The 44,590-nt window shown below is 70.9% G+C and carries 46 protein-coding genes; 16 read left to right on the forward strand and 30 right to left on the reverse strand.

What is annotated here, in order from left to right:
• From thpD to ectA, 4 genes are all read right to left on the reverse strand, one after another.
• On the reverse strand, window positions 1-882 hold an 882-nt coding region (gene thpD, locus AB0C36_RS26190; protein WP_358358196.1), incomplete at its 3' end, for an ectoine hydroxylase.
• Window positions 882-1,277, reverse strand: a complete 396-nt coding sequence (locus AB0C36_RS26195) for an ectoine synthase (RefSeq protein ID WP_358358199.1) — start codon at window positions 1,275-1,277, stop codon at window positions 882-884. The genes thpD and AB0C36_RS26195, both read right to left, overlap by 1 nt.
• Before the next feature lie 34 nt (window positions 1,278-1,311).
• Window positions 1,312-2,592, reverse strand: coding sequence for a diaminobutyrate--2-oxoglutarate transaminase (gene ectB / locus AB0C36_RS26200; RefSeq protein WP_358358200.1), 1,281 nt, complete (start codon window positions 2,590-2,592; stop codon window positions 1,312-1,314).
• Between the two features lie 75 nt (window positions 2,593-2,667).
• Window positions 2,668-3,183 (reverse strand): diaminobutyrate acetyltransferase, encoded by a 516-nt coding sequence (gene ectA / locus AB0C36_RS26205; protein ID WP_358358203.1) that lies wholly within the window; start codon window positions 3,181-3,183, stop codon window positions 2,668-2,670.
• 609 nt (window positions 3,184-3,792) lie between these two features.
• Here ectA and AB0C36_RS26210 point away from each other — a divergent pair.
• Entirely contained in the window at window positions 3,793-4,611 is an 819-nt protein-coding gene (locus tag AB0C36_RS26210) for a hypothetical protein (RefSeq protein ID WP_358358206.1), read from the forward strand.
• 74 nt (window positions 4,612-4,685) lie between these two features.
• On the opposite strand, the gene AB0C36_RS26215 is transcribed toward AB0C36_RS26210, so the two are convergent.
• Window positions 4,686-5,588: an IclR family transcriptional regulator gene (locus AB0C36_RS26215; protein ID WP_358358209.1), complete on the reverse strand. Its 903-nt coding sequence runs from the start codon at window positions 5,586-5,588 to the stop codon at window positions 4,686-4,688.
• A 289-nt stretch (window positions 5,589-5,877) separates the two neighbouring features.
• On the opposite strand from AB0C36_RS26215, the gene AB0C36_RS26220 reads away from it, so the two are divergent.
• Both AB0C36_RS26220 and nadE read left to right on the forward strand, forming a co-directional pair.
• Complete coding sequence (locus tag AB0C36_RS26220; RefSeq protein ID WP_358358212.1) at window positions 5,878-6,909, forward strand: carboxymuconolactone decarboxylase family protein; 1,032 nt, start codon at window positions 5,878-5,880, stop codon at window positions 6,907-6,909.
• 135 nt (window positions 6,910-7,044) lie between these two features.
• Window positions 7,045-7,884, forward strand: coding sequence for an NAD(+) synthase (gene nadE / locus AB0C36_RS26225; RefSeq protein ID WP_358358215.1), 840 nt, complete (start codon window positions 7,045-7,047; stop codon window positions 7,882-7,884).
• A gap of 15 nt (window positions 7,885-7,899) precedes the next feature.
• Here the strand turns inward: nadE and AB0C36_RS26230 are convergent, their stop codons facing one another.
• From AB0C36_RS26230 to AB0C36_RS26250, 5 genes are all read right to left on the reverse strand, one after another.
• Window positions 7,900-8,676 (reverse strand): ABC transporter ATP-binding protein, encoded by a 777-nt coding sequence (locus AB0C36_RS26230; RefSeq protein WP_358358218.1) that lies wholly within the window; start codon window positions 8,674-8,676, stop codon window positions 7,900-7,902.
• Window positions 8,673-9,626: a FecCD family ABC transporter permease gene (locus AB0C36_RS26235; RefSeq protein WP_358358308.1), complete on the reverse strand. Its 954-nt coding sequence runs from the start codon at window positions 9,624-9,626 to the stop codon at window positions 8,673-8,675. Before AB0C36_RS26235 ends, AB0C36_RS26230 begins: the two co-directional genes overlap by 4 nt.
• Before the next feature lie 149 nt (window positions 9,627-9,775).
• Complete coding sequence (locus tag AB0C36_RS26240) at window positions 9,776-10,741, reverse strand: FecCD family ABC transporter permease (RefSeq protein ID WP_358358311.1); 966 nt, start codon at window positions 10,739-10,741, stop codon at window positions 9,776-9,778.
• Window positions 10,742-10,805: 64 nt separating this feature from the next.
• Window positions 10,806-11,633 (reverse strand): siderophore-interacting protein, encoded by an 828-nt coding sequence (locus AB0C36_RS26245; RefSeq protein WP_358358220.1) that lies wholly within the window; start codon window positions 11,631-11,633, stop codon window positions 10,806-10,808.
• Complete coding sequence (locus AB0C36_RS26250) at window positions 11,630-12,637, reverse strand: ABC transporter substrate-binding protein (RefSeq protein ID WP_358358223.1); 1,008 nt, start codon at window positions 12,635-12,637, stop codon at window positions 11,630-11,632. Before AB0C36_RS26250 ends, AB0C36_RS26245 begins: the two co-directional genes overlap by 4 nt.
• Window positions 12,638-12,744: 107 nt before the next feature.
• On the opposite strand from AB0C36_RS26250, the gene AB0C36_RS26255 reads away from it, so the two are divergent.
• Genes AB0C36_RS26255 through AB0C36_RS26265 form a run of 3 tightly spaced genes read left to right on the forward strand, consistent with a single transcriptional unit; the run spans window position 12,745 to window position 15,438 of the window.
• The gene (locus AB0C36_RS26255; protein ID WP_358358226.1) at window positions 12,745-13,557 is read left to right on the forward strand and encodes a helix-turn-helix domain-containing protein; all 813 of its coding nucleotides are present in this window, start codon (window positions 12,745-12,747) and stop codon (window positions 13,555-13,557) included.
• A gap of 58 nt (window positions 13,558-13,615) precedes the next feature.
• Complete coding sequence (locus AB0C36_RS26260; RefSeq protein WP_358358229.1) at window positions 13,616-14,650, forward strand: ATP-binding cassette domain-containing protein; 1,035 nt, start codon at window positions 13,616-13,618, stop codon at window positions 14,648-14,650.
• Entirely contained in the window at window positions 14,647-15,438 is a 792-nt protein-coding gene (locus tag AB0C36_RS26265; protein ID WP_358358232.1) for an ABC transporter permease, read from the forward strand. Before AB0C36_RS26260 ends, AB0C36_RS26265 begins: the two co-directional genes overlap by 4 nt.
• On the opposite strand, the gene AB0C36_RS26270 is transcribed toward AB0C36_RS26265, so the two are convergent.
• The 5 genes from AB0C36_RS26270 to AB0C36_RS26290 all read right to left on the reverse strand — a co-directional run bounded on the left by AB0C36_RS26270 (window position 15,416) and on the right by AB0C36_RS26290 (window position 22,804).
• Window positions 15,416-18,556, reverse strand: a complete 3,141-nt coding sequence (locus tag AB0C36_RS26270; protein WP_358358235.1) for an ATP-binding protein — start codon at window positions 18,554-18,556, stop codon at window positions 15,416-15,418. The genes AB0C36_RS26265 and AB0C36_RS26270 overlap by 23 nt on opposite strands.
• Before the next feature lie 46 nt (window positions 18,557-18,602).
• Window positions 18,603-18,911 carry a GNAT family N-acetyltransferase gene (locus AB0C36_RS26275; protein WP_358358238.1) on the reverse strand — a complete coding sequence of 103 codons (309 nt, stop codon included), beginning with the start codon at window positions 18,909-18,911 and terminating at the stop codon, window positions 18,603-18,605.
• Between the two features lie 105 nt (window positions 18,912-19,016).
• The gene (locus tag AB0C36_RS26280) at window positions 19,017-19,694 is read right to left on the reverse strand and encodes an ankyrin repeat domain-containing protein (RefSeq protein WP_358358241.1); all 678 of its coding nucleotides are present in this window, start codon (window positions 19,692-19,694) and stop codon (window positions 19,017-19,019) included.
• A 9-nt stretch (window positions 19,695-19,703) separates the two neighbouring features.
• Window positions 19,704-21,509, reverse strand: coding sequence for a methyltransferase (locus AB0C36_RS26285; protein ID WP_358358244.1), 1,806 nt, complete (start codon window positions 21,507-21,509; stop codon window positions 19,704-19,706).
• A gap of 128 nt (window positions 21,510-21,637) precedes the next feature.
• Window positions 21,638-22,804, reverse strand: a complete 1,167-nt coding sequence (locus AB0C36_RS26290) for a 4-hydroxybenzoate 3-monooxygenase (RefSeq protein WP_358358314.1) — start codon at window positions 22,802-22,804, stop codon at window positions 21,638-21,640.
• 379 nt (window positions 22,805-23,183) lie between these two features.
• Here AB0C36_RS26290 and AB0C36_RS26295 point away from each other — a divergent pair, with 379 nt between their 5' ends.
• Together AB0C36_RS26295 and AB0C36_RS26300 are read left to right on the forward strand one after the other, a co-directional pair.
• Window positions 23,184-23,630 (forward strand): hypothetical protein, encoded by a 447-nt coding sequence (locus AB0C36_RS26295; protein WP_358358246.1) that lies wholly within the window; start codon window positions 23,184-23,186, stop codon window positions 23,628-23,630.
• On the forward strand, window positions 23,627-24,163 hold the full coding sequence (locus AB0C36_RS26300; RefSeq protein WP_358358248.1) for a MerR family transcriptional regulator: 537 nt from the start codon (window positions 23,627-23,629) through the stop codon (window positions 24,161-24,163). Before AB0C36_RS26295 ends, AB0C36_RS26300 begins: the two co-directional genes overlap by 4 nt.
• Here the strand turns inward: AB0C36_RS26300 and AB0C36_RS26305 are convergent.
• The 3 genes from AB0C36_RS26305 to AB0C36_RS26315 all read right to left on the reverse strand — a co-directional run bounded on the left by AB0C36_RS26305 (window position 24,149) and on the right by AB0C36_RS26315 (window position 27,701).
• Window positions 24,149-25,729 carry an AMP-binding protein gene (locus AB0C36_RS26305; RefSeq protein WP_358358250.1) on the reverse strand — a complete coding sequence of 527 codons (1,581 nt, stop codon included), beginning with the start codon at window positions 25,727-25,729 and terminating at the stop codon, window positions 24,149-24,151. The two genes, AB0C36_RS26300 and AB0C36_RS26305, sit on opposite strands and share 15 nt — an antisense overlap.
• Before the next feature lie 175 nt (window positions 25,730-25,904).
• The gene (locus tag AB0C36_RS26310; protein WP_358358252.1) at window positions 25,905-26,354 is read right to left on the reverse strand and encodes a nuclear transport factor 2 family protein; all 450 of its coding nucleotides are present in this window, start codon (window positions 26,352-26,354) and stop codon (window positions 25,905-25,907) included.
• A gap of 69 nt (window positions 26,355-26,423) precedes the next feature.
• Window positions 26,424-27,701 carry a phosphotransferase gene (locus tag AB0C36_RS26315; protein WP_358358254.1) on the reverse strand — a complete coding sequence of 426 codons (1,278 nt, stop codon included), beginning with the start codon at window positions 27,699-27,701 and terminating at the stop codon, window positions 26,424-26,426.
• Window positions 27,702-27,791: 90 nt separating this feature from the next.
• On the opposite strand from AB0C36_RS26315, the gene AB0C36_RS26320 reads away from it, so the two are divergent.
• Window positions 27,792-28,316, forward strand: a complete 525-nt coding sequence (locus tag AB0C36_RS26320; RefSeq protein ID WP_358358257.1) for a MarR family winged helix-turn-helix transcriptional regulator — start codon at window positions 27,792-27,794, stop codon at window positions 28,314-28,316.
• Window positions 28,317-28,362: 46 nt separating this feature from the next.
• Here AB0C36_RS26320 and AB0C36_RS26325 read toward each other — a convergent pair whose 3' ends face one another.
• Together AB0C36_RS26325 and AB0C36_RS26330 are read right to left on the reverse strand one after the other, a co-directional pair.
• Window positions 28,363-28,845, reverse strand: coding sequence for a TrmO family methyltransferase domain-containing protein (locus tag AB0C36_RS26325; RefSeq protein WP_358358260.1), 483 nt, complete (start codon window positions 28,843-28,845; stop codon window positions 28,363-28,365).
• A 41-nt stretch (window positions 28,846-28,886) separates the two neighbouring features.
• Window positions 28,887-30,278, reverse strand: coding sequence for an NsdA family TPR-like regulatory protein (locus tag AB0C36_RS26330; RefSeq protein ID WP_358358263.1), 1,392 nt, complete (start codon window positions 30,276-30,278; stop codon window positions 28,887-28,889).
• A gap of 152 nt (window positions 30,279-30,430) precedes the next feature.
• On the opposite strand from AB0C36_RS26330, the gene AB0C36_RS26335 reads away from it, so the two are divergent.
• Entirely contained in the window at window positions 30,431-30,634 is a 204-nt protein-coding gene (locus AB0C36_RS26335; protein WP_358358265.1) for a hypothetical protein, read from the forward strand.
• A 149-nt stretch (window positions 30,635-30,783) separates the two neighbouring features.
• Here AB0C36_RS26335 and AB0C36_RS26340 read toward each other — a convergent pair whose 3' ends face one another.
• The 6 genes from AB0C36_RS26340 to AB0C36_RS26365 form a co-directional block, all read right to left on the reverse strand.
• Window positions 30,784-31,500, reverse strand: coding sequence for a GAF and ANTAR domain-containing protein (locus AB0C36_RS26340; protein ID WP_358358268.1), 717 nt, complete (start codon window positions 31,498-31,500; stop codon window positions 30,784-30,786).
• Window positions 31,501-31,577: 77 nt separating this feature from the next.
• Window positions 31,578-32,354, reverse strand: coding sequence for a GAF and ANTAR domain-containing protein (locus AB0C36_RS26345; protein ID WP_358358270.1), 777 nt, complete (start codon window positions 32,352-32,354; stop codon window positions 31,578-31,580).
• 76 nt (window positions 32,355-32,430) lie between these two features.
• Window positions 32,431-33,036: an STAS domain-containing protein gene (locus tag AB0C36_RS26350; RefSeq protein ID WP_358358272.1), complete on the reverse strand. Its 606-nt coding sequence runs from the start codon at window positions 33,034-33,036 to the stop codon at window positions 32,431-32,433.
• Between the two features lie 307 nt (window positions 33,037-33,343).
• A complete protein-coding gene (mihF, locus tag AB0C36_RS26355) occupies window positions 33,344-33,673 on the reverse strand; it encodes an integration host factor, actinobacterial type (RefSeq protein WP_358358274.1) in 330 nt (109 codons plus the stop codon).
• Between the two features lie 44 nt (window positions 33,674-33,717).
• Window positions 33,718-33,921, reverse strand: a complete 204-nt coding sequence (locus AB0C36_RS26360) for a hypothetical protein (RefSeq protein WP_358358276.1) — start codon at window positions 33,919-33,921, stop codon at window positions 33,718-33,720.
• A 209-nt stretch (window positions 33,922-34,130) separates the two neighbouring features.
• A complete protein-coding gene (locus tag AB0C36_RS26365; protein WP_435839120.1) occupies window positions 34,131-34,964 on the reverse strand; it encodes a DUF1206 domain-containing protein in 834 nt (277 codons plus the stop codon).
• 798 nt (window positions 34,965-35,762) lie between these two features.
• Between AB0C36_RS26365 and AB0C36_RS26370 the strand changes: the two genes are divergently transcribed.
• The 3 genes from AB0C36_RS26370 to AB0C36_RS26380 all read left to right on the forward strand — a co-directional run bounded on the left by AB0C36_RS26370 (window position 35,763) and on the right by AB0C36_RS26380 (window position 37,112).
• Window positions 35,763-36,119, forward strand: a complete 357-nt coding sequence (locus AB0C36_RS26370) for a PRC-barrel domain-containing protein (RefSeq protein ID WP_358358283.1) — start codon at window positions 35,763-35,765, stop codon at window positions 36,117-36,119.
• Window positions 36,120-36,149: 30 nt separating this feature from the next.
• Window positions 36,150-36,317, forward strand: coding sequence for a hypothetical protein (locus AB0C36_RS26375; RefSeq protein WP_358358286.1), 168 nt, complete (start codon window positions 36,150-36,152; stop codon window positions 36,315-36,317).
• A 225-nt stretch (window positions 36,318-36,542) separates the two neighbouring features.
• Window positions 36,543-37,112: a DUF5994 family protein gene (locus AB0C36_RS26380; RefSeq protein WP_358358288.1), complete on the forward strand. Its 570-nt coding sequence runs from the start codon at window positions 36,543-36,545 to the stop codon at window positions 37,110-37,112.
• Window positions 37,113-37,272: 160 nt separating this feature from the next.
• On the opposite strand, the gene AB0C36_RS26385 is transcribed toward AB0C36_RS26380, so the two are convergent.
• Window positions 37,273-38,148 carry a LysR family transcriptional regulator gene (locus AB0C36_RS26385; RefSeq protein WP_358358291.1) on the reverse strand — a complete coding sequence of 292 codons (876 nt, stop codon included), beginning with the start codon at window positions 38,146-38,148 and terminating at the stop codon, window positions 37,273-37,275.
• Between the two features lie 307 nt (window positions 38,149-38,455).
• Between AB0C36_RS26385 and AB0C36_RS26390 the strand changes: the two genes are divergently transcribed.
• Window positions 38,456-39,409 carry an EamA family transporter gene (locus AB0C36_RS26390; protein WP_358358293.1) on the forward strand — a complete coding sequence of 318 codons (954 nt, stop codon included), beginning with the start codon at window positions 38,456-38,458 and terminating at the stop codon, window positions 39,407-39,409.
• A 95-nt stretch (window positions 39,410-39,504) separates the two neighbouring features.
• Complete coding sequence (locus AB0C36_RS26395) at window positions 39,505-40,716, forward strand: MFS transporter (RefSeq protein ID WP_358358295.1); 1,212 nt, start codon at window positions 39,505-39,507, stop codon at window positions 40,714-40,716.
• Window positions 40,717-40,747: 31 nt separating this feature from the next.
• On the opposite strand, the gene pip is transcribed toward AB0C36_RS26395, so the two are convergent.
• The 3 genes from pip to AB0C36_RS26410 form a co-directional block, all read right to left on the reverse strand.
• On the reverse strand, window positions 40,748-41,710 hold the full coding sequence (pip, locus tag AB0C36_RS26400; protein ID WP_358358297.1) for a prolyl aminopeptidase: 963 nt from the start codon (window positions 41,708-41,710) through the stop codon (window positions 40,748-40,750).
• 86 nt (window positions 41,711-41,796) lie between these two features.
• Window positions 41,797-42,219 carry a PIN domain nuclease gene (locus AB0C36_RS26405; protein ID WP_358358300.1) on the reverse strand — a complete coding sequence of 141 codons (423 nt, stop codon included), beginning with the start codon at window positions 42,217-42,219 and terminating at the stop codon, window positions 41,797-41,799.
• Entirely contained in the window at window positions 42,216-42,431 is a 216-nt protein-coding gene (locus AB0C36_RS26410) for a type II toxin-antitoxin system VapB family antitoxin (RefSeq protein ID WP_358358301.1), read from the reverse strand. The genes AB0C36_RS26405 and AB0C36_RS26410 overlap by 4 nt, the downstream gene beginning before the upstream one ends.
• A 342-nt stretch (window positions 42,432-42,773) precedes the next feature.
• On the opposite strand from AB0C36_RS26410, the gene AB0C36_RS26415 reads away from it, so the two are divergent.
• Window positions 42,774-44,339: a restriction endonuclease gene (locus tag AB0C36_RS26415; RefSeq protein ID WP_358358304.1), complete on the forward strand. Its 1,566-nt coding sequence runs from the start codon at window positions 42,774-42,776 to the stop codon at window positions 44,337-44,339.
• Window positions 44,340-44,590: the final 251 nt, after the last annotated feature.

Genomic DNA, 44,590 nt, shown 5'->3' on the forward strand with positions numbered 1-44,590 from the left:
GTGCTCGGGGCGCGGCGCCGGTGCGGCGAACGGCTCGACGAGGGCGTTCTCCACGCTGTTGTAGACGATGAACACGTTGGCGCGCTCGTACGGCGTGATGTTGCCGTTCGACCCGTGCATGCAGTTGGAGTCGAAGAACGTCGCCGACCCGGCCGGCCCGGTGACCTGCGCGATGCCGTGCCGGTCCGCGAGCCGCCGTACGTCCGCCGGGCCCGGCGTGCCGACCTGCTGGTCGCGCAACGACACCCGGTGGTGTTCGGGCGGCGTGCGGCCGGGGCACGGCAGGAACGTGCGGTGCGAGCCGGGCATGATCATCAGCGGCCCGTTGCTCGGCAGGTTGTCGGTCAGCGCGATCGAGACGCTGAGCGCGCGCGGGCGGGGCATGCCGTCCTCGCTGTGCCAGGTCTCGAAGTCCGAGTGCCAGTAGAAGCCGTTGCCCCCGTAGCCGGGCTTGTAGTTGACCCGGCTCTGGTGGATGTAGACCTCCGAGCCGAGCACCTGCCGGGCGCGCGCCACCAGCCGGGGGTCGGCGGCGAGCCGGGCCAGCATCGGGCTGATGCGGTGGACTTCGAAGATCGACCGCACCTCGTCCGAGCCGGGCTCGCGGATCGCGCGCTCGTCGCGGCGCCCGTCGGGTTCGGTACGCAGCCGGTGCAACTCGCCGAGGAACTGTGCGACTTCGAGTGGGTTGAGCAGCGACTCCGCGGTCAGAAAACCGTTTCTCCGATAGCCGTCCAGCTCCGCGGGGGTCAGCGGTCCGGGCGGCCCGCCGGTCCAGACGACCGGATCGGGGCGCGGGGCCTCGACGTACGCGGTCGCCGCCTCGCGGGTCGGGTACGCGTCGACGGACGGCGCGCTCTCCGTGTCGGTTCGGATCGTCATCAGACCGCCTCCTCGGTCAGCAGGGGGTAGACCCCGTGTTCGTCGTGGACCTCCCGTCCGGTGCACGGCGGGTTGAAGACGCAGACGAACCGCATGTCGCCGGCGGGCCGCATGGTGTGGCGCTCGTTGCCGTCGAGGACGTAGAGCGAGCCGGGGCCGATGCGGTGCCGCTCACCGGTTTCGTCGTCGGTCAGTTCGCCGTGGCCCTGGACGCAGTACACGGCTTCGATGTGGTTGGCGTACCACATGGACGTCTCGGTGCCCGCGTACATCACGGTCTCGTGCAGGGAGAAGCCGACGCCTTCGCGGGCCAGGACCATGCGGCGGCTGCGCCAGGTCTCGGCGCGCACGTCGCGCTCGGTGCCGTCGAGGTCGTCGATGGACAGGACGATCATGTGTGGGGTTCCTCGCAGTTCGTTCGATCGGGGGTCAGGCTGCGGTCGTCTTGGGCACCACCGCCCGGACGGCGTCGGCGAGCAGCGCGAGGCCCTCGTCGATCTCCGCGGTCGTCACGGTGAGCGGCGGCATGAGCTTCAGCACCTCGCCGCGGGGTCCGGAGGTCTCCACGAGCAGGCCGCGCTCGAACGCGGCGGCGCCGATCCGGTCGGCGGTGCCCGGGTCGTCGAACGCCAGTCCGCGGATCAGGCCGGCGCCGCGCGCCTCGGCGCCCAGCGGCGCGTACTCCTGGGCCAGCTCGGCCAGGGCGCGGCCGATCCGCTCGCCCGCGGCGAGCGTCTGCTTCTCCAGGGCGTCGTCGCGCCAGAAGTCGAGGGCCGCGGTCGCGGTGACGAAGGCCGGGTTGTGGCCGCGGAAGGTGCCGTTGTGCTCGCCGGGCGCCCACAGGTCCAGGTCGCGGCGGAACAGGGTGAGGGCCATGGGCAGGCCGTAGCCGCTGATGGACTTGGACAGGCACACGATGTCGGGCGTGATCCCGGCGGCCTCGAAGCTGAAGAAGGGACCGGTGCGGCCGCAGCCCATCTGCACGTCGTCGACGATCAGCAGGATCTCGTGCCGTGCGCACAGCTCGGCCAGACCGCGCAGCCACTCCGGACGGGCGACGTTGACGCCGCCTTCACCCTGCACGGTCTCGACGATGACGGCGGCCGGCTTGTTGAGGCCGCTGCCGCTGTCCTGCAGCAGCGTCTCGAACCACAGGAAGTCCGGGGTCTGGCCGCCGAGGTAGTTGTCGTACGGCATGGGCGTCGCGTGCACGAGTGGGATCCCGGCGCCCGCGCGCTTCATCGAGTTGCCGGTGACCGCGAGTGCGCCGAGCGTCATGCCGTGGAACGCGTTGGTGAAGCCGACCACCGCCTCGCGGCCGGTCACCTTGCGGGCCAGCTTGAGCGCCGACTCGACGGTGTTGGCTCCGGTCGGCCCGGGGAACTGCACTTTGTAGTCGAGGCCGCGCGGACGCAGGACGACCTCCTCGAACCTCTCCAGGAACGCCTGCTTGGCGGCCGTGGACATGTCGAGCGAGTGCGTGACGCCGTCGCGTTCCAGGTAGTCGAGGAGCGCGCGTTTGAGGTGCGGGTTGTTGTGCCCGTAGTTCAGTGCGCCCGCCCCGGCGAAGAAGTCGAGCCAGGAGCGGCCCGCGGTGTCGTGGATCCGGGCGCCCTGGGCGCGGTCGAAGACCGCGGGCCAGGACCGGCAGTAACTGCGTACCTCGGACTCGAGCGACGTGAAGACATCGGGCAGGGCGGCGGTGGTCATGGATCCTCCGGGGGGTGGGGGGCGAAGGTGGCGCTGCGCGAGCGCGTCGGCGAGGAGCAGGCTTCCGCTCACGGCTCAGCCCGCCAGGGACGCGAGGGGGCCGATCCGGAACAGGACCTCGGGCTCGTGCCCGCCGCCGGGGAAGTGGTCGGCGGTGAACAGGTCGCAGCGGGAGACCGGCATCGCGCGGTCGCGGCCGAACGCGTTGAAGAGCGCCATCGAGGCCGTGTTGTCGGGGGTGACGGTCGCCTCGACGAAGACCTGGCCGTGCGGCGCGCGCCGTTCGAGCAGCTCGCCGAGCATGCGGGCGGCGATGCCGCGGCCGCGAGCGTGGTCGGCGACGGCGACCTGCCACACCATCAGGGTGTCGGGTACGTCGGGGCGCACATATCCGGTCACGAAGCCGCACATGCGCCCGTCGAGGCGGGCGACGACCGAGGTCGCCGCGAAATCGCGGCACCACAGCAGGTAGTGGTACGCGGAGTTCAGGTCCAGCGTCCCGACCTCGCGGGTCAGGCGCCACAGCTCCGGCCCGTCCTCCACGGTGGGCGCTTCCAGGGTCAGGGCATCGGCACAACGTGTTTCAGCCATGCCACGGCAACTTACCGAGACGTCACTTCGGGGCCAGGGGCCCCGGGGGTTCCCTGACGGCGCTTTGTCGGCCTACGGTTCACGCGCACCCGCACGCGTAGACCGGCCTCCGCGCAGGCAAACATCGAATCCGTGTCGGGGTGGTCCGCCGATCGCGCGAAACGGGAGATTCTCGTGTGCCAGGGACTTTTTGACGGACGATCAGCGGACAATTCGGACGAGAATCCGGACAGATGACCACTCTTGCCGTGTGCCCCGCCCGTCGGCCCGACTGTCGCCCGGGCGTGGGAATGTCGACAAAATGCGGCGCGGGGCGGGGTTGTCCGCATTCGATGTGAGGATTGCCACCAGTTGCCCGTTCGACGTCGCGCGGGGGCGGGGCGCGGCGGCCGGGACGACCGTGCGGCGGACCGCGGAGGACACGGTGTGGGCACCGTTTGGCGTATGTGAGGAGGCACGTGCCCCGTGGGTGCCGACCACGCCTTATCCTCGCTGTGCTGCCGTGTGGTTTCTTCCGGTGCGACGCCGGAACGCCGTGAGGCGGCGCCGCCCGGTAGTCCGGAGCCGGGCGTGCGGTCACTGGGCCGGACCCGTCCCACAGGAGTGTGCATGTCGATACCCCAGGGTGGCGGCTATCCGCCGGGACCTCCTCCTGGCGTGCCCGGACCGCCCGGCGGCGGATGGAACTACCCGGGACCTCCGCCTCCGCCCGGGGGACCCGTGCCGCCCGGAGGGCTCGGAGGTTCGGGAGGCCCGCCCGGCGGCTGGCCCCCGCACGGCTATCCGCAGGGACCACCGCCCCCGCCGGGCCGCGGCAATCGCACCGGGATCATCATCGGGGTGATCGCCCTCGTGGTGCTCGTCATCGGCGGCGTGGTCGCCGGCGTGCTGCTCACCCAGGACGACGACAAGGGGAAGAAGGCCGATCCGACCCTGAGCCCGACGTCCGAGACCACCTCCAAGCAGCCCACGAGTCGCCCGCCGACCAGTGACGAGCCCACCGGGCCGACCACGCGTCCGGTGACGACGCCGCCCACCCGGCCGCCGTCGTCGTCCTCGGCCCCGCGGGGTTCGGTGCTCGCCAATCTGAAGGTGGACGACTGCATAAACAGTGTCGCCGGGAACTCGATCGTGGTGGACCCGATCCTCCCGGTCCCGTGTTCGAGTGCGAACTCGCACTGGAAGGTGATCTCCATCTTCCCGTCCGCGGATCCCACCGCCTGCGACAAGCTGCCCCCCGAGGACGGCTACGTGGGGCAGATCAAGGAGTTCAGCAGCGCGGGCCGCATGGCGTGCCTCGGATTCACCCGCAACACGACCCTCGACGACCTGAAGAACCTGGCGGGCTCGGCCGTCGCGAACCTGACCGAGGCCGACTTCGCGGCCCTGGTGCAGAGCTACAAGGACAAGGGCGTCGTGATCGAGTAGCACCGCTGCCCGTGCCGAACGCACTCGGCCCCCGACCGGTCGCCGGTCGGGGGCCGAGCGTGTTCCGGGACGGTTCAGCGCGCGGCGGTGTCCCAGGGGTTGTGCCCGCCGAGGGCCTCGGTGGACGCGCGGCCGGCCGCGACCACGGCCGCGGTCGCGTCCTCGCGCTCGGCGGGGGACAGCTTGCGGTCCAGGACGGCGGTGAACAGGTACCGCTGGCGCCCGCGGCGGTCGAAGACCGGCGCGGAAATGCTCGACACCGGTACGCGCGGATCCTCCTCGCCCGGGACCTCGTACTCGCGAAATGTGGTCGGCGGCAGATGCGCGCACACCCTGCGGAGCACCGGCTCGGGCAGATGCGAGGACACGAGCTGCGCGACCACCGCGTGGCCGATGTCGGTGGGCCCGCCCGCCCGTTCGACGACGTACCCGCGCTCGCGGGCGCCGGCGGCGACCGCGGCCAGTCGCCCGGGTTCGGGATCGAGGCGCACCAGCGGCTCGCGGGCGAGCCAGTCCTCCAGCACGCCGTCTGGGTTCCACAGGTGGTTGACGAGGCCGAGCGGCGGGACGAGCGGGAAGCGCTCGCCGACGAAGTCCCGTGCGTCGCCCTCGGCCAGCGTGCCCCGGCGGTCCAGGACGACCATGTCGTTCTCGACGTTTCCCACGATCAGGCAGCCCGCGCGCAGGCGTCCGTGCAGGCCGTCCAGGTACGGCCGCATCAGGTCGAGCGGGGCCACGCTGTTCTCCGCCGCGCTGCCCATACGAAGCAGGGCCGGGCCGAGCGCGTACGCCTTGTCCTCGTCCCGTGTCAGCAGCCCGCCCGCGGTGAGACTGCCCAGGACTCCCAGGCAGGTGGGCTTGCTGAGGCCGAGCCGGGTGGCGATCTCGGTGAGCGTCAGCCGCTCGGCCGGGTGTTCGGCGAGCAGTCCGAGGATCAGCACGACGCGGTCCGCCGACGGGGACATCCGTTCCGCCATGGCGTGCGCTCCTTCCGCCAAACCAAACCAAGCCAAGGCAAGCCAGGCCAGGCCAGGACTGGTCGTTGACGGTGCGTCAGATTCCCGCCTACCATCGATTCACAGTAGTGAACCATGAATTCACCATTTGGAACAGCAGGGAACGTCAGGCCCTCCGGTGCACGACGAGGATCCGGGCCGGGACGCCAAATCGCGGCAATGCGCCGGGATTTGGCGTCGGGCACGGGGTTGCGACCGCGGTTCGGAGTTGCGGTGTGCGTAGCGGCCGGAGCAGAGACCAGGAGCCCAGATGACGAGTTGGCTGTCCCGGACCACCCCCGCCGCGGTGAACTTTCCCGGCACATTGGGGCTGTTCCCGGCCCTGCGCACCAGCTATGGCGACTACTTCACGCGCTTGTGGGAGCCCCAGGTTCTCCCGGTCGTGATCACCGAGTTGTGCCGCCTGCGAATAGCGCAGTTGCACGAGTGCGACTCCGAACTGGCCGTACGCACGCGTCCCGCGGCGGACGCGGGTCTCTCCGAGGCCAAGGTCGCCCGCCTCGAACACGGCAGCGGCGACGGCGCGTTCGACGCCGCCGAGTCCGCCGCCCTGCAATACGCCGAGCAGTTCGTCATGGCCCCCGGATCCGTCACCGACGCGGAGCGCGGCCGGCTTACCGAACTGCTCGGCGAAGCAGGCCTGGTCGGGCTCGCGATGGCATGCGCGGTCTTCGACGGGTTCGCCCGCTATCAGGTCGTGCTCGGCACCCACGCGGAGGCCGACCCCGCTGCCGAACCCCACGTGGCGGACCTCCCGGGCCTGGACCCCGCGGCTCCGGCGACGCCGCCCCCGACCGACCCCACCGACCCCATCGCGGCCAGCCCGTTCGCCCTCCAGCCCGATCTTCTGGCGTCCTTCCTGCGGCTCTACGGCACGCTGTGGTCCGGCGGCACCGTCGACCACCCCTCCAAGGAGGTCGCCCGGCTGCGCAACGCCCGGGTCACCGACTGCCGCTTCTGCCGCGCGGTGCGCTACGACCAGGCCCGCCAAGCCGGTCTCACCGAAGACCTCGTGGCCCTCATCGACGACGGTTTCGAGGCCAGTGCCCTGGAGGAACGCCACAAGGTCGTCATCCGCCTCGCCGACGTCTTCCTCGGCAATCCGCACGGTGTCACCGACGACCTGCGTACCGACCTCCTGGACGCCTACGGCCCGGCGGGCACGGTGGAGCTCACCGCCGGACTCGCGCTGTTCATGGGCTTCTCCAAGATCGCGGTCAGCCTCGGCACCATCCCCGACAACCTCCCCGCGCAGATCCCGCTGCCCACGCCCACCCGCTGACCGGCTGACCCGCACTGAGGTCCGCCGACACGTGCCGACACCTGCCGACACACCTCGGCATCCGTCGACCGGCCGTCCACCGAAGCCCGGCCACCGCCCCGGCCGGCCCGAAAATCGGGCCAGTACAGTACCGGGATGGCAAATCTCCGCGAGCAGATCGTCGCCGAGCTCGGCGTCAAGCCGACCGTCGTCCCCAAGGTCGAGATCCGGCGGCGCGTCGACTTCCTCAAGGCCTACCTGCGGTCGACCCCGGCCCAGGGCTACGTCCTCGGGATCAGCGGCGGCCAGGACAGCACGCTCGCCGGCCGGCTGTGCCAGCTCGCCTGCGAGGAGCTCCGCGCCGAGGGGCACGACGCGACCTTCGTCGCCGTCCGCCTGCCTTACGGCGTACAGGCCGACGAGCACGACGCGCAGATCGCCCTCGGCTTCATCGGCCCCGACCGGTCGATCACCGTGAACGTGAAGCCGGGTGCGGACGCCGTCGCCGCCGAGACCGCCCGCGGCCTGCGGGACGAGCTCGGCGACGGCACCGTGCTGCGGGACTTCGTCCGCGGCAACATCAAGGCGCGTGAGCGCATGGTGGTCCAGTACGGCATCGCCGGGCAGCTCAATATGCTCGTCGTGGGAACCGACCATGCCGCCGAGGCGGTGACCGGCTTCTTCACCAAGTACGGCGACGGCGGCGTCGACCTCACCCCGCTGACCGGCCTGACCAAGCGTCAGGGCGCGGCGCTGCTCCAGGAGATGGGCGCGCCGGACAGCGTCTGGAAGAAGGTGCCCACCGCCGACCTCGAGGACGACCGGCCGGCGCTCCCCGACGAAGAGGCACTGGGCCTGACGTACGCGCAGATCGACGACTACCTCGAAGGCGCCGACGTCCCGCCGGAGGTGGCCGCGAAGCTGGAGTCGACGTACCTGGCGACCCGGCACAAGCGGGCGCTGCCCACCACGCCTCTCGACACCTGGTGGCAGTGACCCGGGCGCCGCGGCTCAGGCGGTCGGCACGACCATCGGCGTCCCGGTGACGGGATCCGGCACCACGAGGCTCGGCAGGCCGAACACCTCGTCCATCAGCGCGGCGTCCACGATGTCGCCGGGCGCCCCCTCGGCGCACACCCGGCCGTCCTTCATCGCCACGATGTGGTCCGCGAACCGACACGCCTGATTGACGTCGTGCAGGACCGCGACGATCGTGCGCCCGTCGTCGCGCAGTCGGGCGAGCAGGCGCAGCAACTGGTACTGGTGCGCCAGGTCGAGGAAGGTCGTCGGCTCGTCCAGCAGCACGTACGGGGTCTGCTGCGCGAGCACCATGGCGATCCAGACGCGCTGGCGCTGCCCGCCGGAGAGCCGGGCGACCGGGCGGTCCGCCAGGTCCCGCACGCCCGCCGCGTCCATCGCCTCGTCGACCGCCCGCATGTCGGCGGCGGTGCGGACGGAGAGCAGCGAGCGGTGCGGGAAGCGCCCGCGGTCCACGAGCTGGCGTACGAGGATGTTCTCCGGGGCCGCCAAGTCCTGGGGGAGGAAGGCCATTTCCCGGGCGATGTCCTTGGGGCGGCAATCGTGCACGTCGCGCCCGTCGAGCAGCACCGCTCCCGTGGACGGCCGCAACAGGCGTACGAGCGCCCGCAGCAGGGTCGACTTGCCGGACGCGTTGGCGCCGATGATCGCGGTGAACGCCCCGTCGGGGAGGGCGAGGGTGAGGTTCGCCGACACCGTGCGGTCGCCGTACGTGAGGGTGATGTCCTGCGCGGTCAGGCGTGCGGTCACGATCGTTTGACTTCCTTGAGGAGCAGCAGCAGGAGGTACGCGCCGCCGATCGCGGTGGTCACCACGCCGACCGGCAGCGTCACCGGCGCAAGCACGGTCTGCGCGACCAGGTCGGCGCTCAGCAGCAGGACGGCTCCGGTCAGCGCCGCGGGGACGAACTGGATGCCCGGCGACCGGGTGATCGCACGGCCGAGGTGCGGGGCGGCGAGTGCGACGAACGCGATCGGGCCGGTGATCGCGGTCACGGTGGCGGTGCAGCCGGCGCCCGCGACGACGGCCAGCAGGCGGTGCCGGTTGAGGCGGACGCCCGACGTCACCGCGATCGCGTCGCCGAGTGCGGCCTGTTGGGTCGCTCGCGCGTTGAGCACGAGCAGCACCGCGAGCACGGCGGCGACGACGAACGCCACGTCCAGGTCGGCCCAGTCCACACCGTTGAGCGAACCGATGTTCCACATCTCGGCGGCGATCGCGATGTCCAGGTCGGCGCGCAGGATGATCCACGAATTGACCGCGGTGAGCATGGCGTTCACCGCGATGCCGATCACGATGAGCCGGTGGCCGCCGAAGCCGGAGCGCGTGGAGAGGGCGAGGACCACAGCCGCGGTCAGCAGGCCTCCCACGACGGAGCCCGCCGCCGTCGAGGCGGTGGATCCCTCGATCACCACCATCACGGTGAGCGCGCCGGTGTAGGAGCCGACGTCGAGCCCGATCACGTCCGGGCTGCCCAGTTCGTTGCGCGTCAGGTTCTGGAACACCGCCCCGGCGCAGCCCAGCAGCGCGCCGAACAGGCAGGCCGCGACGACCCGGGGCAGGCGCCACTCGCGTACGACGACGGACAGGTCGCCGTGCCCGGCGAGGGCGTCGGCCACGTCGAGCGGGTTGCTCCAGGTGTCCCCGCGGCACAGGCCGGCCGCGGCGAAGCCCAGGAGCAGCACCAGCAGCACGGCCATTCCGCCGATCGCGCGGGGCTCGACGCCGAGGGCACGGCAGGCCCGGGTGATCGGCCCGGGGCGGTACGCCGCCTGCGGCCGCGCGGCTTTGCCCGGCTCCGGTGCGTGCGGGGCCGAGTCGGCCGCTGGGAGCGTCCGCGTCGGCCCGGTCACAGGGCACTCCCTTCGTAGCGCCGCACGGCCCAGATGAGGACCGGCGCGCCGAAGAAGGCGGTGACCACGGCCACCGGCACCTCTCCGGTCGGCAGCAGCAGTCGGCCCGTGACGTCGGAGGCGAGCAGCAGCACCGGTCCTAGAAGCGCGCTGTACGCCAGCAGCCACGGCACCGACCCGCCCGCGGGGCGCCGCACGATGTGCGGAACCATCAGGCCCAGAAAGGCGATCGGCCCCGCGACGGCGGTCGCGGTGCCGGCCAGCACGGTCACGACGGCGAGTACCGCGACGCGAGTGCGGACCACATGGGCGCCGAGGCCGTGCGCGACGTCCTCGCCCAGGGCGAGCGTGTTGAGCGCCCCGGTGAGCAGGAACGCGCCGATCAGCGCGCCCACGATCAGCAGCACCGGCAGCAGGAGCGGCACCTGTTCGCGGCCCGCGAGGGAGCCCACGCTCCAGAAGCGGTAGTGGTCGAAGGCGTCCGGGTCCAGGATGCGCAGCGACAGCGAGACGCCGGTGAGCACGGAACCGAGTGCGACGCCGGCCAGCACCAGCCGCAACGGCGAGGTGCGGCCGACGGCGTGGACCACGACGCCCGCGACGAGCGCCCCGGCCAGCGCCAGCGACACCTGTACGTCCTGGCGCCCCGCGATGCCCGTCGTCGCGCCGACCGTCACCGCGAAGCCCGCGCCCTGGGTGATCCCGAGAAGGCCGGGCTCCGCCAAGGGGTTCCGGGTCAGGGTCTGGGTCAGGGCCCCGGCCACACCGAGCGCCGCGCCCACGCAGATCCCCAGGACGGTGCGCGGGACCCGGATGTCACGGATCGTCAGATCGGTGTCACGCCCTGCGGGATCGGTGAGCGCGCGCCAGACGTCGCCGAGCGGTATCGACCGGGCGCCCATGGCGAGGCTGAGCCCGCAGACCACCGTGAGCAGGGCGACGAGGCCGACGAGCAGCAGGATCTTGCCCGGGGCGGCCCCGGAGGCCGGCTCGGTGCGCGGGACTTGCCGGGTCTCGGGGACCTCTTCAGTCTTCGAGTCCGGCGACACCGCGCCTCCAGTACCCGGTGAACAGGGCGTCGAGGCGGTCCTTGGCCCACGCGCGCAACGGCTTGATGTCGTCGGCCTCGCCCGCCGCGAACAGGAAGACCCGTCCGGCGGGGAGCGGCAGTTCGCGTACGGTGCCGGCGAGACCGGACGTGTCGCCGCGGGTCAGCCAGACCACCTCGACGCCCGGGCGCTCGGCGAGCGGGTACCGGTGCTCGTCGCGGTGCCCGGTCTCGACCACGAGGTGCGCCGACACGTCCCGCGGGGACTCCTCCAGCCACCGTGCCGCAGCCGGCAGCGCGGTGGTGTCGACGGCGAAGAGGTAGTGGTCGTAGTTGTGCGGGAACGCCTTGGCTCCGGGCGGCCCGGCGATCGCGACGTCATCGCCGGGTTCGGCGGCGACCGCCCAGTCCGAGGCCACCCCGCCGGGGTGCACGACGAAGTCGATGTCCATCTCGCGGGCCCCGGCGTCGTACCGCCGCGCCGTGTACCGGCGGCTGACCGGCGACGGCTTCGGCCAGGTCAGCGACTGCTCGTCGTCGGGCACCGGCAGACGCAACGTGCCGTCCGGGTCCGGGAAGACGATCTTGAAGTGATCGTCGCACTGGTAGGAGTGGAAGCCTTCGAGACCCGGGCCGCCGACGGTGAGGCGGAGGATCGACGAGGTCACGTACTCCTTGCGCAGCAGCGTGACGGTGCGGATGTGGATCGGGTAGCCGATCTTGGCGATGCCTTCGCCGTCCGCGTGGTGGGCGGCGACGCGCGGGCCGGGGTTGTCGCGTTCGATGAGCACGGCGGATCCGATCACTTGGCCAGGAGAGGGGCGAGAGCCTGGTCCACGGAGTCGAGCGTGCGCTGCGCCTGCGCGTACGTCGCCGCCGCCGTGTACCGGATCGGGTAGGCCTTGCCGGCCTTGACCGCGGGCAGGTTCTTCCACAGCGGCGAGTCGAGGACGTACTGCACGCCGGCGCTCGGGGTGCCGTCGTCCTGGACCGTGTACGTGATCACGTCCGCCTCGCCCAGGCTGGCGGGCAGCTCCTCGATGGACGGCGTCTCCGAGACCGCGGACGAACCGCCCGTGTCCTTCTTGACCTGGCCGTAGTAGTTCAGGCCGATGTCCTGCGCGATGTTGGTGCCCCACGAACCGGCGAACTCGCGCTGGAAGGTGCCCTGCGAGGTCTCGTTGTACGCGCCGAGGTGGCCGAACTTGAGGCCGCCGACGGCGCCCGCGTATTTGGCCTTCAGCTCCTCGGTCCGCTTCTCGTACGCCTTGCGGGTCTCCTCGGTGTGGCCCGCGCGTCCCGCGGCGTCGGCCTGACGGGCCGACAGTTCGCGCCAGGCGGACGGCAGGCTGGGGCCGATCGCGACCACCGGCGCGATCGACTCCAGGCGCTTGAGGTCGATCTCGCCGAGCACCGGCTTGGGCACGCCGATGATGATGAGGTCCGGCTTCGTGGCGGCGATGGCCTCGTAGTTGGTCTCCTTGGCCGTCGCGCCGCCGATCTTGTGGAGCTTGTCGTAGTCGGTCCGCTCCTGAGGGGTCATCAGCCCGAGGCCGCGCGGCCAGGTGGATATGCCGACGAGCGGGGCCTTCGCCTCGATCAGCACCGGCACCGCGTACCCGGTCGCGACCACGCGCTTGGGGTCGACCGGGATGGTGATCTGCCCGTTGTCGGCGGCGACCACGCGCGTCGCGCCCTTGCCCCCGCTCGCGTCGCCGTCGGAGTGGGACCCGCAGCCCGCCAGGAGCGCGGCCGCGGTCACGGTGGCCAACCCGGCCGAGACGATTCGGAGCGGCGGACGAACGGACATTTGGTTTCCTTTGGGTCGAACGGCGGTCAGGCGCCCCCAATCGGTCGGCGCGGCCAACTTAGGCTAGCCTCACCTGAGTCTTGGCGGTTGTCCGGAAAGGTCACCTGATGTCGATCAGAGGACAGGACGTGGGCGGCGATCCGATCGCCTGCGACGCGTTCGGGTATGGCCTCGGACGGCCCACGGGCATCCTGGTCCTGCTCTACCGAGCGGACGGGCCCATGGGATTCGGCGCCGTCCGCCACGACCTGCTCCACCAGCTCTACTGGTCGCCGGACGGAATGCTCTCGGCGGTGTACGGCGGCCGCTCCTGCTTCACCGCGCCGGGAGAGGCCTTCTGGGCGGAACGCGGGGTCAGCCACGAGGTGCGCGCCGCCGACCGGCAGACCGTCTACCGCCTGTGCCTGCGCGAAGTGCCGGACCCCCTGGCCGGGTTCCGCCGCGGCCACGTGGCGGTCGGCGCGCGGGCGACGCGCCTCGTCCAGGAGATCGCCACCCCCGGGTACGACGAACGCCTGGCGCTGGAGGCCCGCGGGCGGATCCTGTCCGACCTCGCGCCGATCACCCCGGACGTCGCCGCGCAGTGCGCGGACGGCAAGGGCTTCGCCCGCGCCGTCGCCCGCGCGATGAGCCACGACCCGGCCGACCCGACCCGCCTCGACGAGTGGGCGGAACAACTGCACATCAGCGCCAAGACCCTCCAGCGGGACTTCGTACGCGAGTTCGGCATGTCCTTCAGCCGGCACCGCACGACCCTGCGGCTCCGGGCGGCCCGCGCCCTGCTCGTCGTCGAACCGGTCTCCGTGGTGGCCCATCGCGTGGGGTACTCCAGCGTCTCGGCGTTCGTCGTGGCGTTCGCGAAGGAGTACGGATCGCCGCCCGGCCAGTACTCCCGCGCCCGCCTCGCCTCGCCGGTCTGAAGGCCGCTGAAACCGCGGTGAAACCGCACTGAACCGCCTCGGGCGCAGGCTCGGCGGCATGACCACAACGACCGGCGAACCCGCGATCGCGGCCACAGGGCTGCGCAAGGCGTACGGCAGCAAGACCGTCCTCGACGGCATCGACCTCCACGTCCCGGCCGGCACCGTCTTCGCGTTGCTCGGACCCAACGGCGCCGGCAAGACCACAGCCGTGCAGATCCTTTCCACCCTCATCGGCGCCGACGCCGGAGAGATCCGGGTCGGCGGCCACGACCTGGCCGCCGACCCTCAGGCGGTACGCGCCGCGATCGGCGTCACCGGGCAGTTCTCCGCCGTCGACAACCTGATCACGGCCAGGGAGAACATGCTGCTCATGGCCGACCTGAACCACCTTTCGCGCCGCGAGGGCCGCCGGGTCGCCGAGGAGTTGCTCGGCCGGTTCGACCTGGCGGACGCGGCCGGCAAACCGCCGATCACGTACTCCGGCGGCATGCGCCGCCGCCTCGACCTCGCCATGACCCTGGTCGGGCGGCCCCGTATCATCTTCCTCGACGAGCCGACCACCGGCCTGGACCCGCGCAGCCGCCACAACATGTGGCAAATCATCGGAGAGCTGGTGACCGGCGGCGTCACCGTCTTCCTCACCACGCAGTACCTGGAGGAGGCCGACCGGCTCGCCGACCGGATCGCCGTGCTGAACGACGGGAGGATCGCCGCCGAGGGCACCTCCGCGGAACTCAAGCGGCTCGTCCCCGGCGGGCACGTGCGCCTGCGGTTCGCCGAGCCGTTCGCGTACGAGAACGCGGTCGACGCCCTGCGCGAGGTCACCCGGGACGACGATTCGCTGTCCCTGACCATCCCCAGCCGAGGCAGCCAGCGCGAACTGCGCGGCATCCTCGACCGGCTGGACGCCGCCGGGGTCGAGGCGGACGAACTGACCGTGCACACGCCCGACCTCGACGACGTGTTCTTCGCACTCACCGGCCACCCCGCCGCCGCGGGCGGCGATCCTGTCGACCCGGTCGGCGCGGTCGATCCTGTCGACCCCGTGGAAGAGGCTCCCTCCGCCGACCGCAAGGAGACCGTCCGATGAGCCCGCTGTCCCTGACCGTCCGCGACTCGACCACGATGCTGCGCCGCAACCTGCTGCACGCCCGGCGCTACCCCTCGTTGACGCTCAACGTGCTCCTCACTCCGGTCGTGCTGCTGCTGTTGTTCGTGTACGTCTTCGGCGACACCATGAGCGCCGGCATCACCGGCAGCGTCGACCGCGACGTGTACGTCACCTACCTGCTGCCCGGCATCCTCGTGATGACCATCGGCGGAACCGCGCTCGGCACCGCCGTGTCGGTGGCCGGCGACATGTCGCAGGGCATCATCGACCGGTTCCGAACCATGGCGATCTCCCGCGCCTCGATCCTCGTCGGGCACGTCGTCGGCGCGGTGCTCAAGACGCTGATGTCGCTGGCGTTCGTGCTGGCCCTGGGGCTCGCCATCGGATTCCGGCCGGAGGCCGACGCGTTCGACTGGATCGCCGCCGTCGGCGTGCTCACGCTTGCGAGCCTGGCGCTCACCTGGATCGCCGTCGCGCTCGGCATGGCGAGCCCCACTCCCGAAGGGGCGAGCAACAACGGGCTGCCGCTGATGCTGCTGCCGTTCCTGAGCAGCGCGTTCGTACCGCTGGACGCGATGCCGGGATGGTTCCGGCCCATCGCCGAGTACCAGCCTTTCACCCCGGTCATCGAGACGCTCCGCGGTCTGCTGCTCGGCGACCCGATCGGTGCGAAGAACGCGGTCCTGGCCGTGGCGTGGTGCGTCGTCCTCAGCGTGCTGGGCTACCTGTGGTCGAAGACGCTGTTCAACCGCGAGTCGCGACGCTGACGCCGCGCAGTTCCCGTGCCGCCGTGGCCTCCAACTCGGGGCGGGACAGGGCGGCGTACGCCGAGACCGCCTCGGCGTACCCTGCCGCGTCCACCCGCTCGGCGAACCGCCGCCCCACGTCGGCGGAGAGCGACGGGAACTGCCGGTGCACGTGCAGGTGTTCGGCGAGCACCACCAGGCGTACGCCGGCCGCGTCGCCCTCGGCCAGAACCGCAAGACCGACCGCCAGCAGCGCGGTCCCGGCCGCCGGCAGCCGCAGGTGGCGGTTCTCCAGCACCGGCTGCGACAACAACGGGTACAGCCAGGAACGCAGTTCGCGTGCCGTATCGGCGACCGCGTCGACCCTGCCGTGCAACGCGTGCGCCGCCACCGCCGCGGACCGCACCTCCACCGACCACACCTCGGCGAACGGGTCGTCGACGGTGGGCAGGTCGTCCGCGCGGACCCGTTCGACGGCCTTCCGCCACAGGCCGAGCCCGGCCTCGGTCAGGTTCCGGGCCAGGGCGATCTCGGCGCGCGAGGCGAGGTCCGGACTGAAGACCAGGGAGACATCCCGCGGCTGGTCCAGTGCCGCCAACTCCAGCCAGTGCTCCGCCTCTTCCACCTCGCCGCGCTGCACGCAGGCGAGCGCGAGCGCCCAGCGGAAGCCGATCGAGTCGGACCAGTCCCCGGACCGGTTCAGCACGTCCACGGCGTGCCGCAGGTGCCGGTACGCCTCCTCGCCGCGCCCGGTCTGGAGGCACAACTCGCTGACGCGGCCGAGCCCGAGCATCTGCGTCGCCGGGTTCCGCAACGGCGAGAGCGCGGTCAGCATCCGGCGGGACGCGTCCAGCGCGGCGTCCACGTCGTGCGCGTACTCCCACAGATAGCTGGCGAAGCAGTCGGCGACGCCCTGGAGGAGCGGCGCGTCGGACGCGCACAACTCCCGCAGGCGGGTGTAGTCGGGCGACCGCAGCTCGGGCAGCGCACGCAGCATCAGGTCGAGAGCGTGCACCAGGGTGTCCGGCGGAGGCGGGGGCAGCCTGCGCAGGGTGACCAACTGCCGTACGGCACGCGGTCCGGAGAGCATGAACAGGCTCACCGTGCACACCGCCGCCGCGCTCCGGACCGGTTCGACGTCCTCCGGCCCCGGCCGGAAGTGGGACAGCGGCGGTCCGGTGTCCGCGGCGAGCGCCGCCAGCCGGGCGAAGTTGTTGTCCGACGCCCACAAGGAGGCGAGCACGGCGGCGACGGCCGCGATGGCGGGGCCGTCCGACCGCGCGAGGGCGTGCCGCAGAGACAGCACGAGGTTGTCCTGCTCGGCTTTGATCAGCGCCCACGCGTCCCACGGGTCGGCGGTGAACAGCGTGTCGTGCCGGGCCCTCCCGAAGTCCCGGGCCCAGTGCAGGAATCGCGTGGTGACGTCGTCGTCCTCGCCCGCCTCGGCACGGCGGGCCGCACTGAACTCGCGTACCGCCTCCAGCATGTGGAAGCGCACGCCCGCGGATGTGTCACCGGCCTTGATCAGCGACTGGTCGGCCAACTGCGCCAGCAGCGACAGCGCGTCGGCGCCCAACACATGCTCCGCGGCGTCCCCGGTGAACCCGCCCGGGAACACCGAGAGCATGCGCAACGCGGCCTGGCCGTCCGGGTCGAGCAGGTTCCAGCTCCACTCGACCACGGCGAGAAGGGTGCGGTGCCGCTCCGGAGTGTCCCGGGCGCCGCCGCGCAGCAGCGCGAACCGGTCGCGCAGCCGCTCGGCGATCTGCGGCACGGACAGCACGCGGACCCGGGCGGCGGCCAGTTCCACCGCGAGCGGCAGGCCGTCCAGCCGGCGGCAGATCGCCACGACCGGTTCGTCCCGCAGCTCCGCGTCCGGCCGTGCGGCGCGGGCCCGCTGCCGGAACAGCTCGACGGTCGAGGCGGCGTCGAGTTCGGGCAGCGCGTAGAGGGATTCGGAGGTCAGCCCGAGCGGGGCCCGGCTGGTGGCGAGGACCCGCAGATCCGGCGAGCGCGACACCAGTGCCCGGACCAGGTCGGCGGCGCCGCGCACGACATGCTCGCAGTTGTCGAGCACCAGAAGTGCCGGGCCGGGACCGAGGGCGCCGATGATGCCGTCGAGGTCGGTGACCGGCAGCGCGAAGTGCCTGGCCTTGCCGACTCCGAGCGCCGAGGCCACCTCACCGGCCACCTCGTCGTCGGCGGTGACGCCGGCGAGCGGGACGAAGCACACCGTCCGCTGCTCTGCCGCGCGGCCGACCGCGTGCGCGATGCGGGTCTTGCCGATTCCGCCGGGGCCGATGACCGTGGTCACCCGGGCGCTGCGCACCAGGTCGGCGATCGCGGCGACGTCGGCGTCCCGGCCCACCAGCGGGTTCGGCTCGTGCAGGACGCCGTGCCGGACGATCGGCGCCGTGCCGCGCAGCAACGCCTGGTGCACGGACTTGAGTTCGTCGCCCGGATCGGTGCCGAGCGCGTCGCGCAGGGAACGGCGGTAGGTGTCGTACCGGGTGAGCGCGGCGGCCGGACCGACGGCGGACGCCTCGCAGCGCAGCAGCTCGGCCAACACCTCCTCGTCCCGCGGCAGTTCGCGGGCAAGGCCGACGAGCGGGGCAATGGCCTCGGCCCGTCGTCCGAGCCGGGCGAGAGCCAGCGCGCGGGAGCGTACGAGCGTGCGATGCGCGGCGGAACGCGCGGCTCGCAGCGCCGCCACCGGATCGTGCAGGTCCTCGTCGGCCGCGGGCGCCACCACCCCGTCCCACAACGCGAGCCCGGCCTCCGCCTCGGCCAGCGCGCCGACGTGGTCACCGGCCGCCGCCCGGGCCTCGCCGCGTGCGGCGTGCAGCAGAAGTGCGGAGCTGTCGACCTCCTCCGCGGCGAGGGCGAGACGGTACCCGGCCGCCGTACCGACGATCAGCCCGGCACCGACCTGCGCCCGCAATCGGGAGACCAGCACCTGCACGGCCTTGCCGGGCCGCTCCGGCAACACATCGGGCCACAGGCCCTCGACCAGTCGCCCGGTGCTGCACCCCGCTCGCAGGTCCTCGGCGAGCAGCGCAAGGAGCCCGCGCAGCCGCGGCGCGGTGATCTCCCGGCCCCGGTAGGCCACGCGCGTCAGCAACGTCAGCTCGGTGGTCACCTTTGCAGACTAACCAGCGGCTCGGAGGTGGCCGGGTGTACGCCGGTCAGTCCGTGACCCGGCTCCGCGACTTGTACACCACGTCCTGGTAGTCGGGATGCCGGGCAATCCACCCCGCATAGAACGGGCACGTCGGCAGCACCGCCAGACCCGCCGTGCGCGCCTCGTCCAGCGACGACCGCACCAGCGCGGCACCGACGCCCTGGCCCTCGTACTGCGGCTCCACCTCGGTGTGGACGAACGCGATCACGCCCTTGGACCGGATGTACTCGGCCACCCCGGCGACCTTGCCGTCGATCCGCGCTTCGTACCGGTTCTCGGCCGCATTGTCGGTGACCTCGATGACGCTCCCCATTGACGCTCCTCCGGTCGGTGGTGAGGCAGCACGCGCACACAGTTGTACGCACTGATCACCATTGTTCACGACTCGGATCGTCGACGACTCGGGCCGATCCGCCGATCAGCCGGGCGGGGACGGTGTGGGGCGCCCGATGTTGTCGAGGATGGCGAGGAGGCCGCGTGCGGGCTCGGGGGATCGCGTGGTCAGGTAGCCGGTCAGGTACACGCGTACGTTCGTGTGCTCGCGCGACGCGACCTTGCCCGAGCCGGCGTACACCGAGATCCATTCGCCGGTCGCGTCGGCGTCGGCGCCCGCGTCGACCAGGGCCCGGAACACGGCCGTCAGCCCGGTGACGTCGCCGGCGCTCAGTTCGGCCCACCGCCGGTACCGCACACGGAACACCGCCCACCACAGCACCGGCCGCCCGGAGTCGGGGTGCGGAGCGGTGACGTCCGCACCGCGTTCCAGCATGAGCTTCAGGACCGCCAGACTTTCCGTGGCCGCCGCGGGGTTCCGGCCCAGCGCGCTCGCGACCGCGGCCTCGACCGCATCGTTGACCACCGGCTGGCGATTGTCGACCCCGGGGGCTTCGATGAAGTTCACGTCCGCGCCGCGGTCGAGCAGCAGGCGGGCGATGTCGTACCGGCCGGTCTTCAGGGCGACGCCCAGCGGCTGCTGCCCGGCGTCCTTCTTGGGCGGGGGCTTGCGTACGGCGGCCACCAGCGCGGGGTTCTTGTCGAGCAGCGCGGTCACCACGGCGATGTCGCCGTGGCGTATCGCCCGGAACAGCTTCTCCATCCGGAGACACTAGGCGTTGTGCCCGGTTGACGTGGCCTCGTCGCGCGCGGACGGGAGGTGGGCCGGGGCGTCCGCCTTGCGGGCATGCAGGACGCTGGCTCCCAGGGGGAGAGGTGAAGCGTCGACGAGGCGCAGCCCGGCGGCGGCGAGCAGACGCGCGTAATGGTCGGCTCGGCGCTCACGGCCACCGACGTTGCACATCATGTGGAGGTCCCACGCGGTGGCCAGCGACGGCGAGCCGTCGGTCGGCAGCAGGCGCTCGATGATGAGGAGGTCGGCGTCCGCGTGCATGGCACCGGAGCAGTGGCGCAGGATCTCCTCGCAGCGTTCGTCCTCCCAGTCGTGCAGGACGCGTGAGAGCACGTAGACGTCGCCGCCTGCGGGTACGTCCGCGAAATCACCCGCCTGGAAGGTGCAGCGTTCGTCGAGGCCGGACGCCGCGAAAGAGCCGCGGGCGGACTCGACGACGTGCGGGCGTTCGAGCAGGATGCCGCGCAGATTGGGGCGCGCGGCCAGCAGGCGGCGCAGCAACTCGCCAGTCCCGCCCGCGACGTCGACGACCGTCCTGGGCTCGGGGGCGGCGTCGGCCGCGGCGATGACGGGGTGCAGGGGGAGCGGGTCGAACATGCGGGCGCTCGCGGCCATGGACTGGTCGAAGCGAGCGGCCAGTTCGGGGTGGCGTACGAAGTAGTCGAAGTGGTTCTCGCCGAAGAGGTGCTCGAAACCGGTGAGTCCGGTCCGTACGGCTTCCGTGAGGAGGGCGAACGACTGGTAGAAGGGACCGCCGTACATGAGGGCGAGCGGACGCATCGAACCGGGGGCGTCGGTGCGCAGCAGCCTGCCGAGCGCGGTGAGCCGGAAGCCGTCGGACTCCGCGGCCACCACACCCAGCATGGCGAGGTAGCGCAGCAGCGTCGCCAGGTTCCCGGGGTGGGCGTCGACTTCCCGGGCCAGCGCGGCGACTTCGATGCCTGTGTCGGTGTCCATGGACTCGCACAGCCGCAGTTGCGCGCAGGCTGCCAGCGCCTGGGTCGTCCATGCGCCGGTCAGGAGGCGCAGCAGTGTCTCGGCGGGCTGCCGGGCCTGGTGGTCCTCAAGGTGCGCGGCAAGCACCTGGCGGTGGTCGCCGCGCGCGTACAACTCGAGCCTGCGATACCCGGCCTTCGAGTCCGCGGGGGCGGTGAAGTAGAAGACCGTGCCGTCCTCGTGCGGGTTGTAGCCGCCGCCGTCGGCCACCGCGCCGTGCCGGACCAGCATCGACCACAGCCCGCGCAGCACCAGCGGATCCGGCCGCTCGACCTCGAACGCGAGGTGCGCCTCGTGGTCCCGGTCGCGCTCGTGCGCGGCGATCTCGGCAAGGTCCGAGCCGGGCGGGACGGCGAGTACGAACACCTCGACCGCACGCTGCTCGCCCTCGGGGCCGGAGACGGCGGGGCGCAGGATCCCCACGTCGAGGACCGCGGCGTCGCGGCGGTGCCGGGAGGCCAGGCGTTCGCGTACCACCACACTCGGCTGCGGTGCCGCGTCTGCGTCCAGGCCGTGCGCGGCCAGTTCGGTGCGCAGCGCGGGTAAGTCCGGGGGAAATACGAGGAGTCCGGCGTGCGCGAAGCGGCAGCGGTCGACCAGTGCACGCAGTTCGAGGCCGTCGAGGCCGGGCAGGAGCAGCGCCAGCAGCGTGGTCGTCTCCTGATGGCGGACGAAGTCGATTGCGGCGCTCAGCCGGGCCGCGTCGTCGCGGGTGGTCGGCGGCGCGGTGTGCGAAGGCTGCGGCGTATGGGTGGACAGCGGGGACGGTGAGGTCGTTTGCGTGGTCATCGCGAAGAGGTCCTTATAGCTGGGCAATATCTGGGCACATCAGTACATTTCGATACTGCGCGGGTCGAAAATGGGCGTGGCTTGCCGCCCGGTGGCGACGCCGTACCGGCCCGGACGCCGCGGCGCCCTCAGACGCCGACGTAGTTCTCGGCGAACCAGTCCTGATGGGTGCGTGAGGTCCGCAGCGACTCGATGCGCGCGCGGCGCAACTGGTCCTGGAACAGCGCCTCGTCGTCCGTTCCCGGCGCGCGGTGCAGCAGCCGGATCATCCAGTGGGAGAACTCCTGCGCGCGCCAGATGTACGCGAGGCACTGCGCCGAATAGCGGTTCAGGGACTCGGGGTCGGCCTTCGTGAGGTCGTCGACGAGCGCGCGAGCCAGGATCTCGGCCTCCAGCACCGCGAGGTTCGCACCCTTCGCGGCTGACGGACTGATCAGACTCGCCGCGTCGCCGACCAGGAACAGCGAGCCGTGACGCAGCGGTTCGAGGACGTCCGACTCCAGGTCGACGACAGCGCGCTGCACGATGGGCCCGTGCCGCAACGCCCCGTAGTCCGCCGCCCGCATCCGCACCGTGAGTTCGTCCCAGATGCGATCGTCCGGCCATGCGTCCGGCGAGGTGCCGGGCGCACATTGCAGGTAGTACCGCGTGGTCTCCGGCGTGCGGGCCATGTGCCCGGCGAAACCGCGCGGGTGCAGCGCGTAGCCCACCGCGTCGAGGCTGGGCGGCGCCTCGGCGAGTACGCCCAGCCACGACACCCCGTGGTTGCGGTGGTGGCGGCGTACCGCCCCGGGCGGGATCGAACGCCGTGCCGCCCCGTGCCGGCCGTCGCACCCCGCCACGTACCGCGCGTCCCATCTGCTCGGACGGCCGTCCGCGTCGCGCACTTCGACCCACGGCCGCGTGCCGTCCGCGTCGCGTACGGCCACCGCCTCGGCCTCGAAGAGGATTTGCCCGCCGGCGTCCAGGTACTGCGCGAGCAAGTCGGTGACCAACTCCTGCTGCGGGTAGACCGTGTGCCGTTCCCCCTGGCCGAGCCGGCTGTAGTCCAGGCGGAACCGGGCGTCCTCGGTGCGGAACTCGCAGACGCTGTGCTCCCGGCCGCGGCTGCGCAGCCCGGCGTCCAGCCCGTTCCGGGCGAGGACCCGCGCGGTGTTCGCGGCCAGGAACCCGGCCCGCGCGCGCGTTTGCACATGCTCCCGTGTCGCGCGCTCCAGGATCACGCACCCGATTCCGCTGCGCAGCAAGAGATTTCCGAGAACCAGTCCGGCCGGTCCGGCGCCGAGGACGACCACGTCTGCGGTGTTCCTGCCGACCCGGGCAGTGTGGCTATCTGTCACGGGACTGGATGCTAGCCACAGTGAACTACCCAACTGGTTAGATCTCACCCGATTGCGCTGTTCCGTCAGCAATTTCTGCCAAGCGAGCCGCTCGCGGTGTACGGAGCGTCCGTCCGGGCGGGTGGTCAGGCGGGTCGCCAGGCGGGTGGCCAGGCGGGTGGTGAGGCGCGGGGGGAGCCGGATGAATCGACCGGCGTGCGGGGTTGTATCCGGTACCCGGGTACAGGCTTACCGTCGAAGGACCGGCCGGGCGACGGGCCCGGCCGCTGCGTACCGATGACCCGGGCGGCTCGTGCCGAGGACCCGTGGCACTCCCGGCGGAAGGAGCGGCGCCATGACGTGGGTACCGCAGTCGTGCACGTTGCCGACCGAGGAGCAGCCTTTGCGGGTGGCCGAGTTCGACGCGCTGTTCGCGGACGCGCTGCTCTCGGTGGAGCGGCCGACGGCGGAGCGGGCGCGCCTCCACCTGTCGGCCGGGGCCGAGGAACGTGCGCGGGAGCTGGCCGACCGGGAGACCGGCTGTTGCTCGTTCTTCTCCTTCACCTTCTCCGGCTCGTCCTGCTCATCCGGCTCGTCCGGCTCGTCTGGCTCGTCTGGCTCGTCCCGCTCGTCCGGCTCGTCCGGCTCGTCCCGCTCCTCGGGCCCGTCCGGCGTCGCGGCGGCCGACGACGGGGTGGTGCACATGGACGTGACCGTTCCCGCCGCTCAGACCGCCGTGCTGGACGCGCTGATCGCCCGCGCCGAAGCCGCGCAGGCCGCAGCCGGGCCGAGGGCGTTGTGAGCACGGAAGCCGGCGCCCGGACGACCGGTGCCCAGGCGGCCGGTACCCAGGCGGCCGGCGCCCGGGCGACCGGCGGCCTGCGCTCCGGGCAACTCGCGGACGCGGCCGGGGTGAACCCGCAGACACTCCGTTACTACGAACGCCGCGGGCTGCTGCCGGAGCCGGAGCGTACGCTCGGTGGCCACCGCGTCTACCCGCCCGACGCGTTGGCGCTCCTGCGGGTCGTCAAGGCCGCCCAGCGCCTCGGGTTCACCCTGGACGAGGTCGCCGAGCTGCTGGAGGCCGGCGGCCGGCACCACGGAACCCGCCGCGGCGACCGTGACGGGTTCCAGGCCCGCGCCGCGGCGAAGCTCGCCGAGATGGACGCGAGGATCGCCGACCTGCACGTCATCCGCACGGCCCTGGTGCAGGCCGTCGACGCCGGCTGCGACGACCTGGCGGTGTGCGCGACCAGCGACTGCTGCCCCCTGCCCTTCCCCGCGCTTGCCCGTGACCGGTCCCAGGGTGGGGGAGCCGCGTCAGCCGGACCGTGACGGTGTCCACGGCAACGCCGCGTACGTGTCGCGCAGCCGGTACTTGAGGACCTTGCGCAGCGTGTCGTTGCGCGGCAGCGCGTCCACGACCTCCAGTTGCTCCGGGATCTTCTGCGCCATCAGCCCGGCTTGGCGCAGGTGCCCGGCCATGGCGGCGAAGTCCAGCTCGGTCGTGCCCGGGCATCGCTCCACGACGGCGCAGACGCGTTCCCCGCGTTCGGGGTCGGGCAGGCCGATCACCGCCACGTCGGCGACGCTCGGATGCGTGAACAGCACGTCCTCGATCTCGCGTGCCGAGATGTTCTCGCCCTTGCGGATGATGATGTCCTTGAGGCGGCCGGTGAGCGTGAGGTGTCCGTCCGCGCGCAGGTGCCCCAGGTCCCCCGTGCGGTAGAAGCCGTCCTCGTCGAACGCCCCGGCGTCCAGGGCGGCGTCGGTGTAGCCCTTGAACACGATGGGTCCGCGCAGCCGGACCTCACCCTCCTCGCCCGGTCCGGCGATCGTGCCGTCGGCCCGTACGACGCGTACGTCGAGTCCGTCCGAAGGAGCGCCTTCGCTGTGGGTGAGTTGATCCTCGGTGTCGGAGGGCGCGCCTTGGGCGATCTGCGGGACCTCGGTCATGCCGTAGCCGTGGCAGAGCACCGCACCGAGTTCGTCGCGCACCTCGCGGAACAACTCCGGCGGCTTGGGCGCGCCGCCGCCGGAGACGATGCGCAGCGTCGGAATGATCCGCTCGCCCGGCTGCTTGCGCTGCTCGGCCAGGAACGCGAGGTAGAAAGCGGTCGATCCGCCGACCATGGTGACGCCGAGGCGCCGGTACACGGGGATTGCGGCGGCCGGGTCGAAATGCTCGACGACGACGGCCGGAAAGCCGGTCATGAGCACGGTGTTGAGGTAGTTGGGCCCGGCGATGTGGGCGTACGGGAAGGCGATCGAGCCCACGTCGTCCGGTGTCATGGCGAGCGCGGCGGCCAGCGCCTCGCCGCCCGCGAGGAGCGTGCCGTCGGTATGCCGAACACCCTTGGGATCAGAGGTGGTTCCGGACGTGTAGTACAGCCAGCGCACGTCCGTTCCGTCGGCCGGCGCCGGGGGCAGGGCGGCCGGATCACCTTCGGGCAGGGCGTCGTACGCGGTGAGCACGCGCGGCGGGGCGGGCATGTCCGCGGCCAGGGCTCCGCCCATCGCGGTGAAGTCGAAGCCGCGCCACGAGCCCGGTGTCAGGAACACTTCGGCGCCGGTCTGGCGTAGGCAGAAGCCGACTTCCTTCTCCCGGTAGAACGGGATGACGGGATTCTGCACCGCGCCGAGCCGGGCGAGGGCGAGCGAGACGACGATCGACTCGACGCGGGTGGGCAGTTGCCAGGTGACCCGGGTGCCCGTCCTGATGCCGAGCGCGCGGTACCCGGCGGCGACGCGCTCGGCCCAGTCGCGTACTTCGCGGAAGGTGAACGACCGGCCGTCCGGGTCGAGCAGCATCGGCACGTCGGGCGACGCGGCCGCCCGGCGCTCGACGAGCTCCCACAGCGTGGCCGCACCGGCGATGCGCGCGGCGGGGTGGTCGGGCAAGGTTCCTCCTGGTCAGAGGGTGAGGTCACGGCCGACGCGCCGCAGCCGACCGGGGGCGGCCGGGCCCGGCCGGTGACGGTCGCCGCACCGCCGCCGGCCGGTCGCCGCGGACACCACAGGGGTCACGTACACCACGGGGATCTCGTACACCCGGAGGTGGCCGGCACGGGCGCGGTCAGGCGTCCGCGCTCTGTGCCTCGTCGCCGATCACCGAGTCGACGGTGATCCAGTCCGGCGGCATGATCGGCGGGGTCTTCCAGAAGATGTCGAGCTTGGTGATGAGCCCTTCCTCGTTCAGCTCCATGTGGTTGGCGAACCGCATGGCGAGGGGCTCCTCACCGGGCGCGTACGTGATGATCTCGACGGCCTCGTTGAACGCGTGGCGGCCGTCCGCGCTCAGGAACGTGAAGCGCGACTGGAGTTCGTGGGTCTGCGTGCGGCCGATGACGCCGGTGAGGAACGAGAGGTACGCCTCCTTGCCGCGGCAGGTGTCCTCCTCGTTGTCGCGCATGCCTATGCGTACGAAGTCGTCGGCGAGGGCGGACGCCACGAGGTCCCAGTCGTGGCTGTCGACGCCCTTCCAGAAGTTCGCGACGGTCGCCGCGCGCTCGTCGTGGTTGCTCATGTGAGTGACCCTCTCTCAGGTTCTGTCCCCAGATGCTCTGGGTGCTCCGGACTTCCCGGTGACAGTGCGTCAGAAGACGTCTTGCAGGCGGTGGTGCGTCGTCATGGCCGAGCCGGCCGGACCCATGAGCTGGTGGGCCCGCCACAGGCGGCGGTGGAACAGCGGCACCAAGTCGGCGTCGTGGGCGCCGTCGTCGGCGATCACGAACTCCTCCAGTGCCGCGTCGCCTTCCTGCCAGGTCCGGGGACGGTGCCCGAGCAGCGCGGCGAGGTCGTCGAGGTCCGCTTCGGCGCACTCCCGGCCGATCGCGTCGAACCGCTGGAGGTGGCGGGCGAGTCGGAAGAGACGGCGCATCTCGTAGTCGCCGGAGCGCAGCGAGTCCACCAGGTGCCGGGTCGGCACCGCCACGGCACTCGCGGAGGTCGCGTCCGCGTCCGGGAGTTCGGGCGCCGCCAAGGGGATCCCGAGGTAGTCCGCCAGCGCCTCGACCGCGAACAGGTTGGTCTCGTTGCACCACTGGAGGTTGGTCATGTAGTCCGAACCGGGCGGCGGGTCGGCGAGCGCAGAGTGGAAGGCCAGCGCGTTGGTGAGCGTGAAGGCGAAGTGGTGGTGCGCTATCGCCTCGGGGTCCACGGGGGTGCCGGACAGTTCCTCGTACTTCGCGTACATGCGGCGGAAGTCGCCGTACCCGATGATCGTGTCGCGCATCCGGTACGCCGCGAGGTCCATCAACGGGTCGCCGATGTGCGCGAGTTCGAGGTCGAGGACGGCCGTGACGCGCTGCCCGTCGTGGTGGAACTGCCCGGAGTCCCAGACGATCACCGACTCGCGGCCGCGGGTGTCCAGCGGGTGGCGGCGCAGCCAGCCGAGGCAGAACTCCATGAACGGGTCGGGCCGCTTCTTGGACGCCCGGTACCAGTCCCGGTAGGCGCCCATCCCGTCGCGCCGCACCCCCGCCTCGGCGAACGGAGCCACGTCCAGCTCGTGCAGGTCGGCGAGGATGCGCAGGTAGTCGTCCATCACCGCATCCCGCTGCGCGTCGGTGCAGCCGGCGAAGTCCGGCTGCCCGCCGACCCGGTCGATCACGAACGCGCGCGGGTCGTCGATCCAACCGTGCACCCCGGCCACCCGTACGCCGCGCTCGTGCATCAGCCGCTGGGCGAGCATCTCGTGCTCCAGCGGGAACACGCCCGGGTAGTCCGTGCGGTCCCCGCGTACGCACAACTCCAGAACCCGGCCGTCGCGGACCACGTCGGCGAACCACACCGGCCGCCACCGCCCCTGCCGCTCCAGCATCTCGACGCGGCCGACGTTGCCCTCGAGCCACTCCCGCACACGGTTCTCCATGGCCGTCACCGAAGCATAGTTGCGCCACTCACGCAACCATTTCTAGACTGCCTCCGCCGGGCGACCCGGCCACCGACCCCGGGAAGGCTGATGACGGACAAGACCCCGCACACCGGCACGCGGCCGCGGCTCAGCGAGACCTCCATCGCGGACGGCAACGCGCAGGGCGAGTGGCTGCGCGCCGTGATCCCGCCGCTGCGCGACCTGGTCCGGACCTCGCGCGACGACCGGCTCATCGAACGCGTCGGCCGCGAGGCGGGCGTACGCGTGCCCACCCACCTGGTGCTCGCGCTCACCCGCATCGGCGACTTCCAGCCCGTACGCCTGTCCGACCTGGCCGACCAGATGGGCATCGGCCGCACCACCCTCAGCCGCCAGGTCACCGACCTGGTCGCCGCCGGACTCGTCGAACGCACCCCCGACCCGGCCGACGCCCGCGCCGCCACCCTCGAACTCACCCCCGCGGGCGCGGAGACCCTGCGCCAGATCTGGGACGCCTGGGGCAGCCTCATCGCGGACATCACCAACGACTGGCCCACCCTCGAACGCGACCTACTCCCCGAACTACTCAGCCGCCTGACCCAAGGCCTCCAAACCCTGGCCGAGGACCTCTAGTGACGCCGGGACCATGCTGGTGGGCGGCACGCGTGCTGGGCGGGGGTCAACTCGGCTTCGGGGCGTAGTAGTCGCGCAACATCTCGGTGGGCCAGGCAGGTTGGTGGACGTCCCCGCGGGGACCCATCTCCTGGAACCAGGGCTTGACGTCGATCACCGGGGTCCCGTCCACCGCGTCGAGGTCTTCGACGTGGAGATCGAGGCCGTCGACCGCGAGGAGGCGGCATCGGGAGACGCCGAGCCAGTTCTGCCGCCGCATGTTGCGGTGCGCGAAGATGCCGCTCGGCGGCCAGTCGGGATTGTCGCGGGGCCTGCGCGCACCGGGGTGCAGGTCGGCGGGGTCGGTCAGGTGGAAGCGGAACACGACCTCGAGGTGCGAGAACTCCGCCAGCCCGGCCACCGAGTCGACCGGGAACGAGTCGTCGATGCGGATGATCGCGCGCGTCCCGCCCCAGTAGTCGTCCGTGGGTTCGATCCTGCCGCCCACCACGTGCGCGATTGCGGTGATCTCGAATGTCTCGCGGTCCATGGGGTCCCCTCGGGCTGGTCTCGCCGCCCGGAGGACCGCCGCTAGATGGTGCGGGTCAGGTACTCGGCGGCTCGGGTGTCGAGTTCCGAGACGAGTCTGACGCCTCGTCGGCGGAACGGCGACAGTGCCCGTCGCATGTCGACGACGGTCTGGCGGGTACGGCCCGAGCGGATGCCCTCCATGTTCTCCAGCGCGCGGGTCCATGTGGCGCACGCTTCCTCGATGGCGCCGCCGGATGCCTGTATGGAGCCCAACAGGCCGAGGGTCACGGCGTGCGTCCGGCGGAAGGCCGCCCCGTTGCGCGTGCGTACGCTCCGCCGGAACTCGGCGACGGCGCGCTTGCCGTCACCGGCCGCGGCGAGCGTACGGGCGGTCTCGTGGGCAAGGCTCGCCTCGCCGAAGAAGAAGACACGGTGCGGTTCTTCGATGCCGGGGGAGGCCCCGGCAAGGTCGTCCTCGGCACGCAGTAGTGCCGCCGCGGCCGCCCTGCTGTCGCCGGTCGCGGCGAGCGCACGGGCGTGCACGACGCCGAGGAGCGCCTTCTCCCGCGGCGTTGCCAAGCGGTACCGGTGGCCTTCGACGGACGCCGCCGCGAGACCAAGAGCCTCCTGGTGATGGCCCAGTTCGAGCGCCTGGTGGGCCATCGCGCGCAGCACGTGAGCGGCCATCGGCGGGTCGTCGGCCATCGCGGCGAGCTTCACCGCGTTGGTGAAGTACGGTTGTGCCACCGCATGTTGCGCGTTGTCGAACGCCGTCCAGCCCGCGAGGTACGCGAGTTCGCCGGCCGCGGAGAACATGTCGCGTCGGACCTGCTCGCTGGTGAACCGCCCGGCGAGGTACGTGCATACGTCCGACTGGAGATAAAGGACGAGCGCGCGTCGTCCGTGACCGCCACCGTGCCGCTGGTCCATCTGCGAGAAGAACGCGGTCGTCTCCCGGACCGCGTCCACGTCGCCCCGACCTGCCGTATAGCCGCTCCCCGCATCCTGCTGCCGCGCGCGGGCGGCGTGCGCCGTCCGCTCCCACCAGTCGCCGTGCGGCAGGGCGAGGGCGGCGGCCGCATACGCGGATCCCGCCAAGACTTGCCGGCGCTCCAGGTCCACGTCGAGTCTCCCGAGATCGGCCAGAGAGGTCACGGCGTCAGCGTGCCAGCTCGTCGCACCTGCGGAGGCGGAAGTCCCGTTCGCAAAGCCCGCTTCGGCGGCGGTGACCGCGCGTCCCAGCCGCCGCGACAACGCCTCGCAGATGAACGCCGTCACCGGCCCGGAAGGCTGCGTACCGCCCACCCAGTGGGCCACCGCGGACTTGTTGATCTGGAGCAACTCGCCGTTCTCCGCGGCCACTCCGCGCACGGCCCGGGCGAGCGCGTCGTATGTCCAGCCTGCCTGCGCAATGGCCTCCGCGAGGCGTCTGTTGGGTTCCCGTCCGGTCATGGCCCCCGTCCTCAGGGTTAAACCCGTTAAACCTCCTGCGGCCGCCTCCACCGTACCCACGGTCCGCGCCGCTCTGTTGACTGAACGTGATGCGGTTTGTGCGCTCGTGTGGCCGTGCGCTCGTGCGGTCGGAGCTTAGGGAGGGCAGCGGAATGGGCGAGGACAGCACGGGAGTTGCGCCGGTCCCGGGGGAGATCGTGGACACGGTGTACGGACGCCAGCGTGTGACCGCCGTGATCGACATGCCGCTGATCGAACCCACCATCTACCTGCGCCCGGAGCACGGCGGACAGGAATGGTCGGTCCCCGTAGCGCAGTTCGCCCGCGTGAGGACCGACCACAGCGACACCCCTTAGCCGTACCCCACGCACCGGCCCGCCCCTAGCCGTGCGCGCATGAGTAGCGGCGGCACCCGGGTGATCCGGCACGGCCGTTCGTACAGCCGATGCGCCCGCGGCCTCCCCAAGTGGGGCCCGCCGTGGGATCGCAGCTCCGTGCGTTCCATTCAGCGCTTCAGTTCGGTGAGGTTTTCGGTGCCGTTGACGAAGGCTTGGGCGAGGTCGGAGAGGCGGCGGTTGTGGGAGCGGGCGTAGCCGCGAAGTGCGGTGAAGGCCTGTTCCATGTCGATGTTGTGGCGTTCGGCGAGTTTGCCTTTGGCTTGTTCGATCAGGACGCGGCTGTCGAGTGCGTGCTGGAGTTGTTCGTTGAGGACGTCGCTGCGGTGGGTGGAGCGTTGCTGGAGGAGGCTGATGGTGGCGACGTCGGCGAGGGCTTGCGCGATCTGGGTGTCGACCGTGTCGAATTCGCCGGGGGTGGCGCGGAAGAGGTTGAGGGCTCCGACGACTTCGTGGCGCAGCCGCATCGGGAGGGCTTGTACGGCGGCGTAACCGCTGTGTAGGGCCTCGGTGACGAAGCGCGGCCACCGGTCGGCCTGGGTGGCCAGGTCGGAGACGGTGACGGATGTGCCGGTGCGGTAGCAGTCCAGGCAGGGACCTTCGTCGTTCTGCAGCTGGAACAGCTCGAGGAGGCGCACGCGTTCGTCGGACGCGGCCATGACCCGCATGTCACCCTTCGGATCGGCGAGGAGCACACCGGCAGCGCCGACGCCGAGCATGCCGACGCAGCGGTCGGTGAGCAGCCGGAGAAAGTCGATGAGGTCGAAGTCGGCGACCAGGTTGTCGGCGAGCTCGACGAAGGTCTGGGCCAGAAGTCGTTCATCCATCGGGATTGCTCTCAGCGGTGATTGTTCCCGTTGACTGGGGTCGCGGGTGTGTGGTGGGGCCGGCGGTCGGCGAGACGTCAGGTGTCATCGTGGGTTGTCTCCCGATTTCCTGTGGGCTCTGGTGTGAAGCGCAGAGTGCGCGCCACGACGTCGCGTGCCACGTCGGCGAGGCGCCGCTCGTGAGCGTACGCGTGGGCGCGCAGCCGGATGTAAGCCTCGTCGATCCCGACGCCGAGTTGCTCGGTGAGCATTCCAGTGGCCTGGTCGATCTCGGCGCGGTAGCCGCCCAGGTCGACCGGGTACGCATCCGGCGTTTCGTCGTCTTCGGGTTCGACCGGTGCACCCGGTCCGGCGAGGGGCGTCCCGAGCAGGACGAGGGCCGCGGTGTCGGCGAAGACTATGGCGTCGGCGAGTTGTTCGAGGTCCAGGTCACCGGAGCGGTGGGCGTACAGGTCCAGGACTCCGGGGCTGGCCGCGTCGACCCGCAGCGGGAACGCGAAGACCGCGCCCGCGCCGGCCTGGGTCGCGGCGGGTGCGAACGCCGGCCACCGGTCCAGGGCGTCGCCTGCGCGCAGGTCCGCCGCCAGGACGGCGGTGCCTTGGGCGAAGGCGTCCACGCACGGGCCTTCGCCGAAGGTGAGTTGCAGTTCCTCTAATTGCTCGCTGATGTCGTCGGTGCTGCACAGTGGGTGGCCGGCCGTGGTCGGCGACATCGCGGACACTCCGGCGCCCTGGACCGGAAGTGTCGCGACGGCGGCGGTGCACACATCCAGTACGCCGACCCGCGCCCGACGCCGGGCGGCGTGCTCCGCCACCAGGATCCGGATCCGTGCCGACCGGCCGACGGCGTTCACGGACGGCGCCTGCCGCCGGAAGACGTACGTGTCGCACACGGCCGTCGCGCGTCGTCGGTCCGGCGCTGCGCCGGGCCTACCCCTGCCATGACCGGGCGTCCTCGTGGGTGGCCCGCTGGACCTGGCTCCCCGGTGCGGCGCCGAGCGAAGTACGGGAGTCGTCCGACAGCGCCACCCGTACCCGGTCGGTGCGTGTGCGGTCGGTGCGTGTGCGGTGTGCGATCTGCGGGTCGTCGGCTGTGTCGGCGGCTCTGGCTGCGTCGGTGAAGAGGATGAGCTGTCCCGTCGTGCCGGAGCCGACGGGCGGTTCGGCGGCGATGACGGTGGGCTCCGGAGGCGACGGACAGGTGGGGAGGCCGAGCACGAGCGTTCCGGTTCCGGTGAGAGTGAGGAGCCGGACCACGATCGGGCTCGGGCTGTGCAGCCGCAGATAGCCGCCGGCCTTGGCGGCGTCCCGGGAGATGTCGAGGAAGGCGTGCAGGCCACTGCTGTCACAGAAGGTCACATCCGACAGGTCCACGTCGATGGCGGAGCAGCCGTCGAGCAGGCAGCGTGTCATCGAGCCGCGCAGATGCGGCTCCGTGTCGAGATCGATCTCGCCTCGGACGGTGAGCAGCGCCCCGGTGGTGGTGTCACACCGGTGGACGGTCAGGGGGGCGGGGACGGGCTGGCTGTTGGGCATGGCGCCTCGGTTCCGAGAGCCGACCGGGTAGGCCGCACGCGGGTCGTTTCCGGCTCCGTGAGGTGTTCCCGGTGGTGTGGTGCGTTCGGCGGGCGAAGGGCCGGTCCGGCGGCCGAGAGGACCCGGGCGTGGACGCGGTCGATTTCCCTCGGGGATGCCTGGAGGGCGAACCATCCGCCACCCGGGCATCCGTGGTCGGTGCCAGTGTGCCGTCGGGGTCTGGGACGTCCGTTCCGCAGCGTAGTCCTCATCGCGGCGCCGTGGATGGCGAACGTCCATCGACTGGCTTCGGCCGTTCAAGGGCGGCTTACGGGCCGTCAGGACGTTGGTGGGACGGGGACAGTTCGAGGAGCCGGTCGCGTTGACGCGGGCCCAGGCCCTGGAGTCTGCGGTTCTCCGCGATGTCCAGGTCGAGCAGGAGGCGTGCCGCGCGGATCTTGCCGACGCCGGGCAGCGCCTCGAGCACCCGGCGTACCGGGATCTTGCCCGCTACCCGGTCACTGCGGTCGAGCAGCGCGGCCAAGGTCAGCGTGCCGTTCCTGAACTCGGTGAGCACCGCGGCGCGTTCGCGGCGGACCGCCGCCGCCTTCACAAGCGCGGCGTGCCTGGTCTCGGGGGTGAGCTCGGGCAGTGCCATGGGAGTCTCCTCGTACGCGGTTCCAATTGGGGCGATCGGTCGGGTCAATACCTGCGGCGCCCGCCGTGACGGTGGTAGTCGTCGTGGCGGTCACGGTCGTGGCGGGGACGGCCGTAGCGGGCACGGCGGAAGGTGCCGAGGATCCACGCGACCAGGAACCCGATCGCGACCACGCACAGCAGAGGCGTGATGATGCCGAACAGGAACAACACGACGGCCACCACGACGATCAGGACCAGGAACCACACAGCAGGACCTCCATACGGTCATATCCGCGGGGTCCTGGCGAAACGGTACGAGACAGGTGATCCGGAAAATCCGGACGATTATCGACCCATACCGTAGGCCCGAGTCAACGCCTCGCCGCGGCTCCTGTCAACCGGCGCAGGCCTCAGGGGAGTTCGTACGCCGGGGCGAAGCACGGCGGTGGCAGGCAATCCGTACGCGCCGCCTGCCGTCAGACCTTGCGCCATCTGGCCATGGCGAACGAGAACAGCCCGAACAGGACCAGGCCGACGGCGATCGCAACGAGCAGCAGCGGACCGGCAGAGGTGTCGGCGAACGTCCGCAGGGTGTCGTCGAGGCCCTTGGCCTTGCCCGGGTCGTACTTCACCGCCGCTGTCACCGCGAAGCAGCCCGCGGCGAAGAAGACGACGCCACGGCTCACCCCGCCGACGACGCCGAGCAGATCGACGGCGTTTTCGGTGGGCTGTGACATCCGGGACAGCTTGAGGTGCTTGCGGTACTCCCGCTTGACCGCCCGTGCCGCGATCCATACGCCCGCCCCCACGATGACGACGCCGACCAAGGCCACCAGCCACCGACCTACGGGGAGGTCGAAGACGCGGGCGGTGGCGTCCTTGGACTGTTTGTCGCTGGAGTCGCTGCTCTTGCGCCCGGCCGCGAAGGAGATCACCGAGACGGCCACGAACGAATAGAAGACGAAGCGCACTCCGGCCAAGAGCCGCTTGGAGGTGTCGCGGCCTCCCGGCCCGGCCGCACCCAGCACCGCCTCGGACAGCCGCCACAGGGCCATGGCCGCGAGGCCGATGCCCACCGTCCAGACGAAGAGCGCCCCGAAGGGCTGTTCGGCCAGCTCGGTCAGCGCGCCACCGCGGTCCGCCTGCTTGCCCTTGTCGTCCAACGCGACCTGGACGGCCAACGCACCGACCAGGACGTACACGACCCCGCGGGCGGTCAGGCCGGCCCGGGCGAGCACGTTCACGGCGGGGCTCCCACTGCCCGCACCGCGTCTTGCGCTCGCTCCGGCCCTCGCTGTCGTTGACCTCATGCCGACGTCCCTTCGGACCGTGGTGCCGGGCTCCCGCCCGAACACCGTTGCCTGGACAAGTCCTTCGCGGCCGGGGCTTCCCCGGAGTCGCCCGCGCCCGGCGTCCCGGAGGCATGGAGGCATGGAGACCGGAACGCCGGACAGGGGCTCCGGTCAGCGCCCGGAGCCGCCCCGGAAGGTGCCCTTCGCCCTGGCGACCTTTCCCTTAGGACCGACGCGACTGCCGCAGGGCGGAGTTGCGTGCGCTTCCTGTCGGGCACCCGAAGCGATTCCGGTCGTCGTGGTGCTCCGGAAACGGCGTGGGGTGGTTCAGGCGGCAGGACGTGGTCCTCCCACCACGACAGCCCAAGTACGCTGCCAAGAAGGAGGAAAGGGAACACGGGCACGAGGACAAGTGCGTACATGGGGAGTGCCTGTCGCCGGGTGCGAATAACGCCGACGGGCCGATGAGCGGTGCCCGCATCAGGGCGCCCACTGGAGAGCGCGGAAGGTTCCGTGCTGCCGGGGGCCGGGGCCGCATTGCCCACGGTAGTCCCGGTTGTCCCCTTCCCACAGGCGTCATCGAGCCATTGCCCCGCAGCGAGGTGCGCGGGGCACGAGGCCGCCGCCCGGTCCCGCACCGACCCTGGGCCGCGTGCCGCCGCACGGCGCCTTTCATCCTGCCCTGCCGGTTCCGCCGTGCCGACTCGGCCCGCATCGACGCGGAACCGTGCCTGCATGGCCGAATTCCGGGCATCCGCGCAACAGGACGCGAAAAGGGAAACCCGCAGGCAAGCCGCCGTGGGATAAGGAGTCGGGATGATCCAGATAGCGGATATCCGCGAGTGGCGTACGCACGATGTCATCGACGCGAGTGGCCACAAGATCGGGGAGCTGGAGTCGGTCTACGTGGACACGAGCACGGACGAACCGGCGATGGCCACTGTCAAGGTCGGGCTGCCCACCCGCCACCGCCTCGTCTTCGTCCCTCTCGCCGACGCCGTTGTAGGGCCCGGCTACGTGAAGGTCGCCCACGCCAAGTCACTGGTGAAGCGGGGACCTTCGATCGGCACCGACGACGTCCTGCCTGCCGAGGACGAAGCGTCGGTGTTCCGGCACTACGACCTGCCGTACAAGCCGGGGGCCGACGGCGAGCGGCAGCTCGCCCGCCGCTGAGCCCGCATCGACTAGGGAGGCCTCGGCGCCGTGAACCCCTTCCTGATCCTGCTCGTCATCGCGATCGTGCTCGGCATCATCGGCGTGGCCGCAGACGGCATGCTCTACCTGCTGATCATCGGCATCGCGGTCTTCGTGGCTGCTCTTGTCTACCTTGCGATTTGGTGGCGACGCTCCGGCCGACGACCCGTGCGCTGAACGCCTGGCGCGCGATCGATGCGTACCAGCAGGCGCGTCCGTGGCCTCCAATGGCCCGTGCCCCCAAGACGTGCGAATCCGTTCGCTGCGCGGAGTCCGTGCGGGTCGGCGCCGCAGTAGAATGGGGGTACCGAGGACATTTCGTACGCCGACTTCGATATCGGCGTCGTGCTCGGCGAGCAACCACGCCGGACGGTTTCCACCGTCTGGGGGCAGGTCGACATCATGACCGCGACCGACGATCGCCGGGCGACGACCGTACCCCTTCACGCCATTCCCGTACGCCTCGCGCGGTCCCCGGCCGGACAGGCCGCAGGTCGCCTCGACGGCGCGTGGTGGCCCCGCTCCCGCGATCTCGCCCGTGAACTCCCGTCCCTGGTAAGGGCAATGGAGGACATGGGCGGGATCACTCGTGCCACGGTGAATCCCAAGCTTTGGCAAGGCGTGCCCCGGCGGGTCCCGGCCTCCGGGCGCCTGGTCAAGGTGGGCTGGTTCACCGACGAGCAAGACCTCCACGAGATCATGCTCCTGTCCTATCGGGTAGGGCGCTGGGAACTCCTCGTCGTCCCGCCGGAGACCGAACCGGACACGGCCCGGCGCATGATGGCGGCCGCCTCGACGGCAGGGGACATGCGCAGTGCCACCGCGCTGGTCGAGGCCATGAACGCACCTGTTCGGGGCCGCATCGACGTCAGGGATGTCGACGACCCGTCGGAGAGCGACTGGGAAGCAGAGGGCGGTCACCTCCGTACCACGAGGGAAACCCCCTTCCCCGTCGCGGCCGCCGTGGGCTGACCACGGCGCCGCTCGCGACCAAGTGGCCGAGGCGGCCTCGCCGGAACTGAGACCACAACGACGTCGGCCCGGACCGTACGTACGGTCCCGGCCGACGTTTGCCTGTTCCGGTCGGCGGCGTCGGACTCCCCGCGCCTTGGCCGGTCGGGCCAGGGCGCGGTCATTCCTCCTCGATGCCCAGCAGCTCCAGGAACGCGGCGGCTGCCGGGTGGCGGCCCTCCCGGCTCCAGATCACGTACTCGGCACGGGTCGGCGCGTCCGTGACCTCGATCACGGCCATGCCGGCCAGGCCCGCGACGTACGTGGGCGGGAGCAGGGCCACGCCCAGGCCCGCGCCGACCAGGCGGGCCAGGTAGTCCGCGTTGGTCACCTCGAAGGCGACGACGCGGGTGAGGCCGGCGGCGGCGAACGCCAGATCGGACTGGGCCCGTCCGGCGGTCTTCGCGGGCAGGTCGACGAACACCTCCGAGGACAGCCGCCGGAGGTCCACCGAGGTCTCGCCCGCGAGGGGATGGTCCGGGGAGACCACGGCGACCAGGCGCTCCCGGTTCAGCTCCCGGGCCACGACACCCTGGGGGCGGGCGGTGACCGGAACACCGAGGAAGGCCACCTCGATCTCGCCCTGCCGGACCTGCTCGACGAGATCGTCACTCGCCCCGACGCTCAGGCTGATCCGGGCGTTCGGGTGCCGCCGGTGGAACTCCCTGAGGGCCGCGGGAATGTCCACGGCGGCGACGGTGGGGATCAGTCCCACCGCGAGGCGTCCGCGTACCTCCCCTACGGCTGCCGCGACTTCGGCGGCGGCCCGCTCTGCCGCGTTCACGCACTGGCGGGCAGCCGGCAGGAAGGCCACGCCCGCCGGGGTCAACCGGACGCGGCGACTGGTGCGTTCGAAGAGCCGCGCCCCCAACTCCTTTTCCAGACGCGCGATCTGGTGGCTGAGCGCGGACTGCACCACCAGACAGCGTTGGGCGGCCCTCGTGAAGCTGTTCGTCTCGGCCACGGCGATCACGTAGCGCATCTGCTGAAGCTCCATTGATCCATCGTGATCCGCGATGCATCGGATGACAAGCATGTGTTGGACTCATTGATCTCCCCGGCCTGACACTGGTCACGGCCGCAAACGGCAGAAGCGTGCTCGGGCCGACGCAGCCGGGCGGGCCCTCGATCGGGGCTCCTCTGGCGGCCCGGTAGCCCGGCGGCCGGGTAGCCCGGCAAGCCGCACCGCCGTTGCCCTTTTCCCGCATCCCGTACCTCGGCCCCCTACCGGGGCATGCCTGCGCACGCCCACGTACCTGAGACACCGACAAGTACCCGTGACACGGAAGGGATCCGCGACCGCCATGAGCAGTACGGCGCGTACCAAGACGACCACCGCCGTGACCGGCCTTGCGCCGGCAGTCTGGGGGAGCACGTACCTGATCGCGACCGAACTGCTTCCGCCGGATCGGCCGCTCCTGGCGACCACCGTACGAGCGCTCCCAGGCGGCCTGATTCTGCTCGCGATCGGCCGACAGCTTCCGGCCGGGGTCTGGTGGTGGCGCGCACTGGTGCTGGGTGTGCTCAACATCGGCGCCTTCAACGTCCTGCTCTTCGTCGCGGCGTACCGGCTGCCGGGCGGGGTCGCCGCGGTGATCATGTCCGCGCAGCCCATGTTCGTAGTGGTCCTCGCCGCCCTCTTCCTCGGCGAGAGGCTCAGAGCCGTCCACGCCCTGGCCTGCGTGTTGGGCGCCGGAGGCGTGCTGCTGCTCGTCGCGCAAGGCACGGTCTCTTCCGACACGACAGGGGTCCTCGCCGCCGTCGGCGGCGCGCTGTGCATGGCCTCGGGCATCACGTTGACCAAGCGGTGGGGCCGGCCCGACGGGGTCAGCCTGTCCACCTTCACGGGGTGGCAACTCACCGCGGCCGGACTGGTCTTGCTGCCGATGTGGCTGTCGTTGGAGGACCTTCCCGACCGTCTCACCGGATCCAACGTCTTCGGGTTCGCCTACCTCGTCATCCTGGGCGCGGTCCTGAGCTACATCGTCTGGTTCCGGGGCATCGAACGCCTGCCGGCCGTGGCGGTCTCCTTCCTCGCGCTGGGCAGCCCGGTCGTGGCGACGCTGCTGGGCTACCTCGTCAAGGACCAGACGCTGTCGGTCCTCCAACTCGTCGGCATGGCCGTCATCTTCCTCGCGGTCGTCCTCGGTCAGCCCCAGCCGCCCGGGCGGGCGCCGGTGGTCTCGGCCGAACTCCACACCATCCCCGACAGCGACAGCGACGCCGCGTCCAGCGGCAGACGTACCTCCTGCGGCTAGCAGGGGGCGTACCTCCCCACCCCACTACCTCCATCGATCGGGCCCCATGCGGAACGAAATGCGGGCCCCCGCCCGGCCACGTCCAGAGAGACGACATGACCACTCAAGAAGAGACCAACACGCCCGCCACGCCGCACACGCAGTTGTCCCCGACCCGGGGATGGCTCGGCGTGGCCGCCATCACCGCCAGCCTGTTCGTCTTCCTCACCACCGAACTCATGCCGATCGGCCTGCTCACTCCGCTCAGCGAGAGCCTCGACGTCTCGGTGGGCGCGGCCGGCCTCATGGTCACGGCGCAGGGTGTCGCTGCCGGTCTCGGCGTGCCGTTCATCGTGGCCTGGACCCGCCGCGTAAACCGGCGTCGGCTGCTCACCACGCTGCTGGCTGTGTTGGCCGTCGGCAACCTGGTCACCTCGATCGCGCCGAACTACCCGCTGATCCTGGGCACTCGCCTGCTCATGGGCTTCGCCAGCGGCGTTTTCTGGGCCATCGGCGTCAGCATGGCCATGCGCATCGTGCCGGAGAAGCACGCCAACAGGGCCGCCGCCGTGGTGATGTCCGGCATCTCCGTAGCCACCGTCGTCGGCATCCCCCTGGGCACGTTGCTGGAAGGCGTCAGCGACTGGCGTACGACCTTCCTCATCTGGGCCGGCCTCAGCGCGCTCGTCTTCCTGGCCGTCGCCTTCACCATCCCGTCACTGCCGTCCTCGAACGCGGTCTCCGTACGCGAGGTCTTCGAACTCCCGCTCAGGAACGTGCCGTTGCGCGTGGTCCTGGTGATGGTGGTGCTGTTCGTCCTCGGCCACTTCGGCGCGTACACCTTTGTCCGCCCCTACTTGGAGGAGACAACCTCGGCCGGCGTCGGCTTCATCACCGTCGTCCTCATCGTCTTCGGTGTCGGCGGCGCGGTCGGCAACTTCATCGGCGGCCAGACCGTCGCCAAGAGCCTGCGTGGCAGCTTCGTCGTGGGCGGCCTACTCCTCGTCGCCGCACTCGTCATGCTGCTGACCATCGGAGCGAGCGACATCGGCGTCGTCGCCGCGATGGCCGTGTGGGGCATCGCCTTCGGCGTCGTCCAGCTCAGCCAGATCAACATGACGCTGTCGGCCGCGCCCGAGACCTTCGAAGCCGCAATGTCGCTCAACACCATGGCCTACAACACCTGCATCGCCCTGGGCGCTCTCATCGGCGGCTTGTTCGTCGACCACATCGGCGTCGACAGCGTCATATGGTTCGGCATCGCCCTGGTCGCACTCGCCGTGACCCTCCGCGCTTCCACCGGCCGCCGCGACACCTCGCTGACCTGACGCCTCCCAGCCCACCAAAGCCCGGTGGCGCCTAGCTGGTTCGCGCGAACTGATCGAGGGCCGTGACGATGCGGGCACCGGTGCTGGCGCCGCCCTTGTGCCCTGCGTCCTCGACAATTTCCAGGCGGGCGTCCGGCCACGCCCGAGCGAGTTCCCAGGCGGTGTCGAGGGGGCTGGAGAGGTCGAGGCGACCATGCACAAGAACGCCGGGAATGCCCGCCAATCGGTGCGCTCCGCCCAGGAGTTCACCCTCCTCCAACCACGCCGCGTTCGCGAAGTAGTGGGTGCAGATCCGCACGAAGGCGAGCCGCGCGTCCCCGACGCGATCGGTGTACGGAGTGGGCTTGCCACCGGGTTCGAGGGAGAGAACGGCGTCCTCCCAAGCACACCACTCAGCCGCGGCGTGCGCGCGGACGGCGTGGTCGGGGTCCTCCATGCGCCGGGCGTACGCCTGGATCAAATCGCCGCCCGGGCCCGCCTCCGGCACCGCGTCACGAAACCGGGCCCACTGCTCGGGAAAGAACCGGCCGACGCCGCGGTAGAGCCAGTCCGTCTCGACACGCCGGGTGGTCGTGACCCCGGCGATGACGACGGCCGACACACGCTCGGGGTGCCGTTCGGCGTACGCGAGGGCCAACGTCGACCCCCACGAGGCGCCGTACATCACCCAGCGGTCGATACCCAGGTGCTCGCGCAGCCGTTCCATGTCGGCGAGCAGATGCGCCGTGGTGTTGTGGCGCATGTCAGTAGCCGGGTCGCTCGCGTGCGGCGTGCTGCGCCCGCATCCGCGCTGATCGAACAACACGACCCGGTACCGCTCCGGATCGAAGTACCGACGCGCCCCCGGCGAGCAGCCCGACCCCGGACCACCATGCACAACAACCGCAGGCTCCCCCGCCGGGTTGCCGCACACCTCCCAATACACAAAGTTCCCATCCCCCACATCCAGCAGCCCCCCGTCATCCGCCCCCACCGCCCCATACAACTCCCGCACACCCCCCCCAACCGCGTGAGGGTAAGCCCCCAACACGTTTCCAAACGACCGTCTGCCCCTTTGTCAGCCCTCGCCAACGTCCTGACTCACTTGGCGGCTGTTGGCCCGTACCACTGCACGGCCTGGCCAGTTACGGCGGCGATGCACTCGAAGTCCTTGTCCCGGTGGAGGAGCGTCAGACCTTGCAGTTCCGCCGTCGCGGCAACGACAAGGTCTACCGGGCCGGCACTCCGGTGCTGCCCTCGCTGGGTCAACAACTCCTGCACCTGGCAAGCACGGTCGTACGCACGGTCGTCGACCGGCACCCAACCGAACAACGTCCGAACGTCCTCGACCCCCTGTGCGCGGTCGGCGGCCGAGCGCGCACTGTAGAAGAACTCGAGTTCGGTGATCGGGCAGACCGCGATGAGCCCGGCTGCCGCCGCCTGGTCCCAGCCGTACTGTTCGGCGTCGTTGTGCACAAGGCGCGCAAGGGCGCTGGTGTCGATCAGGAACTGCGCCGCGTTCACCGGCGGTAGTTCCTCTTGTCCTCCAGCACCTCCAGATCGAACGCGCCCTCATCTGCCGCGGCACGGAGTCGAGTCAGCGCCAGGGCCCGACGCCGGTTCTCCAGAACCTCACGGAGAGCGGTGTTGACGGTCTCCTTCTTCGTGCTGGTTCCGAGCGCCTTCGCCACGTCGGCGACCAAGTCGTCATCGAGGTCGATCACGGTTCGAGCCATGTATACCTCCGCTGATATCAAGGATATCTAGAATGATACCCCGACGCTGCCCATCGAAATGGGCACGCGCCGCGGGCGACCGAGAGACGTTCGTCGGCCACGGCCCAGGTGAAGCGGGCCGGTACGAACTCGGCGCGCTCCCAGGCCGAGCTGTACGCCGCTTCCGGCCCGGCCACCTACGTGCGTGCTCGCGGCGTACGCCTGGGCGGAATACGCCCCGCACCGGCCGGCGCGCTGGCTTGGAGATCCTCCTGACGGTGTCACTTGGGCCCGGAATACTGGACGGCGTCTGTGGTGGGTGAGCAAGTGCAGAACGGGGGAACGGTGGCGAACAGGAACGGGATGGGTGGGACCGATCCGTACAGTCGGGAACTCGCCCGGCAGGCAAGAGAGGAGGAGCGAGCCCGGAAGGCCGCAGAGGCAGAGGCAAGGCGTCAGGCGCGTCAGGAGAAGCTGGCCTACGAGGCTGCCCGTGCCCAGGAAGCAGTCGACCGGACACGCGCCACCGAACAGGAGGCTGAACAGCTAGCGACGCTGCTGAGCGCAGCGGTTCTCGACGGCCGCCCGCTGAGCTTCGACGTACTCAAACAGAAGTTCGTTCCGTCCGCCTTCAACTCCAAAAAGCTGTCGAAAGCCGCAGCAGCCCCCCAATGGGAGGACTATGAGCCGGAGCCCCTACGGGGGTTAAAAGGCGTGTTCGGCATCGGTCGCCGTGCCTATGAGGCCGAAGTTGAGTCCGCTCGTGAGCGATTCGACAGGGACGTGCGTATTCACGCTCGCGCGGAACAGTCGCGCCGTGATCGCCTGAAGGAGAAGCGCGAACGTCACAACGACCGGAACCGCGAAGCAGCCGAGCGGGTCCGCGAATGGAACACCAGGCTTGAGCAACGGCGCGCCGCCTACCGTGACCGAGATGTTGAGGCTGTCGAGTGGTTGGCTGATCAGGTCTTGGCAGCATCCATGTACCCACCGGGCTTTCCCAGGGCGCACCGGGTCTCCTATCAGGCCGATACCGGCGATCTGCTCGTTCAGATCGACCTGCCCTTGGAACAAGTGATCCCTGCGGCGCGCGCGTACCGGTATGTCAAGGCGCGCGACGAGATCACACCCGTGGCGCGCCCGGAGAAGGAACGCAAGGAACTCTACGCGGCCGTGCTGGCGCAGATCGCCCTGCGTACTGTCCACGAAGTGTTTGCTGCCGATGCCGAAGGAGCAGTGCGCTCGATCGCGTTGAACGGGCACGTGGCCACGATCGATCGCGCCACAGGGCTCAACGTCCACCCATGTCTGGTGACGTTGCAGACGGATCGGGAGGAGTTCAGTCAGCTGGTGTTGACGCAGGTCGACCCGCGGGCCTGCCTCAAGCGATTGCGCTCACTGATCTCGCCCAACCCGTACGAGCTCGAGCCGGTACGTCCGTTGGTGACGTTCGACCTCAGCAAGTTCCGGCTCATGGACAGCCTCGATGTCGTCGCGGGGCTGGACAGCCGACCGGTGCTAATGGACCTGACGCCGACGGAGTTCGAGCATTTGGTCAGACAGCTCTTTGAAGCGATCGGCCTGGACAGTGTGAATACGCAGCCGTCGAAGGACGAGGGCGTGGACGCGATCGCGATGAACACCGACCCCGTAATGAAGGGGCTCTGTGTCATCCAGGCCAAACGCACCGCGAACGTGGTGCCGTTCGAGACCGTATCCGCACTCGCGGGTGTTGTGGAGCACAAGCGTGCAGCGAAAGGCATCCTGGTGACGACGTCGTGGTTCGGGCGGGCGAGTGAGGCATTCGCCAGCGAGCACGGGCGACTTGAACTTCTCGATGGCGCCAACCTGGTTCACCTGTTCAAGGAGCACCTGGGGTTGGACGTCATCCCGGGGCCAGTGCCGCCCAAGCGCCGACCGAGGCACTAGACCAACTGCGAGCCGGATCGGGCCGACGTACGTCAGGGACCCGTCGGCGCGGCACCGCCTTGGCGAGCGAAACACCCACCGATCCGCTGCACTGCAAGGCAGGCGGCGATGATGAGCCCGACGGGACCCGCAACCACGGCCCGCCGGGTGAACCGAGACGGAGACGACGTCGGCCCGGACCATCGAGGCGGGACCGGGCTCGGCTCCGGACATGCATCCGGGCTCGGTTCCGCACACGCGTCCGGGGCCGG

Origin of the sequence: Streptodolium elevatio, from assembly GCF_040649515.1 — a bacterium.
GTDB classification, from domain to species: Bacteria; Actinomycetota; Actinomycetes; order Streptomycetales; family Streptomycetaceae; genus Yinghuangia; species Yinghuangia elevatio.

What these genes read in the sequence shown, in the direction of transcription:
- AB0C36_RS26410 (WP_358358301.1), bottom strand. Translation starts at nt 42,431, where the DNA reads ATGGCTCGAACCGTGATCGACCTCGATGACGACTTGGTCGCCGACGTG.
- AB0C36_RS26285 (WP_358358244.1), bottom strand. Translation starts at nt 21,509, where the DNA reads ATGACCACGCAAACGACCTCACCGTCCCCGCTGTCCACCCATACGCCG.
- AB0C36_RS26365 (WP_435839120.1), bottom strand. Translation starts at nt 34,964, where the DNA reads ATGAGGTCAACGACAGCGAGGGCCGGAGCGAGCGCAAGACGCGGTGCG.
- AB0C36_RS26235 (WP_358358308.1), bottom strand. Translation starts at nt 9,626, where the DNA reads ATGGCCGTGCTGCTGGTGCTGCTCCTGGGCTTCGCCGCGGCCGGCCTG.
- mihF (WP_358358274.1), bottom strand. Translation starts at nt 33,673, where the DNA reads ATGGCACTGCCCGAGCTCACCCCCGAGACCAGGCACGCCGCGCTTGTG.
- AB0C36_RS26380 (WP_358358288.1), top strand. Translation starts at nt 36,543, where the DNA reads ATGACCGCGACCGACGATCGCCGGGCGACGACCGTACCCCTTCACGCC.
- AB0C36_RS26275 (WP_358358238.1), bottom strand. Translation starts at nt 18,911, where the DNA reads ATGGGGAGCGTCATCGAGGTCACCGACAATGCGGCCGAGAACCGGTAC.
- AB0C36_RS26330 (WP_358358263.1), bottom strand. Translation starts at nt 30,278, where the DNA reads ATGACCGGACGGGAACCCAACAGACGCCTCGCGGAGGCCATTGCGCAG.
- ectB (WP_358358200.1), bottom strand. Translation starts at nt 2,592, where the DNA reads ATGACCACCGCCGCCCTGCCCGATGTCTTCACGTCGCTCGAGTCCGAG.
- AB0C36_RS26265 (WP_358358232.1), top strand. Translation starts at nt 14,647, where the DNA reads ATGAGCCCGCTGTCCCTGACCGTCCGCGACTCGACCACGATGCTGCGC.
- AB0C36_RS26415 (WP_358358304.1), top strand. Translation starts at nt 42,774, where the DNA reads ATGGGTGGGACCGATCCGTACAGTCGGGAACTCGCCCGGCAGGCAAGA.
- AB0C36_RS26315 (WP_358358254.1), bottom strand. Translation starts at nt 27,701, where the DNA reads ATGGAGAACCGTGTGCGGGAGTGGCTCGAGGGCAACGTCGGCCGCGTC.
- AB0C36_RS26210 (WP_358358206.1), top strand. Translation starts at nt 3,793, where the DNA reads ATGTCGATACCCCAGGGTGGCGGCTATCCGCCGGGACCTCCTCCTGGC.
- nadE (WP_358358215.1), top strand. Translation starts at nt 7,045, where the DNA reads ATGGCAAATCTCCGCGAGCAGATCGTCGCCGAGCTCGGCGTCAAGCCG.
- AB0C36_RS26385 (WP_358358291.1), bottom strand. Translation starts at nt 38,148, where the DNA reads ATGGAGCTTCAGCAGATGCGCTACGTGATCGCCGTGGCCGAGACGAAC.
- AB0C36_RS26220 (WP_358358212.1), top strand. Translation starts at nt 5,878, where the DNA reads ATGACGAGTTGGCTGTCCCGGACCACCCCCGCCGCGGTGAACTTTCCC.
- AB0C36_RS26215 (WP_358358209.1), bottom strand. Translation starts at nt 5,588, where the DNA reads ATGGCGGAACGGATGTCCCCGTCGGCGGACCGCGTCGTGCTGATCCTC.
- AB0C36_RS26395 (WP_358358295.1), top strand. Translation starts at nt 39,505, where the DNA reads ATGACCACTCAAGAAGAGACCAACACGCCCGCCACGCCGCACACGCAG.
- AB0C36_RS26350 (WP_358358272.1), bottom strand. Translation starts at nt 33,036, where the DNA reads ATGCCCAACAGCCAGCCCGTCCCCGCCCCCCTGACCGTCCACCGGTGT.
- AB0C36_RS26295 (WP_358358246.1), top strand. Translation starts at nt 23,184, where the DNA reads ATGACGTGGGTACCGCAGTCGTGCACGTTGCCGACCGAGGAGCAGCCT.
- AB0C36_RS26280 (WP_358358241.1), bottom strand. Translation starts at nt 19,694, where the DNA reads ATGGAGAAGCTGTTCCGGGCGATACGCCACGGCGACATCGCCGTGGTG.
- AB0C36_RS26340 (WP_358358268.1), bottom strand. Translation starts at nt 31,500, where the DNA reads ATGGATGAACGACTTCTGGCCCAGACCTTCGTCGAGCTCGCCGACAAC.
- AB0C36_RS26255 (WP_358358226.1), top strand. Translation starts at nt 12,745, where the DNA reads ATGTCGATCAGAGGACAGGACGTGGGCGGCGATCCGATCGCCTGCGAC.
- AB0C36_RS26195 (WP_358358199.1), bottom strand. Translation starts at nt 1,277, where the DNA reads ATGATCGTCCTGTCCATCGACGACCTCGACGGCACCGAGCGCGACGTG.
- AB0C36_RS26370 (WP_358358283.1), top strand. Translation starts at nt 35,763, where the DNA reads ATGATCCAGATAGCGGATATCCGCGAGTGGCGTACGCACGATGTCATC.
- AB0C36_RS26250 (WP_358358223.1), bottom strand. Translation starts at nt 12,637, where the DNA reads ATGTCCGTTCGTCCGCCGCTCCGAATCGTCTCGGCCGGGTTGGCCACC.
- AB0C36_RS26335 (WP_358358265.1), top strand. Translation starts at nt 30,431, where the DNA reads ATGGGCGAGGACAGCACGGGAGTTGCGCCGGTCCCGGGGGAGATCGTG.
- AB0C36_RS26390 (WP_358358293.1), top strand. Translation starts at nt 38,456, where the DNA reads ATGAGCAGTACGGCGCGTACCAAGACGACCACCGCCGTGACCGGCCTT.
- AB0C36_RS26325 (WP_358358260.1), bottom strand. Translation starts at nt 28,845, where the DNA reads ATGGACCGCGAGACATTCGAGATCACCGCAATCGCGCACGTGGTGGGC.
- AB0C36_RS26260 (WP_358358229.1), top strand. Translation starts at nt 13,616, where the DNA reads ATGACCACAACGACCGGCGAACCCGCGATCGCGGCCACAGGGCTGCGC.
- ectA (WP_358358203.1), bottom strand. Translation starts at nt 3,183, where the DNA reads ATGGCTGAAACACGTTGTGCCGATGCCCTGACCCTGGAAGCGCCCACC.
- AB0C36_RS26310 (WP_358358252.1), bottom strand. Translation starts at nt 26,354, where the DNA reads ATGAGCAACCACGACGAGCGCGCGGCGACCGTCGCGAACTTCTGGAAG.
- AB0C36_RS26320 (WP_358358257.1), top strand. Translation starts at nt 27,792, where the DNA reads ATGACGGACAAGACCCCGCACACCGGCACGCGGCCGCGGCTCAGCGAG.